The organism is Paenibacillus sp. J22R232 (assembly GCF_056269165.1).
On the sequence record NZ_JBWDNK010000001.1, the window covers coordinates 459,251 to 515,995 of the forward strand.

At 50.5% G+C, this 56,745-nt stretch carries 56 protein-coding genes, 4 pseudogenes and 1 riboswitch (1 of these 61 running past the window's edge); of the genes and pseudogenes, 46 read left to right on the top strand and 14 right to left on the bottom strand.

All coding sequences use genetic code 11. The features are described 5' to 3' along the window. The 5 genes from pknB to spoVM form a co-directional block, all read left to right on the top strand. A protein-coding gene (gene pknB / locus AC0YN3_RS02195) for a Stk1 family PASTA domain-containing Ser/Thr kinase (protein ID WP_475773505.1) crosses the window boundary here: on the top strand, positions 1-317 show its end. 1,810 nt of this gene lie to the left of the window's left edge; the window shows 317 of its 2,127 coding nt (coding positions 1,811-2,127); its start codon lies beyond the left edge, outside the window; the stop codon is at positions 315-317. Next, positions 256-1,254 (top strand): ribosome small subunit-dependent GTPase A, encoded by a 999-nt coding sequence (gene rsgA / locus AC0YN3_RS02200; RefSeq protein WP_475773506.1) that lies wholly within the window; start codon positions 256-258, stop codon positions 1,252-1,254. Before pknB ends, rsgA begins: the two co-directional genes overlap by 62 nt. Before the next feature lie 5 nt (positions 1,255-1,259). Further along, positions 1,260-1,904 (top strand): ribulose-phosphate 3-epimerase, encoded by a 645-nt coding sequence (rpe, locus tag AC0YN3_RS02205; protein ID WP_475773507.1) that lies wholly within the window; start codon positions 1,260-1,262, stop codon positions 1,902-1,904. A 10-nt stretch (positions 1,905-1,914) separates the two neighbouring features. Then, the gene (locus tag AC0YN3_RS02210) at positions 1,915-2,190 is read left to right on the top strand and encodes a hypothetical protein (RefSeq protein ID WP_475773508.1); all 276 of its coding nucleotides are present in this window, start codon (positions 1,915-1,917) and stop codon (positions 2,188-2,190) included. 121 nt (positions 2,191-2,311) lie between these two features. Next, entirely contained in the window at positions 2,312-2,392 is an 81-nt protein-coding gene (spoVM, locus tag AC0YN3_RS02215) for a stage V sporulation protein SpoVM (RefSeq protein ID WP_010345573.1), read from the top strand. A 97-nt stretch (positions 2,393-2,489) separates the two neighbouring features. On the opposite strand, the gene rpmB is transcribed toward spoVM, so the two are convergent. Further along, positions 2,490-2,678: a 50S ribosomal protein L28 gene (gene rpmB, locus AC0YN3_RS02220; protein WP_053375639.1), complete on the bottom strand. Its 189-nt coding sequence runs from the start codon at positions 2,676-2,678 to the stop codon at positions 2,490-2,492. A gap of 291 nt (positions 2,679-2,969) precedes the next feature. Here rpmB and AC0YN3_RS02225 point away from each other — a divergent pair, with 291 nt between their 5' ends. From AC0YN3_RS02225 to AC0YN3_RS02245, 5 genes are all read left to right on the top strand, one after another. Next, positions 2,970-3,329, top strand: coding sequence for an Asp23/Gls24 family envelope stress response protein (locus AC0YN3_RS02225; protein WP_183561886.1), 360 nt, complete (start codon positions 2,970-2,972; stop codon positions 3,327-3,329). A gap of 17 nt (positions 3,330-3,346) precedes the next feature. After that, positions 3,347-5,113, top strand: a complete 1,767-nt coding sequence (locus AC0YN3_RS02230; RefSeq protein WP_475773509.1) for a DAK2 domain-containing protein — start codon at positions 3,347-3,349, stop codon at positions 5,111-5,113. A gap of 34 nt (positions 5,114-5,147) precedes the next feature. Beyond that, complete coding sequence (locus AC0YN3_RS02235) at positions 5,148-6,002, top strand: DegV family protein (protein ID WP_475773510.1); 855 nt, start codon at positions 5,148-5,150, stop codon at positions 6,000-6,002. 7 nt (positions 6,003-6,009) lie between these two features. Next, entirely contained in the window at positions 6,010-8,061 is a 2,052-nt protein-coding gene (gene recG / locus AC0YN3_RS02240) for an ATP-dependent DNA helicase RecG (RefSeq protein ID WP_475774265.1), read from the top strand. Positions 8,062-8,132: 71 nt separating this feature from the next. Next, on the top strand, positions 8,133-8,420 hold the full coding sequence (locus AC0YN3_RS02245) for a stage VI sporulation protein F (RefSeq protein ID WP_183561882.1): 288 nt from the start codon (positions 8,133-8,135) through the stop codon (positions 8,418-8,420). Between the two features lie 56 nt (positions 8,421-8,476). On the opposite strand, the gene AC0YN3_RS02250 is transcribed toward AC0YN3_RS02245, so the two are convergent. Beyond that, positions 8,477-9,172 carry an SOS response-associated peptidase gene (locus tag AC0YN3_RS02250; RefSeq protein WP_475773511.1) on the bottom strand — a complete coding sequence of 232 codons (696 nt, stop codon included), beginning with the start codon at positions 9,170-9,172 and terminating at the stop codon, positions 8,477-8,479. 139 nt (positions 9,173-9,311) lie between these two features. On the opposite strand from AC0YN3_RS02250, the gene AC0YN3_RS02255 reads away from it, so the two are divergent. Further along, positions 9,312-10,643: a DUF2515 domain-containing protein gene (locus tag AC0YN3_RS02255; RefSeq protein ID WP_475773512.1), complete on the top strand. Its 1,332-nt coding sequence runs from the start codon at positions 9,312-9,314 to the stop codon at positions 10,641-10,643. 138 nt (positions 10,644-10,781) lie between these two features. After that, positions 10,782-11,456, top strand: a complete 675-nt coding sequence (locus tag AC0YN3_RS02260) for an HAD family hydrolase (protein WP_475773513.1) — start codon at positions 10,782-10,784, stop codon at positions 11,454-11,456. Positions 11,457-11,559: 103 nt separating this feature from the next. On the opposite strand, the gene AC0YN3_RS02265 is transcribed toward AC0YN3_RS02260, so the two are convergent. The 3 genes from AC0YN3_RS02265 to AC0YN3_RS02275 are packed head-to-tail and all read right to left on the bottom strand — an operon-like array spanning position 11,560 to position 13,368. Then, positions 11,560-11,907: a YolD-like family protein gene (locus tag AC0YN3_RS02265; protein WP_475773514.1), complete on the bottom strand. Its 348-nt coding sequence runs from the start codon at positions 11,905-11,907 to the stop codon at positions 11,560-11,562. Then, positions 11,904-13,169 (bottom strand): DNA polymerase IV, encoded by a 1,266-nt coding sequence (locus AC0YN3_RS02270; RefSeq protein WP_475774266.1) that lies wholly within the window; start codon positions 13,167-13,169, stop codon positions 11,904-11,906. Before AC0YN3_RS02270 ends, AC0YN3_RS02265 begins: the two co-directional genes overlap by 4 nt. Then, positions 13,159-13,368 carry a hypothetical protein gene (locus tag AC0YN3_RS02275; RefSeq protein WP_475773515.1) on the bottom strand — a complete coding sequence of 70 codons (210 nt, stop codon included), beginning with the start codon at positions 13,366-13,368 and terminating at the stop codon, positions 13,159-13,161. The genes AC0YN3_RS02270 and AC0YN3_RS02275 overlap by 11 nt, the downstream gene beginning before the upstream one ends. A 253-nt stretch (positions 13,369-13,621) precedes the next feature. On the opposite strand from AC0YN3_RS02275, the gene AC0YN3_RS02280 reads away from it, so the two are divergent. The 12 genes from AC0YN3_RS02280 to AC0YN3_RS02335 all read left to right on the top strand — a co-directional run bounded on the left by AC0YN3_RS02280 (position 13,622) and on the right by AC0YN3_RS02335 (position 26,551). Then, the gene (locus AC0YN3_RS02280; RefSeq protein ID WP_475773516.1) at positions 13,622-14,056 is read left to right on the top strand and encodes a hypothetical protein; all 435 of its coding nucleotides are present in this window, start codon (positions 13,622-13,624) and stop codon (positions 14,054-14,056) included. A 181-nt stretch (positions 14,057-14,237) separates the two neighbouring features. Next, the gene (locus AC0YN3_RS02285) at positions 14,238-15,785 is read left to right on the top strand and encodes a spore germination protein (RefSeq protein ID WP_475773517.1); all 1,548 of its coding nucleotides are present in this window, start codon (positions 14,238-14,240) and stop codon (positions 15,783-15,785) included. A gap of 17 nt (positions 15,786-15,802) precedes the next feature. After that, positions 15,803-17,011, top strand: a complete 1,209-nt coding sequence (locus AC0YN3_RS02290) for a Ger(x)C family spore germination protein (protein WP_475773518.1) — start codon at positions 15,803-15,805, stop codon at positions 17,009-17,011. 16 nt (positions 17,012-17,027) lie between these two features. Continuing rightward, positions 17,028-18,110, top strand: coding sequence for a GerAB/ArcD/ProY family transporter (locus AC0YN3_RS02295; RefSeq protein ID WP_475773519.1), 1,083 nt, complete (start codon positions 17,028-17,030; stop codon positions 18,108-18,110). Positions 18,111-18,203: 93 nt separating this feature from the next. After that, positions 18,204-20,540 (top strand): methyltransferase domain-containing protein, encoded by a 2,337-nt coding sequence (locus tag AC0YN3_RS02300; protein WP_475773520.1) that lies wholly within the window; start codon positions 18,204-18,206, stop codon positions 20,538-20,540. Positions 20,541-20,611: 71 nt separating this feature from the next. After that, a riboswitch (TPP riboswitch) is annotated at positions 20,612-20,724 on the top strand. Positions 20,725-21,110: 386 nt separating this feature from the next. After that, positions 21,111-22,157 (top strand): ABC transporter substrate-binding protein, encoded by a 1,047-nt coding sequence (locus AC0YN3_RS02305; protein WP_475773521.1) that lies wholly within the window; start codon positions 21,111-21,113, stop codon positions 22,155-22,157. Between the two features lie 68 nt (positions 22,158-22,225). After that, positions 22,226-22,528, top strand: a complete 303-nt coding sequence (locus tag AC0YN3_RS02310; protein WP_475773522.1) for a thiamine-binding protein — start codon at positions 22,226-22,228, stop codon at positions 22,526-22,528. Next, complete coding sequence (locus AC0YN3_RS02315; RefSeq protein WP_475773523.1) at positions 22,518-23,291, top strand: ABC transporter permease; 774 nt, start codon at positions 22,518-22,520, stop codon at positions 23,289-23,291. Before AC0YN3_RS02310 ends, AC0YN3_RS02315 begins: the two co-directional genes overlap by 11 nt. 2 nt (positions 23,292-23,293) lie before the next feature. Beyond that, the gene (locus AC0YN3_RS02320) at positions 23,294-24,088 is read left to right on the top strand and encodes an ABC transporter ATP-binding protein (RefSeq protein WP_475773524.1); all 795 of its coding nucleotides are present in this window, start codon (positions 23,294-23,296) and stop codon (positions 24,086-24,088) included. 1 nt (position 24,089) lies between these two features. Next, on the top strand, positions 24,090-24,947 hold the full coding sequence (locus AC0YN3_RS02325; RefSeq protein ID WP_475773525.1) for a TatD family hydrolase: 858 nt from the start codon (positions 24,090-24,092) through the stop codon (positions 24,945-24,947). 197 nt (positions 24,948-25,144) lie between these two features. Beyond that, entirely contained in the window at positions 25,145-25,651 is a 507-nt protein-coding gene (locus AC0YN3_RS02330; RefSeq protein ID WP_475773526.1) for an ankyrin repeat domain-containing protein, read from the top strand. A gap of 126 nt (positions 25,652-25,777) precedes the next feature. Beyond that, positions 25,778-26,551, top strand: a complete 774-nt coding sequence (locus AC0YN3_RS02335; RefSeq protein WP_475773527.1) for a glycoside hydrolase family 73 protein — start codon at positions 25,778-25,780, stop codon at positions 26,549-26,551. 92 nt (positions 26,552-26,643) lie between these two features. Here the strand turns inward: AC0YN3_RS02335 and AC0YN3_RS02340 are convergent, their stop codons facing one another. Continuing rightward, positions 26,644-26,802 (bottom strand): hypothetical protein, encoded by a 159-nt coding sequence (locus AC0YN3_RS02340; RefSeq protein ID WP_183561830.1) that lies wholly within the window; start codon positions 26,800-26,802, stop codon positions 26,644-26,646. 520 nt (positions 26,803-27,322) lie between these two features. On the opposite strand from AC0YN3_RS02340, the gene AC0YN3_RS02345 reads away from it, so the two are divergent. Continuing rightward, positions 27,323-27,661 carry a WGxxGxxG family protein gene (locus tag AC0YN3_RS02345; RefSeq protein WP_475773528.1) on the top strand — a complete coding sequence of 113 codons (339 nt, stop codon included), beginning with the start codon at positions 27,323-27,325 and terminating at the stop codon, positions 27,659-27,661. A gap of 360 nt (positions 27,662-28,021) precedes the next feature. Here AC0YN3_RS02345 and AC0YN3_RS02350 read toward each other — a convergent pair whose 3' ends face one another. Then, complete coding sequence (locus AC0YN3_RS02350) at positions 28,022-28,834, bottom strand: MBL fold metallo-hydrolase (protein WP_475774267.1); 813 nt, start codon at positions 28,832-28,834, stop codon at positions 28,022-28,024. Positions 28,835-29,028: 194 nt separating this feature from the next. Between AC0YN3_RS02350 and AC0YN3_RS02355 the strand changes: the two genes are divergently transcribed. Together AC0YN3_RS02355 and AC0YN3_RS02360 are read left to right on the top strand one after the other, a co-directional pair. Continuing rightward, entirely contained in the window at positions 29,029-30,558 is a 1,530-nt protein-coding gene (locus tag AC0YN3_RS02355; protein ID WP_475773529.1) for an FAD-dependent oxidoreductase, read from the top strand. 44 nt (positions 30,559-30,602) lie between these two features. Beyond that, complete coding sequence (locus AC0YN3_RS02360) at positions 30,603-31,817, top strand: MFS transporter (RefSeq protein WP_475773530.1); 1,215 nt, start codon at positions 30,603-30,605, stop codon at positions 31,815-31,817. A gap of 77 nt (positions 31,818-31,894) precedes the next feature. On the opposite strand, the gene AC0YN3_RS02365 is transcribed toward AC0YN3_RS02360, so the two are convergent. From AC0YN3_RS02365 to AC0YN3_RS02375, 3 genes and pseudogenes are all read right to left on the bottom strand, one after another. Next, positions 31,895-32,062, bottom strand: coding sequence for an excalibur calcium-binding domain-containing protein (locus AC0YN3_RS02365; RefSeq protein WP_475774268.1), 168 nt, complete (start codon positions 32,060-32,062; stop codon positions 31,895-31,897). Beyond that, positions 32,060-32,482 (bottom strand): annotated as a pseudogene (locus AC0YN3_RS02370) (NucA/NucB deoxyribonuclease domain-containing protein); the annotation flags it as partial. The pseudogene AC0YN3_RS02370 and the gene AC0YN3_RS02365, both read right to left, overlap by 3 nt. A 484-nt stretch (positions 32,483-32,966) precedes the next feature. Next, positions 32,967-33,329 (bottom strand): hypothetical protein, encoded by a 363-nt coding sequence (locus AC0YN3_RS02375; RefSeq protein ID WP_475773531.1) that lies wholly within the window; start codon positions 33,327-33,329, stop codon positions 32,967-32,969. 207 nt (positions 33,330-33,536) lie between these two features. Between AC0YN3_RS02375 and AC0YN3_RS02380 the strand changes: the two genes are divergently transcribed. Further along, a complete protein-coding gene (locus tag AC0YN3_RS02380; protein WP_475773532.1) occupies positions 33,537-33,731 on the top strand; it encodes a hypothetical protein in 195 nt (64 codons plus the stop codon). Next, positions 33,724-33,948, top strand: coding sequence for a hypothetical protein (locus AC0YN3_RS02385; RefSeq protein WP_475773533.1), 225 nt, complete (start codon positions 33,724-33,726; stop codon positions 33,946-33,948). Before AC0YN3_RS02380 ends, AC0YN3_RS02385 begins: the two co-directional genes overlap by 8 nt. A 951-nt stretch (positions 33,949-34,899) precedes the next feature. Here AC0YN3_RS02385 and AC0YN3_RS02390 read toward each other — a convergent pair. After that, a pseudogene (locus tag AC0YN3_RS02390) lies at positions 34,900-36,020 on the bottom strand (IS3 family transposase). A gap of 86 nt (positions 36,021-36,106) precedes the next feature. Between AC0YN3_RS02390 and AC0YN3_RS02395 the strand changes: the two are divergent. From AC0YN3_RS02395 to AC0YN3_RS02405, 3 genes and pseudogenes are all read left to right on the top strand, one after another. Then, positions 36,107-36,389, top strand: a pseudogene (locus AC0YN3_RS02395) (transposase); the annotation flags it as partial. A 578-nt stretch (positions 36,390-36,967) separates the two neighbouring features. Then, complete coding sequence (locus tag AC0YN3_RS02400; protein ID WP_475773534.1) at positions 36,968-37,711, top strand: hypothetical protein; 744 nt, start codon at positions 36,968-36,970, stop codon at positions 37,709-37,711. 139 nt (positions 37,712-37,850) lie between these two features. Further along, a complete protein-coding gene (locus tag AC0YN3_RS02405) occupies positions 37,851-37,982 on the top strand; it encodes a hypothetical protein (RefSeq protein WP_475773535.1) in 132 nt (43 codons plus the stop codon). A 182-nt stretch (positions 37,983-38,164) separates the two neighbouring features. On the opposite strand, the pseudogene AC0YN3_RS02410 reads toward AC0YN3_RS02405, so the two are convergent. Beyond that, positions 38,165-39,367 (bottom strand): annotated as a pseudogene (locus tag AC0YN3_RS02410) (IS4 family transposase). An 803-nt stretch (positions 39,368-40,170) separates the two neighbouring features. On the opposite strand from AC0YN3_RS02410, the gene rsmD reads away from it, so the two are divergent. Together rsmD and coaD are read left to right on the top strand one after the other, a co-directional pair. Further along, complete coding sequence (gene rsmD, locus AC0YN3_RS02415; RefSeq protein WP_475773536.1) at positions 40,171-40,764, top strand: 16S rRNA (guanine(966)-N(2))-methyltransferase RsmD; 594 nt, start codon at positions 40,171-40,173, stop codon at positions 40,762-40,764. Further along, on the top strand, positions 40,751-41,254 hold the full coding sequence (gene coaD, locus AC0YN3_RS02420) for a pantetheine-phosphate adenylyltransferase (RefSeq protein ID WP_475773537.1): 504 nt from the start codon (positions 40,751-40,753) through the stop codon (positions 41,252-41,254). Before rsmD ends, coaD begins: the two co-directional genes overlap by 14 nt. A 36-nt stretch (positions 41,255-41,290) precedes the next feature. Here coaD and AC0YN3_RS02425 read toward each other — a convergent pair whose 3' ends face one another. After that, the gene (locus tag AC0YN3_RS02425; protein ID WP_475773538.1) at positions 41,291-42,505 is read right to left on the bottom strand and encodes a nucleoside recognition domain-containing protein; all 1,215 of its coding nucleotides are present in this window, start codon (positions 42,503-42,505) and stop codon (positions 41,291-41,293) included. A 176-nt stretch (positions 42,506-42,681) separates the two neighbouring features. Here AC0YN3_RS02425 and AC0YN3_RS02430 point away from each other — a divergent pair, with 176 nt between their 5' ends. Further along, positions 42,682-43,734 carry a S16 family serine protease gene (locus tag AC0YN3_RS02430; protein WP_475773539.1) on the top strand — a complete coding sequence of 351 codons (1,053 nt, stop codon included), beginning with the start codon at positions 42,682-42,684 and terminating at the stop codon, positions 43,732-43,734. Here the strand turns inward: AC0YN3_RS02430 and AC0YN3_RS02435 are convergent. Beyond that, on the bottom strand, positions 43,709-44,968 hold the full coding sequence (locus AC0YN3_RS02435) for a nucleotidyltransferase (RefSeq protein ID WP_475773540.1): 1,260 nt from the start codon (positions 44,966-44,968) through the stop codon (positions 43,709-43,711). The genes AC0YN3_RS02430 and AC0YN3_RS02435 overlap by 26 nt on opposite strands. A 161-nt stretch (positions 44,969-45,129) precedes the next feature. On the opposite strand from AC0YN3_RS02435, the gene AC0YN3_RS02440 reads away from it, so the two are divergent. From AC0YN3_RS02440 to smc, 11 genes are all read left to right on the top strand, one after another. Next, the gene (locus tag AC0YN3_RS02440; protein ID WP_475773541.1) at positions 45,130-45,651 is read left to right on the top strand and encodes a YceD family protein; all 522 of its coding nucleotides are present in this window, start codon (positions 45,130-45,132) and stop codon (positions 45,649-45,651) included. Positions 45,652-45,689: 38 nt separating this feature from the next. Beyond that, on the top strand, positions 45,690-45,863 hold the full coding sequence (gene rpmF / locus AC0YN3_RS02445; protein WP_006036546.1) for a 50S ribosomal protein L32: 174 nt from the start codon (positions 45,690-45,692) through the stop codon (positions 45,861-45,863). Positions 45,864-46,139: 276 nt separating this feature from the next. Next, positions 46,140-46,736, top strand: a complete 597-nt coding sequence (gene fapR, locus AC0YN3_RS02450) for a transcription factor FapR (RefSeq protein WP_475774269.1) — start codon at positions 46,140-46,142, stop codon at positions 46,734-46,736. Further along, positions 46,720-47,709 carry a phosphate acyltransferase PlsX gene (gene plsX / locus AC0YN3_RS02455; RefSeq protein WP_183561802.1) on the top strand — a complete coding sequence of 330 codons (990 nt, stop codon included), beginning with the start codon at positions 46,720-46,722 and terminating at the stop codon, positions 47,707-47,709. The genes fapR and plsX overlap by 17 nt, the downstream gene beginning before the upstream one ends. Before the next feature lie 9 nt (positions 47,710-47,718). Further along, positions 47,719-48,705: a beta-ketoacyl-ACP synthase III gene (locus AC0YN3_RS02460; protein ID WP_475773542.1), complete on the top strand. Its 987-nt coding sequence runs from the start codon at positions 47,719-47,721 to the stop codon at positions 48,703-48,705. 23 nt (positions 48,706-48,728) lie between these two features. Continuing rightward, positions 48,729-49,667: an ACP S-malonyltransferase gene (gene fabD, locus AC0YN3_RS02465; protein WP_475773543.1), complete on the top strand. Its 939-nt coding sequence runs from the start codon at positions 48,729-48,731 to the stop codon at positions 49,665-49,667. 15 nt (positions 49,668-49,682) lie between these two features. After that, positions 49,683-50,432 carry a 3-oxoacyl-[acyl-carrier-protein] reductase gene (gene fabG, locus AC0YN3_RS02470; protein ID WP_441941730.1) on the top strand — a complete coding sequence of 250 codons (750 nt, stop codon included), beginning with the start codon at positions 49,683-49,685 and terminating at the stop codon, positions 50,430-50,432. A gap of 91 nt (positions 50,433-50,523) precedes the next feature. Continuing rightward, a complete protein-coding gene (locus AC0YN3_RS02475; RefSeq protein ID WP_053375686.1) occupies positions 50,524-50,757 on the top strand; it encodes an acyl carrier protein in 234 nt (77 codons plus the stop codon). A 290-nt stretch (positions 50,758-51,047) separates the two neighbouring features. Further along, positions 51,048-52,289, top strand: a complete 1,242-nt coding sequence (gene fabF, locus AC0YN3_RS02480; RefSeq protein WP_475773544.1) for a beta-ketoacyl-ACP synthase II — start codon at positions 51,048-51,050, stop codon at positions 52,287-52,289. Beyond that, positions 52,279-52,983 carry a ribonuclease III gene (rnc, locus tag AC0YN3_RS02485; protein ID WP_475773545.1) on the top strand — a complete coding sequence of 235 codons (705 nt, stop codon included), beginning with the start codon at positions 52,279-52,281 and terminating at the stop codon, positions 52,981-52,983. Before fabF ends, rnc begins: the two co-directional genes overlap by 11 nt. Before the next feature lie 156 nt (positions 52,984-53,139). Next, complete coding sequence (gene smc, locus AC0YN3_RS02490; protein ID WP_475773546.1) at positions 53,140-56,715, top strand: chromosome segregation protein SMC; 3,576 nt, start codon at positions 53,140-53,142, stop codon at positions 56,713-56,715. The last annotated feature ends 30 nt before the right edge of the window (positions 56,716-56,745 follow it).

Consider the following 56,745-nt stretch of genomic DNA (forward strand, 5'->3'; position numbering starts at 1 on the left):
ATTCCGATTCTCGCGGTGAGAACATTGAGTGGGATAAACGCCAAATTACGACAACACAAACGTTTCCTGTTACCGTGCTCGTAGCACCTGATACCGAAGCAAGGGTGACGGTTTACCGAGATAACCAGTTTATCGATACGAAAACCATTACCTATGAAGAACTATTGCAGGGATCGAATTCATCCACCTTGAACATTCCGGGTGAAGAAGTGCAGCCGACAGAAGCACCGGCACAAGCGGAGGTTACCGAAAGCGATGAGCCAATTGAAGAAGAGCAGCAAGAACAGCAACAAGAGCAGTCAGAGCAGCAGCCTTAGCATAAGCCACAACAGCAAAGAAAACCATCTGAAAGGCACGATTGTCAAAGCTTTGAGCGGCTACTATTATGTGCGGGCGGAAAATACGGCATCGGATTCGACGACGATTCAGTGCCGAGGGCGCGGCGTTTTCAAAAACAAAGGACTGACGCCGCTAGTCGGAGACCGTGTAATGTACAGCTTAACGGAGAACGGGGAGGGGACTGTCGAGGAGCTTCTTCCTCGTTCTTCGGAGCTGATTCGTCCTCCGGTGGCTAATATCGATCTTGCCATTCTGGTGTTCTCCGTAACGGAGCCTGCACTTAATTTACAGCTGCTTGACAAGTTTCTCGTGCATATCGAGCATGCAGGCATCCCTGCAGTCCTTTGCTTAAGCAAGCAGGATTTGGAGAACGATGGTTTGGAGACGGCTGCGGCACAAGCTGCGGCAGCCTCCGTTAACCGCATTTATCGTGCGCTTGGTTATGAAGTATTCGGGACAAGCTCCCGTCTTGGCGAAGGCATTACGCCATTTCAAGAGAGGCTGCAGGGCCATCTCGCCGTGTTTGCGGGGCAATCCGGCGTAGGCAAATCATCGCTGCTTAATGCGATCGTTCCAGGCCTTCAGCTTGAAACCAATGAAATCAGCAATCGACTGGGTCGCGGCAAGCATACGACCAGGCATGTGGAGCTCATTGAAATCGGCGGCGGATTAGTCGCAGATACGCCTGGTTTCAGTCAGCTCGATTTCCAAGAGCTGGGGATTGAGGATTTAGGATATTGCTTTATCGAGATGCGCAAGCTCTCTCCAAGCTGCAAGTTCCGTGGCTGTACGCATGTGCACGAGCCGGGCTGCGCGGTACTCGCTGCAGTAGAGAGCGGCGAGGTCGAGAAAAGCAGGCATGAGCATTACTTGCTGTTTCTAGCGGAAATGAAAGACAAAAAACGGAGGTACTAACAACTATGACGATTATTGCGCCTTCCATACTATCAGCTAATTTCGCAAGGCTTGGAGAAGAAGTCCAAGCCGTGGAAGCGGCAGGGGCAGATTGGATTCATATTGACGTAATGGATGGACATTTTGTACCGAACTTAACGTTCGGGCCGCCTGTCATTTCGGCTATTCGCCCAACGACAAAACTTCCTTTTGACGTTCATCTTATGATCGAGCGCCCGGAGCTTTCAATTGCCGATTATATTGCAGCGGGCGCAGACCGGATTACGGTTCATGCCGAGGCTTGCGTGCACTTGCACAGAACGGTGCATTATATTAAGGAAAAGGGATTGCCGGCAGGCGTTGCCATTAATCCAGCTACTCCCGTCTCCATTCTGGAGCCGATTCTACATGATCTTGATCTTGTGCTTATCATGACGGTTAACCCGGGCTTTGGCGGGCAGAAGTTCATTCCGTATTCGTTAGTGAAGCTGAGGCAGCTGCGCGCGATGCTGGAAGAGCAAGGGCTTGATGAGGTGTTTGTGCAGGTAGACGGCGGCGTTAACGCAGCCACTGCCGCTGTTATTCGCGAGGCGGGAGCTAACGTGCTCGTGGCGGGCAATGCCGTGTTTGCAGAACAGGACCGTACAGCTGCTATCGCTGTACTTCGCTAGGGGCTGGAACATGAACGAGAGGGTAAAGACAACGTTTTGGCTTATCGCCTACACGTTCGCTGCGGGACTGCTGATTGCGCTATTTACCGTGATCGAGGATTTTTATCGTTATCTCTTTTCATTGCTGGCTTTGTACATAGGCATTCGTTTTTTCCGAAGGTTTGAGACACTTGGCTATAGAATCACATTTTTTGTTCTGTCTATTGTATTTTTTCTAATATTTTCTGTTTTTTATTCGATGTTTATTTATATAAGAGACAATCCGGATGCGTTAACGGGCGCATAACGGGCTCTCCCGGCAGGCTCGCGATGGAATAGGACAAACTGACGACGCATAGGATGTTTACATGAGCGTAGCAATGTTGTCACGGATAAATTCGATGAGCGTGTCTGAGGAGGGATGAGGCATGAAATTTTATACAATCAAACTGCCTAAATTTTTGGGCGGATTCGTAAAGGCGATTTTGAATACCTTCCAAAAAAATTAGGTCAGATGCTGCAGGACACCCTTCGGCCGTGATCGTGTAAAAGCAAAAGAAAAGCACCTGAGCGCTCAGGTGCTTTTGTCTATGGCCGAAGCCATCATTATACGCGGGTAACTTTGCCGGCTTTCAGTGCGCGAGTGCTAACATAAACACGTTTCGGTTTACCGTCAACCAAAATGCGAACCTTTTGCACGTTTACGCCCCATGAACGACGAGTTTTGTTGTTAGCGTGGGAAACGTTGTTACCTTTACCAGGTGCTTTACCTGTAAGAAAACATTTGCGGGACATGACTACACCTCCTTTAAATCTTGCGTGAGCAAAACTGATTCCATAATAGGGCTCGTTATGCGTGAGGAAAATTTCATTCGTAAGCGAAATAACATTTAAACACACTTGAATATCGTATCATAAACATCGGTTCTATTCAACCTAAATATGAGGACATGTCTATGTTCGATGCCGACCGAGACCTAATTTTCCGCAGTAACACTGGTTTTTTGGATCGGACTTCTATAAAGGAGCCGTTTATAGTACAATGGTACTTAGTCCATAATCGTTACAGTAAGGGAGTGAATTTCCATGCCAATGCAGCTAAGCACCGAACTCGGTTCGATCCATGTCTCTGATCACTGCATAGCCGTTATTGCCGGCTCTGCGGCTATGGATTGTTATGGACTCGTCGGGATGGCTTCACGCAAACAGCTGAAGGACGGAATTGCCGAGTTGCTCGGACGAGATAATTTAACTCGAGGCGTTGAAGTTAGACGAGTAAACGAAAAATTGCATATCGATCTCTACATCATCGTAAGCTATGGAACAAAAATTTCCGAGGTAGCGCATAATATTCAATCCAAAGTAAAATATGTGCTGAATGACGTGATTGGTCTACAAGTGGAAGAAGTCCATATAATTGTGCAGGATGTCAGGGTACTTAAGTAACAGGGAGGGAAATATCGTTGAGTAAGCGCTTTATAAACGGATCTGATTTTGCCGCAATGGCACTGCTCGGCGCGGATTATTTGCAGCGCAACGCGGAGCACGTTAACGCTTTGAATGTATTTCCGGTGCCGGATGGCGACACAGGAACAAACATGAATTTGACGATGTCCTCCGGCGTTCGCGAGCTCCGCAGCAAGCCTTCAAACAGCATCGGAAAAGCGACAGAGGCATTATCCAAAGGGCTGCTTATGGGTGCCCGCGGAAACTCTGGCGTTATTCTGTCACAGCTGTTCCGCGGTTTCTCCAGATCGCTAGCCGGTCTCGAAGAAGCAGGAACGGTGCAGCTGGCCGCTGCTTTGCAATACGGTGTTGACCTCGCTTATAAAGCTGTCGTAAAACCAGTAGAAGGAACGATTCTTACTGTTGCCAAAGAAGCAGCCAAGCATGCCGTGCAGTACGCCCGCCGAACGAATGACGTGGCCGAGCTGATGCACGAGGTGCATCAAAAGGCATACGAGGCACTTCAGCGCACGCCTGATCTATTGCCTGTATTGAAGCAGGTAGGTGTCGTAGATTCCGGCGGACAAGGTTTAGTGTTTATTTATGAAGGTTTCGTACGCAGTCTTGCAGACGCGGACGGACAATTAGATGCGTATTCCATGGCTTCTGAAGCTGCGCCTCCCGAAGAGGTCGCTGTACCGTCAGCTTCGGCCCCTGTTCGCAAGGTTGAGCAGGTATCGGCGCAATCCCGTCTTTCGACGGAAGAAATTGAGTTCCTTTATGATATGGAGTTTTTCATTAACCGCAAGCTGAAGGGGCAAGCAGGAGCGTTTTTTGATGAATCCGCTTACAAGCGGGCCCTAAGCAAAGACGGGGATTCCATATTGGTCATTGCGGAAGACGACATTATTAAAGTACATGTACACTCGCGCAAGCCAGGCGATGTTCTCAATTCTTCTCTGCCCTATGGCGAACTAACCGATATTCATATCCTGAATATGAGAGAGCAGCATCGCGATTTGCTCGAGCATGAGCAGTCCGATGGCGGTACCCCCGATTATTCGGCCGCTGAGCTGCTGGCAGGCGAGGGCGTACAAGGCGTTCCGCCCGGACAAGTTTTCGAGACCGCTCCTTTCGGCATCATAGCGGTTGCTTTAGGAGACGGTATCGCGAACATCTTTTTGGAGAATGAGGTAGATACGGTTTTGTCAGGCGGTCAGACGATGAATCCAAGCACCGAGGATTTCGTTAAGGCGATCGAAGCTTTGTCTGCCGAGCATATCTATATTCTACCGAATAACGGAAATATTATATTGGCTGCGGAGCAGGCAGCCGAGCTCAGCGAACGCAGCGTTACCGTGATACCTACGCGGACGATTCCGCAAGGGCTAGCCGCCGTGCTTGCTTTCAAAGAAGAAGAAACAGCCGAACGCAACAGCGTGTGGATGAAAAACGCCGCTGAACAAGTCGTCTCGGGCCAAGTAACGAAGGCTGTTCGCGACACGACCATTGAAGGCGTTGACATTCGCGAAGGCGATTATATCGGCATAAAAGAAAAAACGATCGTCGTATCCAAAGCGGCATTGCAGGAAGCTTGCCAAGGACTCGTCGCGAGCATGCTTGACGGAGGCGGGGATTTGCTTACCATCCTCTCCGGCGAGGAAGCGGAGGCAGCTGAAACGGCTTCGCTTTGTGAGTGGATCGGCGAGCAATATCCTGATTTGGAGCTGGAAGTTCAGAAAGGCGGGCAACCGCTCTATCCGTACGTCTTCGCATTGGAATAATCGGGTAATCGGTTTATGCAGGGAGGAATGAACAATGGGAAAGGTCCGAATTGTAACGGATAGCACGGCTGACATCCCGGAAGAGGCAAGGGAGCGATTGGGGATTTCGATGATTCCCCTCAAGGTGCTTTTTGGCGAAGAAACGTTTCTTGACGCGGTGACGATTAAGTCGGATGGATTTTATGAGAAGCTTGCGCAGTCTGCGACGCTTCCTACCACGTCTCAGCCGTCCCCGATGGAGTTCTCCGAGGTATATGAGAAGCTGCTGGCTGAAGACGCGGATACGCCTATTATCTCGATTCATTTATCGGCTGCGCTCAGCGGGACGTACCAATCGGCGGTCATTGCCCATTCCATGCTGGAGGGGCAAGCGGACATTACGATTATGGACTCGAGGTCTGCCTCGTACGGATTCGGCATGCGCGTGGTCCAAGCAGCTGAGATGGCACAGGCTGGGGCGTCCAAGGAGCGCATAATCGAGGCGATCGAGCAGAGAGAGCGCGATACGCAATTATATTTTTTAGTGGATACGTTGGAGTTTTTACAGAAGGGAGGGCGAATCGGCAAGGCTTCCGCGCTGATTGGCTCTATCCTCAACATTAAACCGATATTATCATTGGATGCGGACGGCGTCGTGCTTGCGGTAGATAAGGTGCGAGGGTCTAAGAAAGCAATGTCACGGATTATCGAGCTGCTTAAGCAGACCTATGGCGATGCGCCGGTAGGGATGACGATGGCCTATTCTTTCCGCAAGGACACGGCGGAGGAACTCTGCGAGCAGATCAAGAGCCAGTTCAACGTACAGGAAATAGGCTGGACGACGATTGGCGCCGTAATCGGTACGCATACCGGTCCTGGCGCTTCAGCCGTGTTTATGTACAGGATGTGATAGGATGATGACGCTGGACCACATTTCTGTTCGGCAAATCAAAGGCGTGAGTGCTCCCAAGGAAGAGGAGCTTCACGCCTTTGGCGTGAGGACAGTTGCTGACATACTTGATTATTTTCCGTTTCGTTATGAGGATTACCGTATTCGTGAGCTGACCGACGTGAAGGAAGGCGAGAAGGTTACGGTGCTCGGGCATGTGAGAGGCATTCCAGTGCTTCAGCGCTACGGCAAAAGCAAATCTAGGCTGACCTGCAAGGTTGAGGTTGGGCAGTGGCTCGTGACCGCCGTATGGTTTAACCGTCATTTTCTGCAGGACCAGCTAACGGTTGGCCGCGAGATTATGCTGACGGGCAAATGGGAGCAGCAGCGCCTGCAAATGACCATATCGGATTCCGAATTCCCAGGAAGCGGCGGGGGAGCTAAGACGGGGACGCTTCAGCCTGTCTATTCCGTAGGCGGCAGCATTACGCAGCCGTGGATGCGGAAGACGATTAAACAAGCACTAACGCAGTATGGAACGATGATCGAAGAGCTGCTGCCGCAGGAGCTTATCCGGAAGCATGAGCTGATGGCTCGGCGCGACGCCGTGCAGCGCATTCATCTACCCGATGACACAAAAGCAGGGCAGGAAGCTCGGCGAAGGCTTGTATTCGAGGAGTTATTTTTGTTCCAATTAAAGCTCCAAGCCTACCGTGCGCTTAACCGCAAACGAAATGACGGCATCGCGCACCGGATCGAAAGCGAGACGATTCGCCAGTTTGCCGCAACGCTGCCGTTTGAGTTGACGGATGCGCAGAAGAAGGTCGTCAATGAAATTTGTGTCGATATGCGCAGACCTTCATGCATGAACCGGCTGCTGCAAGGTGACGTTGGCTCTGGCAAAACAGTCGTTTCCGCTATTGCGCTTTACGTCGCGGTTAAGTCTGGCCATCAAGGCGCTTTGATGGTTCCGACCGAGATATTGGCCGATCAGCATATGCGCTCCCTTACCAAGATGTTTGCGGAGCTCGGCATCCAGGTGGCCTTGTTAACAGGCAGCCTTACCGAGCGCAAGCGTAGGGATGTACTGGCTGGTCTTCAAATGGGGCTGATTGATATTGTCGTTGGCACACACGCGCTAATCCAGGATGATGTTTTTTTCCGGAGCCTTGGGCTTGTTGTCGTGGACGAGCAGCATCGCTTCGGCGTGAATCAGCGCAGCGTCCTGCGCCGCAAAGGGATGAATCCGGATGTGCTGACAATGACCGCTACGCCCATTCCGAGAACGATGGCCATTACGGCGTTCGGAGATATGGATGTGTCTACGATACGCGAGCGTCCGCATGGACGCAAGCCGATCAAAACCTACTGGGTCAAGCACAGCATGATGGAGCGAGTGCTCGGTTTTATAAGAAAAGAAGTTAGCAAAGGGCGGCAGGCCTATATTATTTGTCCGCTGATCGAGGAATCGGAGAAGCTGGATGTGCAAAATGCGATTGACCTATATGTTCAAACGCAGCAGTCGTTTCCGGATTTGCGCGTGGGACTGCTGCACGGCCGCCTTTCCTCAGCGGAGAAGGAAACCGTCATGGGCGCTTTCGGAGCGAATGAAACGCATGTGCTTGTGGCGACAACCGTCGTCGAGGTAGGCGTCGATGTGCCGAACGCGACACTCATGATTATTATGGACGCGGAGCGATTCGGCTTGTCCCAGCTCCATCAATTGCGGGGACGGGTCGGACGTGGAGAGCACCAGTCGCATTGTATTCTGGTGGCCGATCCCAAATCGGAAACCGGAAAAGAGCGCATGAAGGTTATGACAGATACGGATGACGGCTTCGAGGTATCGCGGCGGGATTTGGAAATACGCGGCCCGGGCGATTTCTTCGGCACGAAGCAGAGCGGACTGCCAGAGTTCCGATTGGCGGATATGGTAGCCGATTATGAAGTGCTTGAGCTTGCAAGGGAAGATGCCGGAGAGCTGACGGAGCGCGATGATTTTTGGTCGAATGAAGCTTTTGCCAGGGTGCGCAGCGTACTGCAGAAGGATCAAATTTTTCAAGGGGAACAGCTGGACTAGGCAATAATTACCTCCTTTCGGCATATAGATTAACGAACGCGCTTGGATTGCCGGATGGAGGTGTCAGGGCAGTGAGTTACCAGAATTATGGAATTCGGCCGCAGTTGGTCGAGCGTATCAAATACAAAATGAAAAACCCTGTTGTAAAGGACCGTATAAGGCAGCTGCTTGGGAATGTGACTAAATATGATTTGCAGGACCGTCCTAAGGTGCGGAAGCTAGTGAAAGCGGCGGCTGTTATCCTTCAGGAGCAGCTTACCGATACGCAAGAGGATCAGATCGTGGCATTCGTCATGGGACAGAAAATCGATCCAAACAACACGTTTCACTTGTTAAAGCTTTGGGGAATGTTTCGCTGACCGCTTCTGGTCAGCGATTTTTTTATGCAGATCCTGACACGGCGCGCTCTCCGCGGCTACCATAGCTCAAGCTGCTCGTCCACTTTGCAGGGCTCGATCAAGGAGGACTCATCGTTGCCGACACTGCCGACAGCCGCCGATACGGGATAAGCTTCCAGCTCGCTGCTTGGATAAGGAGCAAATAGGGGCATCAACGCAGCGGTATCGGTTACGGAGCGATCGAGCCATAGCCGTTCATCCTCGGGCCGCAAAATGACGGGCATGCGGTCATGGATCGGGGATACAAGCTCGTTAGGCGCTGTTGTCAGAATCGTACAGCTGTTGATCTTGGTGCCTTCTGGAGAAACCCAAGTCTCGTAAAGCCCAGCCATGCTAAAGAGGCCTCTGCCCTTCAGTGCAATTCGCATCGGCTGTTTGCCGTTTGGCGTTGCCTTCCATTCATAAAAGCCATCTGCGGGAATGAGGCAGCGTTTCCGCTGCAGCGGCTTCTGAAAGGCCGGCTTGCTGGCTGCGGTTTCCGAGCGGGCATTGAGCATCTGAAAGCCGATTTTCGGATTGTCTGCCCATGGGGGCACGAGTCCCCATTTCAATTCGCCCAACCGGTTGCGCACACCATCACTGATTACGGTGAGTATGAGCTGGCTTGGGGCAATGTTGTATTTGGGGCGGTGAAACGGTACCATCGTCTCTCCGATCATATAGCGAACCATCAGCTCTTCGAGCGTGACGGTGAGTGTATATCTTCCGCACATGGCTCTTCGCCGCCTTTCTTTATACTTGCTTTATTATAACATCGCAAACGGCGGAAACGCATATGTTGCTAACACGGTATGACGTAGTGCCTATTGGCAAATACTGGTTGCTAAAGCGAGTTATAAGGCGTATGAGGCGATGACGGGAAATGGGGCGCGGGCATTGGGCAAAAAAACAGAGGTAAAAGCATTCCGCCGTTCATTCGGCTATTGGCTGCAGCAGCTGCTCGGGCTCCCAGGGGCAGCGCTCGAGTATGCGATCGGCAAATGGGCGGCCATGAGCGCATCTCATACGATGATTGCTGAGGCAGTCCCGCTTCAGCTCTCAAGCGCTGCCGCCGCAAAGCTCAAATATGCGTGGTCCAAGCAGCTTGCGTATGCGGAGCCTGCTCCGCCACATAGCTGGACTAGGCAGGAGCTGGCGATCATTGCCCGCATACATGCCGAGACGATAGCGTGCAACCGCAATAATGTGACGCGAACCGAGGCTTACCGCGGCGTTTATTTTCGCACGCCTGAGCTGCACTGGGCGCTGCTTGCCCACATGGTATCTCGCAACGGGGGCTGGAACATGACGGATCTGCAGGGCGAGTGGCTGCCCTGGCTGTTGAATGAGGAGCAGAGGGAGGCGGTGTTCCGTTTTCTGGAGCAGGCGAATGCGCTCATCTTTCAGGACGCCTATCCGCAGCTGCTGCTGTACGAATGGAGCAGGCGCGAGGGGAGAAGCATGTTCCATCTGCTTTCAGCATTTGGCGTATCGTCGTTCATGTCGCCGGTGTGGAAGCAGTTCTGGCGTGATCAGGATGCAGTGCCTTTAACGGTTGCGTTGATTGTGAATGAGCAGCATTATATCGAACGGCGAGTGGTGCAGCATCCCTACTACCGAGAAAAGGTGCTGCATACGTTGTTTTTTGGGCTCCAGTCGCTGCTGCAGCTAAACGGCGTTGTTTTTCCATATGGAACGGGAAGTGAGAGCAGGAAGGCGGAAGAACCATCCGTACTGAAGCTTTCCGGTCTCATCTTAGAGCGATTCGAGAATTTGCCGGAGCGGATCGAATTCGGCAAGCGGCTGTATGCGGTGCTCTTTGGCATCCCGCGTGTCCATGAGGGCGCGAAATGCTTTGCCGGAGCTGTGAAGCATACAGGCTCGCGCGCGGATTACGCGCCGCAGATGTTCGCGCGCGTGCGCCAGCTGCCGCCCGAGAGCATCTATAAGGAACGCTTGCTCGGAGGCCGTTTGAAGCCGGGAGCTGCGGCGCTGTATAGCCCAGAGCTTGGCGCAGCTTGGAAGGATCGGCCGTTGGAGCAGCCGGAACCCGGTGATTGGTTCAGCTCGGTAGAGTCGGTTTGGCCATATTTCCAGAAGCTCCCGCTTCCTCATTCCTTCGAAATTACGAATGAATACGGACTTATGCTGAATAAGGTCGAGCTAGCGGTTCTAGCGATGCAGCGGGGCGATCATTCGGATTAGCTTTGTTGGACTTTTGGCAGCTTGCCCGCATACGCATTGCCAATGAGCCGAGTGGCAAGTTTCTACACGGACCATAAAAAGGAAATAAAGCAAAATGATCGAATACCTTCTTAACGCGAATGAAGGGATTTGGTTATTTTGGCTATGAAGGCTGTGCTTTTTGATTTGGACGGGACGCTGTTGGACAGGGATGCTTCTCTCTTATCCTTTGTAAGCGCGCAGTATGAGAGGTTTCCCGGCCTTCAGGCTGCCCGGAAAGAGGATTACGTGAGGCGCTTTATCGAGCTTGATAATCATGGCTATGTGTGGAAGGACAGCGTATACCGGCAGCTTATCGCGGAGTTTTCGATCGAGGGTTTGGCATGGGAGGAGCTCCTAAATGACTATTTGCATAGGTTTCAGGAGCATTGCCTCGCGTTTCCTCACGCATTAGAGGCGCTTGGTCAGCTCAAGAGCCGTGGGTTAAAGCTGGCACTCGTTTCCAACGGCTACGGCCAATTCCAATATGATAACTTCAAGGCGCTAGGCATCGAGCCCTTTTTCGACGCGGTATTGATTTCGGAGTGGGAAGGGCTGCGCAAACCGGATCCTGCCATTTTTGTCCGAGCGTTATCTAAGCTTGAGGTGCGTGCGGAGGAGGCTGTGTATGTCGGGGACCATCCCCTTAATGATATACAGGCAAGCCGAATGGTTGGGATGAAAGCGATTTGGAAAAGCAATGCTTCTTTCTCATCCGCTGCTGGCGCGGACGCCATAGTTGAGGGATTGGATGAACTGCCGGCTATCGTGGGTTCATTGGCATTGCAAGGGTAAAAGATTGAATTTTCGCCGCTCCGTTGACAGTTGCCGGTTAAATGCCGATCGATTGGAAACCGGCAGCCTAGAACCCCGTTTAAGGGCTAAGGCCGCCACCGTTTCAAAAGAGACCGTTTTCCCCGTTTTCCTGAACAGCCGCGCCTTCGATATCTCGCATCAGGAACCATTCCCCCTCGACCATAAAGCGGCCTTTCAGCTGGTCGACCCGCTCGACGATACCGATGACCGTCAGCTCCTCGAGCGGGTGGAATAAGCGGAGCGTAACCGGCTGCCGATGCTGGAGCGATTCGGTCACGGAACGGGCTACATGCTCCCATTCCTGCTCGTCAAGCTCTATGCGCTCGCGCTGCCGCGAAGCTTTCTCCAGCTCGTTAATCGCGACCTTGTGCTCGGGCAGCATCATGCGGCTGGACTCCCAAAGCCCGTTGCCTTCCAGTTTTTTTCTCATTTGTAATGCCCTCCGATCTTCACTGAACGATGCTTCGCTTGACCGGCATCAGTAGTAGATACCGCCCTCAAAATAACGGCATCGCCGTATTTCTTCTTCAAGGCATCCGTCGCTTTCTCAAGCGCCATCGTCTTCTCGCGCCTCGTGTCAAACAAAGAAAGCTGATACTCGCCGTCTTGGGAAAATTGCGTCAGGCTGACGCCGACCTTTCTTACCGGATGGCCGTCCCAGTGCCGCAGCACGAGCTGGATGGCGGCCCGGTACACCTGATTGGTTATGTTCGTCGGATCATCCATTTTCATTTGGCGGCTGAAGCCGGTAGGGCGGTCGTAATCCGCTCCCATCAAGCCTACCGAAACGACATGCCCCATATATCCTTTCCCGCGGCAGCGCTGGCAGACCAGCTCGGTCAATTCCAGCAGCACGACCTTGATCTCGTCAAGTGTCCCGTAGTCGCGCGGCAGCGTCATCATATGTCCGACCGCCTTCGGAGCGATCTCATGCGTTCCCGGAGTTACGGGGCTATTGTCGATGCCGTTGGCAATGTTCCAGTAAAGCTCGGCGCTGATATCGGAGTTTTTGCCAAGCTTGCGGCGCAGCATAAGCTTCAGCTTCTCGAGCGGCGTTTCGGCGAGCTTGCCGATGGTCTCCAGTCCCATGAATTGAAAATGCCTGGTCATGCGGCTGCCGACCATGAACATTTTGGAGATGGGCAAGGTCCATAGCGTGTCGGGAAGGTTTTCTTTCTTCAAAATATAAATGCCTGAATCATTTTTCTTCGCGTAGTTGTCGCAGGCCGTTTTCGCCAATATTTTGTTCTCCGCAACGCCGAAGCGGGTGTAGATGCCAAGCTCGGCTTGAATGCGGGTTTGAATATGATGCGCCAGCTCCTCCGGCGAGCCGTACAAATGGAGCGAGCCCGTCACATCGAGGAATTGCTCATCGATCGAATAGGGCTCGACGAGGTCGGTGTAGGACTTGTAAATGTTCGTAATCCGCATCGAAATATCGATATAGAGCTGCATTCGCGGCTTGATGATGACCAGGTCCGGACATTTGGCAAGCGAGTCTCCAAGCCGCTCCGCGGTCGTGACCCCGAAATCCTTGGCGATGGGGCAAGCCGCTAAAATAATGCCGGAACGGCGCTCAGGATCGCCTGCCACGACGAGCGGCCGGTCTCGGTACTCCGGATGCTCAGCCTTCTCGACGGACGCATAAAAGGATTGGCAGTCCGCGAGCATAACGACTTTATTAAGAGGCATCACGGCTCACCAGCTCCGCGGCCAATATATTCGCCGCGAGAAAGACACGCTGGGCGCCCGAGTCGATGCAAAATGCTCGGATATGGCCTTCCCTGACAGCAAGAATCCGTATTCTTCGCTTCGTAACAGCTCCTTTTTTGCTTATATAAATAATAGCAACGACACAACCGACTTTATTGAACCATTGAACCAATGCCATGATGCGCCTCCTTTAACATAAGAACGTTTGTTCTTATTATATACAGAACATCCGTTCTTATGCTACAGGGTTTTTGTGGTTATTTCTTACATAAATTGGTTGTTCGGTGAATGGGGAGTCTAGAAGCGATATGCGCGCCTATACTATTTTTAAATGTTGAAAGGAAAGGAGAGAATGGATCTAGAATACATTATTTACAAAATATAAAAGACGCAGCGGAAAACCGAAGAAGAGAATGAAGGGAGATTCATTGTTGGAAAGTAAAAAAAAAATTAGAAAACGATTGAAATGGTTGCTGTTCCTCGCAGTCTTCTCGCTTGTTGTCAACCCGTTGTCCATATCTGCAAGCTTGAACGATTATTCGCTGAAGAGGTTTAGCAATCAATTAGCAAATGTGCCTGCCCCTCCCCAAACGAAAAAGGTTGAAAGCTACGACAGGGTAGGCAGCCTCTACGGCAACGGAGACAGTTGCGATTTTCAAGCAGGAATTACCTATGAAACGAAGCTGAGCAAAGAAGAGATACAAGGCTATTATAGTACTTTAAAGCTGAGGGGCGCCAAGGGGCAGGGGAAGGTTGGAGTGGAAGTGGCGTTTAAAGACGCAAAATGGAAAACGGGCTCTGTGGTTTATGAGATTTACATCACGGATGAAGGAAAAAAGGCTGGATTCGATATGCGCTGCGCATAGCAGCCCGAAGAACGGAAGCACATGTATGATGCAAGAATAACGGAATCACATGCATGATACAAGAATAAGGAGGGCAGTCCACCCAGAACTGCCCTCTTTCCTGTGCATATCGAATATGCCGTACATATTTAAACCCATAATGCGCCAAAATAGAAGCAACATGGAAACGAAAGGTGCCGTTATGAACAAACAAAACGCTGGAGAGTTCACGCCGTTTAGCCCATCGCTGCATGCAAACGTCGAGACGATTCGCAATCGCTTCGGGGGCAGCACGGATATCGTCATTCGGATGTTTCGTAGCGATGCGGCTCCAGACCGCGAGATCGCAATCATTTATATAGACGGAATCGTTGATTCAGAGACCGTCAACGAAAGCGTCATGGAGCCGTTAATGTCGATGAAGCTGCCCCAGCATGCGTACGTGAAAGGCGGCAAGCTGCTGGAGGCGCTCCGCAGCTGCGTCGTGTCCATCGGATCGGTGCAGGATATCGAAAGCATGGAGCAGGCGCTTCAATATTTGACAGACGGCTTATGCGTCATTATGGCGGATGGAAGCGCGGCGGCATTGACGGCCGATGTGAACGGCGGCGAGCAGCGGAGCGTGACCATTCCGCAAACCCAAACGGTTATTCGGGGGCCGCAGCATGGCTTCGTAGAAAATGTAAGGACGAATATAAGCTTGGTTAGACGAATAATCCGCTCATCCGATCTGCATGTTCAAATGCATAAGATCGGTCGGCAAACCCATACGAATGTAGCCGTTTTGTATTTGCACGGCATTGCAGACGAAGGCATCGTGAAAGAGGTTTACCGCCGGTTGGCGGATATTGATATTGACGGCGTGCTCGAGAGCGGCTATATCGAGGAATTCATTCAGGACGAGACCTTCACATTGTTTCCTACGCTCCTCAATTCAGAGCGGCCGGATACGGTTGCGGCTGCGCTTCTGGAAGGAAGAGTGGCAGTCATGGTGGATGGATCGCCGATGGCCTTGATGGCACCGACGACTTTTTTTACCTTCTTCCAGTCGCCAGAGGACTATTATCAAAGATTTGATATTGCCACGTTCGTACGCATGATTCGTTATGGAGCTTATGTGATTTCGATCGTTCTTCCTGCCCTTTACATCGCCGTAACGACCTTCCATCAAGAGATGCTCCCGACTACGCTGCTGATCAGCCTGTCAGCCCAGCGAGAAGGCATTCCCTTCCCGGGTTTAGTCGAAGCGCTATTGATGGAGCTGACGTTCGAGGTGCTGCGCGAGGCGGGACTGCGAATGCCGCGGGCGATCGGTCCCGCCATTTCGATCGTGGGGGCGCTCGTTCTCGGACAGTCAGCGGTGCAGGCGGGCATTGTATCGGCAGGAATGGTTATCATCGTGTCCTTCACGGCCATTTCGAATTTCGTTATGCCGGAATTCAATATGGCGGCCACTTCCCGAATCATACGTTTTCTCTTCATGATCATGGCAGGCATGTTCGGATTTTTTGGCATATTCATATCCGTGCTGTTCATGCTCATTCACCTTGCCTCGCTGCGTTCCTTCGGCGTGCCTTACATGTCGCCAATGGCGCCGGGTCCTACGAAGCAGGGACCGTGGAGGGATGTTTTCATAAGGATGCCTTGGTGGGCTATCGTGCTTCGTCCGCTTGATTTGAACTTAAGAAATCCAAAGCGCAGGCCAAACGGGAAAAAACCGCCGGCGCAGCGTCATTCTGACAAAGCGTAACGGGAGGAGGGACGTCAATGAACAAATCGAGGCTGCTTCTGCCGCTGCTTGCATGCTTGCTCGTGACGGGGTGTTGGAACCGCGTGGAGCTGAACGATATTGCGCTCATCTCGGCAACGGGCATCGACTGGAAGGATGGCAATTGGGTGCTGTCGTATCAGGTGGTTATCCCGCAGGCCATCTCCAGCCAAAGCGCTGCCGGCAACTCCGCGGCGGTAAACGTATTCTCAACAAAGGGCGAGAGCTTCCGCAGCGCCGTCAGCAAGGCCAGCCAAGAGACCTCGCGGCGTCTGTATTTCTCCCACACCCAGATCGTCATTATCGGGCAGGAGGCTGCGCGGAAAGGGCTGGGTCCGTTCCTGGATACGTATCTGCGCAACCATGATTCCCGCGAGACGGTAAGCGTCTACCTGTCCAAAGGCAGCGCGCGCAGAATGCTGGAGCAGCTTATTCCGCTCGAGAAAATTCCCGGCGCAGCTATCCAGCGCATGATTACCAACGAGGAACTGAACAGCTCGACCTTCCGCCAGATGACGGTGCATCAGGTGCTGCTCGATTTGCTCGGGACAACCCATGCTACCGGCCTGCCAGGCTTAACCGTCTCAGGCGCGAATGAGAGCGTGGAGCGTGCCGAGCAACTGACGCATACGAGTACGCCGAGCAAGGTGCGGTTGTCGGAGCTGGCGTTGATTGCAGGAGATAAGTTGGTCGGGTGGATTAATAACGAAGAGAGCCAAGGCGTGATGTGGCTCATTAACCATGTGAAAAAAACGACCATTCCATTTGCCTGCGATGAAGATGGAAATGGCCAGAAAAGCTCGTCCATTCGAATTACGCATGCCAAAACGGAACAGCACCCGCGGCAGTCAAACGGCAAATGGGTGATGCAGATCGAGGCGAGCGCCGTTGGGACGCTGATGGAGTACAATTGCGAGGGTGATTTGTCTAAGCCCAAGCAGGTCGAGAAGGTCGAGAAGCTTATCGCAAGCGAGATTTCTTCGATTATGGAGCAAGGCTGGAAGGCTGTTCGGAGACATAAAGCGGACGTGGTCGGATTCGGGAATGCCATCCATAAGAAGTACCCGAAGCAGTGGTCCCAAATCTCCGACAGCTGGCCGGAAATGCTGCCGGATACGGAAGTGAAGCTGTCCGTTAAGGTAAAGATCAACTCGACGGGCATGAGCGGAAGCGGATTTAAGAAGGAGCAGAAAAAAGGCAGCAAGTAAGCGGGAAGGAGACCGTATGCAGCAGATCGGAAAAAACCAGCTTTCGATATTGATTATTATCTTTTTGATCGGCAGCACCCCCTTGTTCGAGCTCGGAATTAAAGCCAAGCAAGACGCATGGCTCGCGATGACTGCTGCTGCGGTTGCCGGCCTGCTGCTTACGTTTATGTATGTGCGTATACAAAAACGCGCGCCGGAAGCGGAGCTTGCTGAGCTGTATACGATGCATTTCGGCCGCTGGATCGGCGGCTTTATCGGTGCCCTGCACGCGATTTGGTTTGCCTATGAGTCGATGCGCAATGTACGGGACGTAGGCGAGCTTACGATGATGGCGCTGCTAACCTTTACGCCGAAGTGGATCGTCATGCTGCTGATCATCAGTGCTGCGGCCTACACGGTCAGCAAGGGGCTGGAGGTATTCGTACGCGTGGTACAGCTGCTGTTCCCCATTGTAGTGCTTAGCTACGCGTTTCTCATTTTGCTGCTTTTTATTGCGAGGCTGCCCAAACTGATGCAGTTGCTGCCCATATTAGAGAATGGGATAGGGCCGGTCATGAAATCGGCATTTCCCGACCTGCTCTCCTTCCCGTTTGGACAGATGGTTATTTTTTTCGTTTTCTGGAAGCATGTGAGCGAGAAAAAAATAATCGGACGCGTATCCTACTGGGCTTATATTGGCGTTTCTGTCTTTCTGATTCTCATGAATGTGATCGTGCTGTGCGTACTTGGACCGGAGTTGGCCGCATTAAGTGCACTTCCGCTGCTGGAGGTCGTTCAGATGATTCGCCTTGCCAACATCCTTGAGCGGCTTGACGTCATCGTAACGCTGCTGCTGTTTATCGGTCTTTACGTGAAGATGACTGCCTTGTACATGGCAGCGGTTTTTACGTTGAAAGCCGTGACGGGCATAGCCTACCGTTTTTGTGTGCTGCCCGTTGGGCTTGTCATTTATGCGTCTTCGTTTCTGGAGACCAATAATACGTACCACCTATGGATCGGGCTTGATATTACGCTCAAGATCGTTCCGTTATTCCAGATCGTGCTGCCGCTGCTTATGCTTGTTGTAGGACTGAGGAAGAAATACAAGACTGCCGAATAAGCTTGCAACTGTCAAGAGTTTCTCACCGATAAGGAGGTTACGACATAATTTATGGAATGGTGAGCGGTTTACGACAGCTTGAGGGGGATACGCGTGAGCGATGCCGGCAGAAGCATAACAAGCATTATCCTTGTTACTTACAATAAGCTTGAATATACGAAGCAATGCGTGGAGAGTATTCGGCGCCATACGCAGCAGGGCTGCTATGAGCTGATTATCGTAGACAACGCATCGGCGGACGGCACGGTGGAATGGGCCAAAAGCGAAAGCGATATCATTCTCATTGAAAACAGCAGCAACGCTGGGTTTCCGAAGGGCTGCAATCAAGGCATGGCCGCAGCTTCGGGAGAGCTTCTCATGCTGCTTAATAACGATACGATTGTCACGCCGGGCTGGCTGGACGGCTTGAAGCGCTGCTTGCTTAGCGACGACCGGATTGGGGCGGTCAGTCCCGTTACGAACTCGGCTTCCTATTGGAGCACGATTCCGGTTACGTACCATACCATTGAAGAAATGGAGCTCTTCGCTTCCGCGCTGCATGCCATTCCGGACCGAATGAAATGGGAAGAACGCGTAAAGCTGGTTGGTTACTGCATGCTTATGCGGCGCGAGGCGACTGAGCGGGTCGGTCCGCTTGACGAATGCTTCGGCATCGGCAATTTCGAGGATGACGATTACGGTCTGCGGATGAGGCTTGCAGGATATAAGCTCATCCTGTGCGGCGATACCTTTATCCACCATTTTGGAAGTGTTTCCTTTGGCGCGGAGCCTGAGCTATACCTGAAAACCTTCGAGAATAACGCGAAGATTTTCGAGGCGAAGTGGGGCTTTCATCCGGGAGCGGCTACACATATCCGTATGGATTTCAGCACGGTGATTCAGCGGGAATCCCATGGCTTCCAGCGCGAGGAGTGCGCGATTCTGGAAATCGGCTGCGGCTGCGGAGCGACCGTTCTCCATTTGAAAAAGCAGTTCCCCGCTGCGGCCTGGTTCGGCGTGGAACGGAATGAGCTCGCGGCACGGGTAGCCGAGGGCTCGGGCATTACGGTATTCCGCTCGAGTAAGCCGGAGGATTGGATATTGCCGGAAAAGGGCTTGAGCGGAATCATAATCGGGGACGCGCATGCGTATGGGACGCCGCAGGCGATGAAGCGGCTAGCCTTGCTGCTCGCGCCTGGCGGCTGGATTGCGGGATGCTTTGCGAACCGTTTTTATTACGAGAACATCAGGCAATATTTAGATCCCGCGAACGTCAATGCCCAGCGCCAAGCAGCGATGCAGTATACGCTGCAGCAGGTTCATCAATTATTCGTGCAATCGGGCTTTGCTTACGTGAAGGTTACGCTTGCCGAGAACAAACCGGAGGATCAACAGGCCTTTATCGGGATGCTTGACCAACTGACGGGGGAAGCAATCTCGAATGAGCTGACTGCCGCGTATTTGCTCGTTTACGGCCGCATGGCGCATGATGCTCCGCAGGAGGAGACAGGCGATGAAGGGCAGGCGGGGGCACCCGCTCCGTCGGAGGACGCTTCTGCGGCGGACGGGAGATTGAAAGTGCCGGTGGATGAAAGCCTGGAATCGCCGGTAAAAAACAGCGCTTCCGCCGAAGGAGCAAGCCAGGATGAGATAAAGCCGGTCTTGCCTACGCGGGAGGAGGCCGGCGCATTGGCCGAGCAGAACGATGTGATGTTCACGGGCGAGCGCCTTGTCGTCAATCAAGCGGTGAAACAAGAGTACAGCAGCGTCTACCATGAGCATATGAGCCGCTATACGTTTGTCGGACCGCTTGTAAAGGGGCTGCGCGTGCTGGATGCCGCTTGCGGAGCGGGGTATGGCAGCGCGATGCTGAAGCAGGCCGGAGCGGCGGAGGTCGTTGGCGTCGACGTGGACCGCGCTTCGCTGGCGCTTGCGGAACGTGATTACGGCGGCAGCGGCGTATCGTTCGCCGAAGCGGACGTGCTGGCGCTGCCTTACGCGGATGGTTCCTTCGAGGCGGTTGTTTCCTTCGAGACAATCGAGCATGTTGCGGTAGGAGCGGACTGGATAAAGGAATCGGCGCGCGTGCTCAAAGACGGCGGCTTGTTTATCGTATCGACGCCGAACCGGACGGTTACGAATACGCCGATTTATTTTGAAGAGCTGCCCTTTAACCAGCATCACCGCTTCGAGTACCGTACGTCCGAGCTGATTGGGGAGCTCGTACAATATTATGCTATCGAGGCTGTATACGGCCAAAATATTTATGATGATTCCTTGTTTCCTACGATGCGTTGGCTGCGCGAAGCGCACGGTTTGGCACCTGGGCGGGCAGCTGTGTACAAACGGGAATGGAATCCGCATGAGCTGATTCCGCTGCATGAGCTGAAGAGCGCAGAGCCGATGTACGTCGTAGCGGTATGCAAAAAGAACAAATGCCCGCAGGACTGATTTTATGCTTTTCAAAAAAAACTAGCGGTATGGATAGGTTTTGCTATACAATTGAAAGTATTGACGTAACCGAATATGTTCCGGGGAGCTGGTTAGGCCGGCTGAGAGGGAATTATCTGTACAATTCCGACCCGTTAAACCTGATCTGGATAATGCCAGCGTAGGGACAGAAGCTCTGTTTGCCAGGCAGGCTGGATCGAGAAGATCGAGCATTGGCCATTTGCAAGCAGCTGCACAGCCGATTATATGGCGTCCTCCGGATTGGGAGGACGCTTTTTTTGATAGATAAGCATGTATATGTTTTCACAAATCAATGTGCTTATCTATCTCCGCGAAACGACTGCTTTGCCACGGAGGACGGCGACAGCCGTTTGCGCTTGACGCATAGGAAAGGATATGCGTTTGTTCATCCTTTCTCTATACGTTTCGCGGAAACGATGGCATCTATTGAAAGGAAGCCGTCAGGCGTTTCTTCTTATTGCCTAATGAATGGCGCAGCTAGGGCACCGGATACGGAAAGGGTTCGTCATGATTGGCAAATAGGAGCAATGAGAGGGGAACAAAGACATCATGATGTTGAAAAAGGCAGGCAGAATGTCGTGGAGAATGGCAGGCGCCATGCTCGTTATCGTAGTGGCGCTGGCGGGCTGCGGATCGAACGGAAACGCGCCGGCAGCAAGCGAGGAACCAAATGGGCAAGGCGGGGCGGCGGACAAGCCGCTGGAGAAGATACAGGTCGTTCTTGACTGGACGCCGAACACGAATCATACCGGACTATATGTCGCCAGAGATAAAGGCTTTTTCAAAGAACAGGGGCTTGATGTAGAAATTATCCAGCCCGGCCAAAGCGGAGCCGATCAAATGGTCGCGTCAGGCAGCGTGCAGTTCGGCGTGAGCTACCAAGAGTCCATTACGATGGCCCGGATCGCAGGCGTGCCGCTCGTGTCGCTCGCAGCGGTTATTCAGCACAATACTTCAGGCTTCGCATCGCCGCTTGCCAAGGGCATTGATTCGCCAGAGAAATTCGAAGGGAAAACCTACGGCGGCTGGGGAGCTCCCGTTGAGGAGGCTGTCATTCAGTCGCTTATGCAGGAGAAGGGCGCTGACGTGGGCAAGGTCAACATGATCAGCATCGGCGACAGCGATTTTTTCACGGCGGTCAAGCGCGATATTGATTTTGCCTGGATTTATTATGCATGGACAGGCGTAGAGGCAGAGCTTCGCGGCGAGAAAATCAACATGGTATATTTGACGGATTACAGCGACAAGCTGGATTATTATACGCCGGTGCTCTCGACGAGCGAAGCGATGATCAAGGATAAGCCGGATATTGTTAAAGCGTTCACGGCCGGTGCAGCGAAGGGGTACCAATTCGCGATTGACAATCCGGACGATGCAGCGGAGATTCTCATAAAAGCCGAGCCGGATTTGAACGCGGAGCTTGTGCGGGCAAGCCAGAAGTGGCTCAGTCCGAAATATCAGGATGATGCGCCGCGTTGGGGCGAGCAGAAGCTCAGCGTATGGGAAAACTACGCAAGCTGGATGCTCGAGCACAAGCTGCTGGAGAAGGAGCTTGAGGCGGACAAAGCTTTCACGAACGATTTTTTGCCGGAATAAAAGCAGGAGCTTGCAGGGAAGGCAGCGCATATAACGGTGACGACCATAAAGAGAAAGAAGGAATTCAGATGGCAAACGCACTCGTAAGCATTCAAATATTACCGACGACGCCAGGCGGGGAGAGTGTTATCCCTTACGTAGACCGGGCAATCGAGATCATTAAAGCGGCAGGCGTGCCGTACCGCGTTGCGCCGCTTGAGACGACCATGGAGGGCGAACTCGGCCATTTGCTGAGCGTGGTGCAGACGATGAGCGAAGCGATGGCGGAGATGGGCTGCCCTTCGGTCATTTCGCAGGTCAAAATCTATTATAATCCAGCAAACGGCGCTTCGATGGGAAGATTGCTGGAGAAATACCCCGATGGGCAATAAGAAGGGCGCATGGTCAAAAATAGGGCCGCCAGCCGCGCTTTTGACCGTGCTGCTGGCAGGCTGGCAGACCGCAGCGTGGTTGGAGCTGTTCGATCAATGGTTGATACCGTCCCCGGTATCGATCGTTAATGAAGCGATTCAGATATGGCCGAGGCTGATGGAGCATACGGAAGCGACCGTTCAGCTAACGCTCATCGGTTTCGTGGGAGGATCGGCGGTGGGCTTCGTGCTCGCCGCTTTGCTGCATGTAATTCCAGGCGTGCGGACGGCGGTCTATCCGCTGCTGGTTCTGTCGCAAAATATTCCCGTCATCGCGATCGCGCCGATTCTTACGATGCTGCTGGGCTATGGGCTGCTGCCGAAGGCGCTGCTGGTTACCATGGTTTGTTTCTTCCCCATTACGGTAGCGATGCTGGACGGACTCATGAATACGGATGCTCAGCTTCGCAATTACTTGCAGATGATCGGAATTCGCAGGCTGCAGCTGTTCTGGAAGCTGGAGCTTCCGCATGCTGTCGTGCATTTGTTTTCGGGATTGAAAATTGCAGCCTCTTACAGCGTATTAAGCGCGGTAGTTGCGGAATGGCTCGGCACCAACAAGGGACTAGGCGCTTTTATGCTCATTTCCTCCAAAGGCTTTATGCCGGATCGGGTATTCGCGGCCGTTTTTATTATCGTGGCGCTTAGCTTGACGCAGTTCGGGCTCGTCACGCTGGCAGAGCGGCTCGTTATTCGCTGGCGTCCGAAGAAAGAGGTGAGGTAGCTATGGGAAGGGAACGAGCAGCCTATCCCTCAGCTCTAGAGGTACAGGGAATTCGAAAGAGCTTTGGCAAGGGAGCAGCAAGCAAAGAGGTGCTTGCAGGCTTGTCGTTCTCGGTTGCGGACGGCGAGTTCGTCTCGATTATAGGACCGTCCGGAAGCGGGAAAACAACCTTGTTCCAAGTGATTGGCGGCTTGGAGCCTCCGTCAGAGGGCGAGGTTTGGATAGGAGGCAAGGCGACAACCGGCGAACGGGGACACATTTCCTATATGCCGCAGCAAGCCTCGCTGCTGCCTTGGGAAACCGTTGCCGCCAATATTGCGCTATCTCTCGTCATATCCGGCCTTGACGGCAAAGAAGCGAAAGCCAAAACGACGGAGTGGCTGGAGCGGATCGGGCTGCAGGAATATGCGCACGCCTATCCCCATGTTTTGTCCGGCGGCATGCAGCAGCGCGTGTCCTTTCTTCGGGCATTGCTGGCGCCTCAGCCATTAATGCTGCTGGATGAGCCGTTTGGCGCATTGGATGCGTTAACCCGTCTGCAGATGCAGCAGTGGCTGATGTCGATCTGGGAACAGAACCGCAGGTCCGTGCTGCTTGTGACCCACAGCATCGAGGAGGCATTGTTTCTATCTGACCGCATAGTCGTACTGTCGGCGACTCCCGCTGTGGTGCTAGAGGAATTCATCGTTCCCTTCGAGCGTCCGCGCGATGAAGCGATATGGTATGATCCGCGCTTCAATGAACTGAAGCAGCGCATTTATGGGCTGCTTCAAGAAAGTGCCGAGGGGAGAGATTAGGATGGCAAAGGATCGGGGCAATGTAAAGCTGACGGAGGAGTCCGGTGCAAAGGTATCCGCTGCGTGCATAGACGCTCATATTCATGTTGATCTGTATGCGGAGGAGGAGCGGAACGAATTGCTGGAGCAGGCTTTTGCGGACGGCGTGGAGGCCGTCGTTGCGGTTTCCATGCATCTGGCGTCCGCCAAGGTGAATCGTGAGCTTGCGAGGCAATATGCGGGCCGCGTATATCCGGCATACGGCTTTCATCCGGAGCAGCCGATACCTGAAGAGGAGGAAATGGACGAGCTTATCGGGTGGATTCGTTCATGCTCCGCTGCTGGTGAGCTGTTCGCGATCGGCGAGGTCGGGCTTCCGTATTACTCGCGCTTAGAAGCATTGCAATCGGGCGAAGGGGCTTTTGACGAGAAGCCGTATATGGTACTGCTGGAGAGGTTTGCCGAGCTGGCAGCGGAGCTGGACCTTCCGATCGTGCTGCATGCTGTGTATGAGGATGCTGCTAAGGCATGCGATATATTGGAGAAATATGGCGTTCGCAGAGCGCATTTCCATTGGTTCAAGGGCGACGCTGCGGTAATAAGCCGGATGGCCGCGAGCGGGTATATGGTTTCCGTCACGCCGGACGTTGCGTATGAGGAGGAAATCAGGCAGCTGGTGGCGCAATATCCGATCGAGCAGCTGATGGTCGAGACCGACGGACCTTGGCCGTTCGAAGGACCGTATGCAGGAAGCCAGACGAAGCCGGCAATGGCGGCTGATGCGGCTAAGCATATCGCGAGCATTAAGCAGCAGCCTCCTCAAGCTGTGGCTGAGCTTCTGCTTGCGAATACGCGCCGGTTCTATGGACTGCAGCAGTAGCCGCCTACGTACGAAGAGGATGCCATGTGGCCGATTCATTAAGGGAGAGCCCTTAGACGAATCGGCTTTTCTTTTTTGGATCGTACGCAAGGAGTCGAAAGGAAATGATCGGAAGATAGCGAACAAGAGTATACAGCGAATTCGCTTTCACTTTGAGGTATTTTATTTCAATTCAAGATGACGGGGGTCTGATTCTCATGATTAATGACGTTTTTGCGGCAGCAAGCAAGGGAGATACGGAACGATTGCGGGAGCTTCTGGAAAGGGATCCTTCATGGGCCAATACGGAAAACGCCGATGGCCTGACTCCGCTCGGCTTTGCTTCCCATTATGGGCATGCTGCTGCGGTACAGCTGCTGCTTGATTACGGCGCTGAGCTTGATGCGATATCCCATTCTAAAGTCAGCTATATCCCCTCCAATACCGCTTTGCACGCTTCAATCGCGGGTGAAAGAGAGCTTGCCGTAATCGAGTTGCTGCTCAGCCGCGGCGCTAAGACGAATATTGCCGATAGCAACGGCCATACAAGCCTGCATTCGGCTGCCTTCCATGACGATGGGGCTGCCATTATCCGTATGCTGCTTGAGCATGGGGCGGATATCCACGCGCAGGCCGAGGATGGAACGACGGCTTTGAGTTTAGCCAAAGCAAAAGGCAATCTCCATGCAGCGGCATATTTATTGGAGAACGGAGCGACAGCCTAAGGGCGTTGACGCTAAGAGCATGACTTTCATGCCAGATTGTCCATTGCGGCTTGCCTGTCCTGTGCATACAAAGATAAAGACAGGCAAGATCCAAAGCCGCTGCAAGCGGCAGAAGGGGGCCATGCAATGGCGCAGCTGACAAGAAAGGCATTTTTCGAGCTGCTTGCTCCGACAGTTATCCGGATCCGGCAGGAAGGCTCACCGATGTTCCCGTCCGTTCGATTGGCGCAAAATTTGCTGGAAACCGGCGGTGTCATCCATAAATGGTTCAATTTAGGCGGCATTAAGGTAGGCAGCGGTCAAACGAACGCTTATTGGCATGGTGAAGCAGTGGTGAAAGGGACTTGGGAGGTCGTTGACGGACGCAATGAAACGACGCGAGCCGCATTCCGGGCCTATAAGAGCGTATATCATTTCTACAAGGATTTGGATATGCTGCTGAATACGCCTAGGTATGAACGGGTTCGGAAGGCATTGACGCCTGAACGGCAAGCCGACATGCTCTTCGCCTGCGGCTATGCGACCGATCCATCGTATCCGTCGAAGCTGAAAGCAATCATCAATCAATACGGCTTGAAGAAGTATGACGCCGAAGGAACCAAGCAAGTGCCGAAGCCGGAGAAGCTTAAAGAGGCAGAAGTGATAACCTTGCTTTATAACGGCCTATTCCATTCAAGCGGTTACCTGCTCGGAGGCACGACCTGGGTGCCTGCCAGATTAGCAGGCGAAGCGCTGGGAGCCGAGATCGATTGGACCGGCACTCAGGTAACGGTGAACGGGGACCCATTGGAGTCTCTATTATCCGAAGCGACGGGGTATGTTCCTATTCGCGCTATGGCAGCAGCGCTTGGCCTTGCGGCCGCTTGGGATCCAGCTGCGCGAGTCATTCTGCTGAAATAAACGGAAGCGCGGCAAGCTGCTCCCGCGAAGGAATAAGAAACCGGCAATCGAGCCCTCGATTGCCGGTTTCTTATGATCCGTATAGGGACGAGCTATTTTCCTTTTCGCGAAGCGGCCCAAAAGGCGAGAATAATAAGGGGAATCAGAATGTACCAGGGTATCGTAATGGTGCCTCCAACAATAAATGCCAGCGACATCACGATGATGACGCCTAGAATAATGTACAGACAGCCTCTGCCGAATGTTTCCATTGAATCGCCTCCTAAAGCTTAGGCTTTGTATCGCAAAGCCTTCTTCGCATGCAGCCACTTCTTGAAAGTATATTCGACTATAACGTTTTTATGGGTTGAACGTTCCAAACGACAAGGAGGATTCCAATCTAAGGAAACAAAAAAATGGCCCGCATCGCTGCGGGCCGGTGTCCTAGATCTATATATCAACAGTGGGGTTGATGTCTTTAAGTATAAGAAACGAACCTTAACTTAACATTAAAAATGTTTGTCTGAATGTTGAATGATCGCTTCTCCCACGTTCTTATGTACGAAGCATTCGCTACCAGCCTGCCGCCATTGTTGAGATCGCCTTGCACATATTTCATATTGGTTAGCGATAGCAACATTGGAAAACCATCCGAATAAGCACTCATGATTATGTACGTAAATTAATGATGTTTTGACAGTTCTTGCTGCCTCGATAGCTTTTGTATAGTTAGGCTGCTGCCGTGAAACAATAATCCCGAACCAAAAATCAAATGAATAAGGGGTCGGGCAAATGAAGAAGTTTTGGACAGTGTTCTGTTTAGTTGCATGTTTAACGTTCGTGCTTGCAGTGCCTGCTTTCGCCGATAATGCTAAGTCAGGTACGATGGAGAACTACAATAATAAAGGAATGGGCAACTCCGTAACGGGCAATGAATTGCGTTCCGATGTCGAAAGAGGCGTGAACAGAACCACACGCGCACTCGATATGGATAACCGCACTAACATGAATGCGAACAATTACCGTACGAATGCAGTGGATAACGACAACGATTTCAACTGGAGCTGGCTGGGATTGTTGGGATTGATTGGACTTGCGGGCTTAAGAAACCGCGGTCGCGAACGCACATAACTGGTTTAGCAAACGAAGGAAAGCATGGAGCGGTCTCAAACGTTGATTGAAGAAGGCTGCTCCCGCGCGATACGCAGAATAGGCTTGGAAAATGACCTTCAGCTCCGCTTTTATAGTGGTGTTGAAGGTTATTTTGCGATTGTTATGGAATTGGCCAATTCGGGCTTGCTCCGAAAGTCAGTCATTTGACGATGGAATATTTCCTTTATTGTTAAGGCTGGACGGCAAGCTGCAATCAAAAAAAGCAATGCAGGGACAGTCATCTGCATCGCTTTTTTCATGGGTTTTTCCGCTTATATTTGATTGTGCGAGCTGCATCTTCAACAAGCAAACCCATTTTTTGAGTCAGTCCTCATCGTACTAATGCGTTTTCTCCGTAACATACCTTCCATGCTCAGGAACCGCAATTTCTTGGAACTTAGTGGTCAGCAGCTGCAGATTGTCTTTCAAAAGCTCGCCGAACATCGGCTCTCCATGCCCCGTAACCGCTAAATAAGGATCGAGCGCCGCGAGCCTTTTGACGGATTTCTCAGCCTGCACCCAGTCGGTCGTGAAATATTTGGGAGGGCCGCTAATTTCCTGCTCCTGTGTCAAAACCTTGTAAAGCGATTCCTGCTTTACCGTAACGAACGCATCTCCTGCCACTAAGGTGCCGTCTGCTTCACGGTACAGCGAGATATGTCCAGGCGTATGTCCAGGCGTATGAATATACTGCCAATCCGGCATGCCCGGGACGATGCCATGCTCAGGCAAAGCCTTTACCCGGTCATCAAGATTGATGCCGTCATGAGGAAATAAAGAGGATAGCTCAGCGATAAGCCCTCCATGAACGGATGGGTCGGCAGGCGGATAGTCAGATTTTCCAGTCAGGTAAGGAAGCTCCAGCTTATGCGCATAAACGGGAACTCCCCAGTGCTCAATCAATTCAATGATGGCGCCAACATGATCGAAATGGCCATGAGTCAAAATAATAGCATGAGGCGGGTTAGCAAACCGTTCCTCCGCTGCTTTTATAATTTTTTTGGCGGACCTAGGCATGCCTGCATCGACGAGCATCCATTTTCCTTGCTGGTCATTGGGGTCCCCGATAAAACAAATATTCACAATTTGGATAGGCAAACAGTAAATATCCGGCCGATAAGCAAGTCCTTCACCGCTAGCAAAGCTTGTCATCGGGATAAAGGAATGCTCGAACGTACTCTCCAACGTAAACCGCCTCCATCATGATCAATTCCTTTTTAAAATGTCCAATTGCCATGTGCTTATTCTCATTGCAAAACCTTCTATTGCCTGTCTGTGAGCGGCTGAGAATGAAAAAAACGTATTCGTACACATTAAGACCATTATTAATGGAGGAGACGAACATAATGAAATCGAACCAAATACCGAAATTTCCGCAGTCTCTTTGGATGGATTCCACGGATAAGCGATCTAGCTTTTCCGTACTTGATCATGATATAGAAGCGCATATTGCGGTTGTCGGCGGGGGCATCTCCGGCATTACAACGGCATATTTGCTCGCTCGGGAAGGATTTAAAGTCGTACTCGTAGAAGCGGGCAAGCTGCTTGGCGGCACAACGGCACATACGACAGCCAAAATAACGGCGCAGCATGATCTTATCTACGATGAGCTAATAGGAAAAGAAGGCTTGGAAAAAGCTCAATTATATTACAGGGCAAATGCTGAAGCGCTGCAATTTATAAAGCGCACGATTGAAAAAGAGAACATCAATTGCGGTTTCTCTGCACAGGAGGCGTATGTCTACGCGGAGTCAGACGCATACATAAAGAAGCTGGAAATGGAGATGTCCGCTTATTCACGTCTAGGCATATCTGGCGCATACGTCGACCGTATTCCCCTGCAGGTTCCAGCTAAAGCAGCGGTGATCATGCATGAGCAAGCGCAATTTCATCCATTGCAATATTTATCTTTCCTTATAAATCAGTTTGTGGAGCTGGGCGGCATCGTGTATGAGAGCACGACAGGGGTGGACGTAGAGGCGGGATCTGCGCCGGAAGTCATAACAAGCCAAGGGCATCGAATCAAATGTAAGCATGTCGTTTCCTGCACCCATTTCCCATTCTATGACGGTCACGGGTTTTATTTCTCCAGAATGCATGCAGACCGTTCCTATGTGCTTGGCATCCGCGTAGCGGATCATGTGGAAGGAGGCATGTATCTAAGTGCAGGCGATCCGAAACGCTCGATGCGATGCGCGGAATCGGTAGAGCATGGCAAGCTGCTTTTACTTGGCGGGCAGAGCCACAAAACCGGGCAAGGGGTATGCACGATCAATCATTATGAGGAATTGAAGCGGTACGCCGAGAATTACTTTCAAATCGAGGATATCGTATATCGATGGTCGGCACAGGATTTGGCAACAGGGGATCAAATACCGTTTATTGGACGTATCACGGCCGCCTCGCCTAATGTTTACATCGCAACAGGCTATCGAAAATGGGGAATGACGAACGGGACGGCTGCGGCTTTGCTTATTCGAGATTTGATCCTAAATAAAGAAAATGACTACGAAGGTTTATATGCCCCCTCACGCACCATGTCCGCTGGGACGATTAAAAATCTGATTGTGGATAATATGGACGTAGCGAAGCATCTGATTGCCGGAAAGCTTGAAATGGTCAACAAGCGCCCTGAGGATCTGGCACTGGATGAAGGCAGCGTCGTGAGGCTACACGGCAAACGGGCGGGAGCCTACAAGGACAGCGAAGGCAAGCTATATCTTGTTGATACGACATGTACCCATATGGGCTGCGAGGTGGAGTGGAATAATGGGGATCGAACTTGGGATTGCCCATGCCATGGTTCAAGATTTTCGGTAAGCGGCGATGTGATTGAAGGACCTGCAGAAGAACCGTTATTGGTGCTGCGCAGCTGAAGCTTAAATGATCGGTGCATCGAAAACAAGAAAGGAGCGCAGCTGTGAAAAAAAGGTGGGATTTAGCAGCCTTAGCATCGATTCCGTTAATTATGACGCTCGCTAACTCCATGTTAATACCCGTGCTTCCTTTATTGCAGAAGAAGCTTCATATCTCTGCCGTTCAGTCGAGCCTAATCATTACGGTGTATGCGGCGATATCGATTGTGTTTATCCCCATTGCAGGTTATTTGTCAGATCGGTACGGCAGGAAAATAATTATTGTAATCGGATTGTCGATTGCGGCCTTTGGCGGCTTGATAGCGGGCTTGGCTGCATGGTTGATGGATTCGCATGTGTACGCCGTCATATTGGCAGGCCGGTTCATACAAGGAATTGGGGCTGCTGGCGCTTTCCCCATTGTCATTCCGTTAGTAGGCGATATGTTCGACAAAGAGGAGGAGGTCAGCAGCGGCCTTGGAATGATTGAAACCTCCAATACATTCGGGAAAGTGCTCAGCCCGGTAGTGGGAGCAGCGCTTGCGCTCATCGTATGGTTTTTGCCGCTGGCGATCATACCGGTTCTTTCCCTCATCGCGATCGTCGCTGTCCTTTTTCTGGTGAAGGTTCCGAATAAGAAGAAGAAGAAGAACGAAGGGGTTGGATTAAAGAAGTTCTGGGCTTCCATCCAAGCAATCTTTGGTGAAAACGGTCACTGGCTGTATGCGATATTCGCAATTGGGTGCATCGGGATGTTAATCATGTTCGGGTTTCTGTACAATTTGTCGTCGGTTATCGAGGAAAGCTACCATATTGAAGGGATCATCAAGGGGCTGCTGCTTGCCATTCCTCTAAGCGCCATTTGCCTGGCCTCTTTTTTAACGGGAAAGTATGTCGGGGAAAACAAAAACAAGATGAAATGGTTAATCGTGATCGGAACGGCATTATTGGCGGTTATGATGCTCCTTTGCGGACTAATCAATAAGCAGGGTTTATTTTTTCTTGTGCTATTTATGTTTGTAAGCGGCGCTGGCATAGGGCTGTTTTTGCCTAGCCTCGATGCGCTTATAACGGAAGGAATAGAGAAGAAGCAGAGAGGAACCATTACCTCGCTTTACAGCAGCGCAAGGTTTATCGGGGTAGCCGCGGGTCCCTTATTGGCTTCCTTGTTGTTAGGAAATAAGGAGATGATGTTTTATTTGTTTACCGGATTAGCATTGCTATGTACGGGATTGGCGCTATTTGCGATTAAACCGGACAAAGAGCAGACGGGTGCATGAGCGGTTGGATGGGCTGGACGCAAATACCCCTCGTTCTCTTTAGGAGAGAGTACGAGGGGTATTTGCGTTTAGGAATACTATGAGCTGCAGGCTATGCCGTCCTTATCGCGATCAAGCTTATAGCTGTAGCCAGGCTCTCCTTCATGCAGAGGTGCCGCGCCTGCCGCTTTGACTGCTGCGCAATTGGCATAAAAGACGGTCTCCTCCTCGGCAGGCTGCGTGGCTTGCTCTGCTGCCCCGTTGATTAGGAATAAGACGCGCGTTCCGTCCTTTAAATCGGCTAATTGGTTCCCGATCCATGAGCCCGCGCCGCGGTTGTCTTTGGGTGAAACATAGGCGATATCCGCACCGGCGCCGCCCTCCTTGCACATGGCCATTGGCCATTCATCCCTGTCAAAGCCTTTCTTCGTCGGAATGCCTTGCAGCGAAGCGTCGCGGTTAGCCTCGGCGCCTTCTCTGTCAATGGTGCAGACAGCAGAAGCCCCGCCCTTGATTGCCGCCGTGATATGCGCAATCGTCTCGGGGTAGCGGTCGGTCGGCAGTTGGATTGTTTCGTCATAGTCGGTACTGGAGGCTGACGTATCAGGGCCAGTGACCGTTAGGAGGTTTCCGCAGCCGGAGAGAATGAACGATAAAAGAAGCAGTGCGGCTAAGATGGCTTTCATGATGTATCTCCATTTCTAGTTGTTTGTTTCCATCATACACCAGCACTTGGGACTTCGGATAGAATAGAAAACGGCATTAAGGCTTGAAAAACAAAAAAAGATCCCTGTGACAGGATCTTTTCTGTGCGTGATAAAGGGGAGAGGCATGCAGTGTAAGTGGATGAAGGGCAAATCGAGCAGGGACTATTAGTAGCCCTTGCCGTATCCTCCGAAAACACCACAACTACAAGCGATAATGACAAGCAGAATGAAAAGGACCAGGATAGTACCAGTGTTATTGAAAGCACCGCCAACATAACCGGACATGTTCATTGCACCTCCTTCGTGTTGAGTACTCTGTAAGTTATGCATGAATCGACGCCAATGATTGGGTGTTTGTTACTGCGGCGAATAATCCGTGTCATGAGCCTAGAGGAGCTTTTGAAGTGGCGGCTTGACGATCCTGCATGCTGAAGCGGGCGTGCTTCCATGCCATCCAACGCCTTTATGGTTGCGCGCGTTCGAAATCTTCCGGTGTCATGTCTTTCCATTCATCCGACCGATAAGCTTTGCCGTTATACCTTACATAGTAAAGCATGTTCAGGTCTTTCATTTCTTGTTTCAAAGCTTTTTTATCAAATGGCCCGAATCCGAAAATGTCAATTAGATCCTCTTTCAAAAGATCGATGATCTCATCGGGTATCGCAGCATTGCTGTTGTCAATGAGTTCTGCGCCGGTAAACTCCAAGCTCATAATAATCTTGAATCCGGAGCTGACCGTACCTTTAATCAGTAATGATGAATTGCTTTTTGGATTTGGTTTAATATTTTCAAAAAATATCGAACATTCAACGCCTTCTGGAATCACGGGAACACCTCATCATCAATTTTAACAGCAGAAAATAGTTTCCTTCCTATTGTACACCTTATTCTTTCATTTCTCTCTTATTTGAACCAATTAGGTAGCTTGTCCGAGCAAATGGAAGGAATCGATAAAAAAATAAATAAAACAGTTGAATCAAGAACGTATGTTTGGTGTATAATAAGAACAAACATTCGCATTGGAGTGATCGCCATGATCGAACAATGTATCGGCCAGACCGTACAAATTATTTATAACGACCGCAAGCGCAACATATCCATACGCGTCATTCAGGTGCTGTCGGTCCGAAACGGCAAAGTAAGAGCGTTCTGCACATCTGCCAACGGACCGCGCGTATTTAACGCAGACAGTATTATTGATGTGGAGTTGGTAAAGCAGCATGCTTGAAGATGTGACACGCAAGGTTTTAACCGTGCTTTGGAATGTGTATCGGGACGATCCTTCCTTCATAGATGTCGGCTACATCAGCCAGCGGGCGCAGCGCACGGAGCAGCAGGTGAAAACCGCCATCAACGAGCTGGTCAAAGAGGGCTTTGTCTTCTGGGACCGCAAGGCGAACTTGTTTAAGGTGCTTTATAGCAGGGAGGGATTGAAGCCGAGATGAGGCCCTTGGAATATCCAATGGCTGACTCCAATGAATATATAGACGCAAGCCCCTGACCTTGTATGGTCTGGGGCGTTGTGTATTGTATTTCCTGAAGTTTTTTTGTATTGGTTAACGATCGAATTTGTGCATTATTAGATTAGATAGAGCATCTGAGCGGCATTATGCGTGTCCTACAATCCTTGCCGAATAAGGCTTCAAACTGAAAAGACATCCCTTTCGGAGCTACGTTACACGGGAAAGGAGAATAAGCTAATGTAGCGCAAATCTCAGTGTCACGTCATACTTAGGTTATTAGATCTTGTTTCTAGTATTAAGTTAGTAAATAGGCACGTATAAGCGATTTCGATGGATAGATGGGGACTCATTAGCTGAACTTTGCAGACTTCTCTATTGCACGCAGACCATCATTTTAACGATGAAAGATTAGTGAGTATAAGAGTATGTAAGAGTGCTTGTAGTAACAAGCACTCAATAAGCTTAGCAGTGAGGTTTCTTTGTCCAATGCTTTTTACCGATAATCAGAACTTTTTGACCTGGTTTTACAAAAATAACTTTGACATGTTGCTTTTTGGCATAATAGAGTCCCATTTAAATCATCTCCTTTTGTTAAGTTAATCTAGTATATTCATAGATTACTAGATTTGAATGGGTGTTTTTGATATTACGAAAGAAATAGGTGTGTGGCAAGGTGGAAAAGACAGCGGTCCTCTGTAAGCACCTATAGGTGCTTACAGGCAGCAAACAGGAATTACTTGGGTGCTGTTAGACATATATGTGCTTATCGCAGCCGCTAGACTTCACGCACACGCTGAGCTTCCTTTATAAGTATCTATAGGTGCTTACAGGCAGCAAACAAGGGTTACTAGGGTGCTGTTAGAGCAAATATGTGCTTATCGCGGCTAAGCACCTATAGGTGCTTACAGGCAGGAATGGATTGTCAACAGTAAATCAGACAACCTTTTTAAGGGCTTCTTGGCGATACTGAACAGGCGTCAAATAGCCTAATGTCCCATGTATGCGATGCTTGTTGAACCAATTAACGTAATCGTATAATTCGAGCTCCAGATGACGAAGACTCTGGAAGTTCATCTGGTTCACGAACTCTGTTTTCATGATTTTGTAGGTGGCTTCTGCTACAGCATTGTCGTATGGACAGCCTTTCGCACTTAGAGACCGACCGATTTCAAACGTCCCCAGAAGCTCGTCTATCTTTTGATTTTTAAACTCGCTGCCGCGGTCCGTATGAAACCACTGAATCTGACGTAAATCGCCTTGGACGCTCGAAAAGGCACGAGAAATCAGAGCAGCGTCTTTATTCGGACCTGTACTGTGGCCAATGATCTCTCGATTGAACAAGTCGAGCAGCACACATATGTAATGCCAACGGTTCTGAACCTTCACATAAGTCAGATCGCTGACAACGAAGCGCTTTGCTTCCTCCTGCTCGAACTCACGGTCCAGAACATTCCCTGTCGTTGCTTCATTAGAAGCGGTTTTATGGGTCTTATATTGAGCCACAGTGTAGGTGGAAACTAGCCCTTGATCTTTCATAATCCGACCAATTCTACGTCTGGAAACGACAAACCCGCGTTCCTGGAGCTTAACCTTGATCTTTCGTGTACCGTAAGCTTTTCGATTGTTGTGGAATATCTCTACAATCGCTTCAGTTATATCGTCTTCATTCGGTTGTTCATTCGCGTCATAGTAGAACGTACTTCTTACGATTTGCAGGACGTCGCACATTGCTGATACCGAGTATTTATCACGGTTGTTCTGGATGATAGCTACTTTCGTCCCATGATCAGCGCAGCTTGCTTTAAAATATCTACCTCCATTTTCAGACGCTGATTCTCTTTTCGTAATGCGATCAACTCGTTTTCTTCTTACGATCGATTGTCCTTCTCCTTGAAGGAGCCCGTTGTCTGAGCTTGTTTTATCCAGCGGTCTAAAGCAGAGGCTGTGAGGTCATATTCTTCCACAATCGCCGCTCTGGATTTCCCATTTCTATAGAGCTCCACCAATTGTTTTTTGAATGCTGGGGTAAAGGTACGCCGTTCTTGTTTTGGCATTGTAGAGTTCCACTCCTTCATGATGATAGGTTTATTCTACAAGCCCTTATTTTTTCTGTCCAACTAAGTGTAGACGATCCACTCACTGTCCCATACTAGAGAAGTGCACAAGATCTGCTAACAAGCAAAAGATTGTCACGAGGCAAATCTGGGAGGACAGTAAGAGCAAGTGCAATTAAACCGCCTGAGTAAATCAGGTAAGAGATTGTACCGGAAACCATTGAGCGAAGCTTCGCGGATGCTAAACAGCTCCATGGGTTTCGCTATTGCCGTTTGCGGGGGTTAAACAACGTAATGGTACAGGCGTTGATGACCGCAGCGGTACAGAACATGAAAAAGATTGCCCTCCACTTGGAACGGAGGGCATGAGGGGGTGAAACCACCCTTTCATGCTTTACAAAAAGGAGCAGAAACACAAAGAGAAACCCACCGTTCTGAAAAAACGGTGGGTTTCTCTACAACCTGATGAGTTACTCAAGTAACTCTTATTTTTATATACAGCATAACATTAAATTTGAGGGTTACATGAAGTGTAGACTTAATGCCAAGGCTATAAACTGAAAATTTGAAGGTTGAATAATTTTGAAGCAGCGTAAGGTGTTCGAAATTTCAAGAAATGTTTAAGAAAAATATTCTTAAAAAACTGTACCACAAATTTTTCGAATATCCAACAATCCTATGGGAACGGTGTTTTGTTGAACCTTTTTTACAATTATTACAATATATATTTGCGGGCGCAAATGTAGGTTCGGAAAATACAAACAACGTTTTCGTTCTTGAAAATGGTTTATAATGGTATAGTTGTTTTTTTAGGTAGTTATTTAACTGTTATATTGTGAAAAAAGATTCTGGTAGGAGGAATTCGATAAGATGTACAAGAAAATCACATTAACTTTAAATTTATTACACCTATTTAAATCCAAATAATACAAAAGGTGAGTTATTTTTTGAAGAAAAATATATTTAAAACATGGAAATTAATGTTGATTAGTTCGTTGGTCTTTAGTTCGTTTGCAGTATCTGCTTCAGCAAATAATACTCAAGGATCTGTAGCTATTTCAGTAGATAATGCTCAAGTAACTGTAGCGACTTCAAACGTAATAGATGTTTATGATATAGTTCCGAAAGAGTACTTTTCTGAAAATGCTGGAAAGTTCAATTCTTTACAAGAGTTAAAAGAGTCAACGGGATTTAGTAGCAAACCAGCTTCGTCTGATGAAAATAGTACTTTTATAGAGGTAGATTCGATAGATGAATATGCGGCTCTATTATCTTACTTTAACGATAAGGCTCTAAATGTAACAGAAGAATCTGCTACAAGTACGAATCAAACAACTTCGGTTGTTCAACCAATGAGGTCAATTAGTGCTCAAAGTGACTATGATTACTATACAACAACGCATTCAAAAACTTGGAATGATAATGGTCTTTCTTGGATGAAAGCGTTTGTTACTGCACAATACTATTACTCTACTAATAAAATTATGGGTACTCCTACAACTAGTAGTGGATTATATGGGTTCCATCCTGGGAATTCTTGGTCCCATTCTGTTGGGGGCTCATCAGCAAGAGTAAACACTGCTAGAACTGGTGGTGATGCTACAATTACAGGAGATCTAACTCTTTTCATTATTATAGATGGTTATGGTGATATTTTTACAAAGTCCCTTACAGTCTATATGACATATTAATATGTATATGAGAGGAGCAACTCAGTTTGAGTTACTCCTCTCTCTGTTGTTTCATTTCCTCTTATGATATATTAAGATACTTGTAAGATATTAATTTGGAAAGTACAGAAATTTCCACAAAAAGTGAGGTGGTAATAACATGGACCAAAACAAAAATATCTCTAAGAAACGTTCTAAAACTAAAGTATTAATATGGGCGGTAGTTGTAGTTTTACTGATCTTTATAGCTATTGGTGTCGTACAATTTATTACAGCTTCTTCTTCAACTTAACATGTAAAATATACGTTTTTTGTGGTTTTAGATCAACAAAGGATTTAAATCACCACATTATCGTTCATTATAGTTAAATATGTAAGTGTAATTACGTGTACAAGAATAAGAACATATATAGGGTGCAGTAATGATAAGGAGTTAATTACTCTCTATTATAACTGCGCTTTTTTATTATTAACTCAACTTTTGCAGCTTGAATTACCGAACAAACCCTTGATGTACAAGGACAAATCAGCGATCCACTGCTGGAGTTGACACAATACGTTGTGTTTGCTAACCTTGCTCGTTGCTCCAGCCAAGTTTAAGAATAGCGCCATTAGTTGCCCAAGCGCAGTCTGGTAGTCTGAATCACGAACTTCATCCGCATACAAGAAAAACAACCTACCAAGCGAACGTGTTTCTCCAGTTTGCCGGCGCTCAAACTCGATCACCAAGTAGCGACTACACACGACGGTCGTATGGCTGATTAGCATATCAAAGGAACGGTCTTGAAACTCAGTTCCTCATTTTAAATAGCTTTTGGTTACTTTGAAGAACGTTTCAATGCTCCATCGCATGCCATAAATGCGGACAATTTCGTTCGGCTCTAAAGCAAGATCTGTGCTAATGATGGCTAACCATTCGCGCCGCTTATTGCGGTTTTGAACGAAGACGAATTTAACTAGCATGCTACAAGAAGACTGGACAATGACAAAACTCCAAATTGACGTTTGCTTGTTCTTAGGCAAACTTCTGTAAAGTTCACTTAGTGTCAGTCGTTGTCCTTCGTACATGTAACGTTGCTTCATTTCCTTGACCATGCCTATCGTATCGAGCCCTTCAGTTGCGAGTCCTCGAATGAGCGGCATCTGAGTAAACCAGCTGTCCATCAGTACGTAATCCGCATGAAAACCAGCCTTCAGCGCATATGTAATTAAGCCAAGGGCAGTATCAGGTTTACGCATAAGCGCCTCAATACGACGCTTGTATCCGAGACAACGTTTCGTAATCGTTGTCGTCATCTCCGTTAGACGATTCATAAGTTTGGCAGACGAGAGCATGACAAAGTCACTGGGGGCAAAGCTGAAGCCGTCCAAAATGAACATTTTTACACGCTTGGCTGACGTAAGCGCGGTAAACTGCCGAACCACTGTTAGAATGAGCGAATGAAGAAAAGCTCGCCATGCAAAGCCTGGATGATACAAGAAACGGTAGACCACATTTTTACCTGGCAATGAAGCGCCGCGGCTGCTGTCCAGCAGTCGGAACCAATTCTTTCCCTCAAACAAAAGCGAGAAAAGCAATTGAAAGACAGCAAGCGTAGAAAGACCAAAAGACTTTCGAATGCTAGCCTGACGTAGTAGAATACCGATTTTTAAAGTATGAAAACAGTTGAAAACCAAGACTGGTCAGACAGGAACGATGGTTTAGCATAGATTTACACACCTTTCTTTGTTTGCATGGTTGCTAGTCACTTCCATGATACCAAACGCAGAAGGTATTTTTTTCAATTTAAGGAAAAAACAGGTTCACTTTTTACAGCCGCAAGGTTTTCAGCCTAATTTGTAGCTGCGAAAGTTGAGTTACTTAGATAGCATAATGTTGTTGAATGTAAGGTTTCACTTGTGTGAAAAATGTGTAAAAAAATTCGAAAACTATCGTATTCAAACGTATTCTCGAAGATTGAAATTAATAAAAAAACCCGCAAATCCCTCATGTATTAAGGGTTTTGCGGCGAGTTTAAAATGATCTAGTTTGATCTTAATGGCGTCCCGGAAGGGATTCCAACTATGGAACTTGAAATAGAAGATCAAATATTTATCTTTTACGCATTTTGAATTTGGGCGACAAATGGGCGACAACTTTATGATTGATTGTGTGGAAGAATTGAAAATACCTTTAAGTATAAGGCTTTAAACAAAAAATCGGGCGCCCCTTTCGGAGCGCCCTTTTCATGGGAGAGGAGAAACCGGACGAAGAGCTTATGGGGAAACGTAAGTCTTCTCCGCGGTTGTCTACGACATCTTGCGACGCCGATAAAGTTATTTTGTCCCTTTATTAGCTAAATATACATGCGGACGCCAAAAAAATAATTCTAAACGTTTTACGGACGAGAAAGAATCATTTTTTACATCTGCGTGCGCTTTATTAAGAAAGGGATTCTATGGTACGATAGGCGGGAATGAGATAGAAGGGGGCAATTGCAGTGAGAGTCATTGCGGGCGAGGCCAAAGGCCGCACGCTTAAGGCTGTGCCTGGCAAGAATACGAGACCGACTACGGATAAGGTGAAAGAAGCTATTTTTAGCATGATTGGGCCTTATTTCGATGGCGGAATGGCGCTGGATCTGTTCGCGGGAACGGGCGGCTTAGGTATTGAGGCTTGGAGCAGAGGCGTAGCACATACAGTATTTGTTGACCGAGAGAAAACAAGCGTCGATATTATTCGTCAGAATGCCGAGACGGCGAAGATGGGAAGCGCTGCTGAAATTTATAGGAATGATGCGGAGCGCGCATTGAAAGCGCTAGCGAAGCGGGGACAGAAGTTCCGGCTTGTTTTTCTTGACCCGCCATACAAAATGGTAACGATGGACAGCTTGATGTCGGATCTTGCAGCAAATGATCTCCTCGAGCCAGAGGCTATTATTGTCGTGGAGCATGATGCGTCTCACCAGTACCCGGAGCAGTTGGGGCAATTCGAGCAATTCAAGCACGCGAAGTATGGGGATACTGCGGTTTCCATCTATCAATACAACAGCTTAGATAGCCAAGACGGAAGTGAGGCCGATGTTCATGAATAAAATAGAGCGAGTAGCCGTATATCCTGGTACCTTCGATCCGGTCACATACGGTCATTTGGATATTATTCGCAGATCAGCGAAGCAATTTGACCGACTTATCGTTGCCATCTTAAATAATTCAAGCAAAAATCCGCTGTTTAGCGTAGAGGAGCGCAAGGCGCTTCTGACTGAGGTAACGAGCGATATTCCCAATGTGGAGATTGACAGCTTTCGCGATTTGCTTGTCCGGTTCATGAAATCACGTCAAGCGAATGTCATTATCCGAGGGATACGTTCAGTAACGGATTTTGAATACGAGCTGCAGCTTGCATCAACGAACCATTTGTTGGACGCTGAGATCGATACGATGTTTATGATGACAAATCCGAAATACTCTTACTTAAGTTCCAGCATCGTAAAAGAAATCGCGCAATTCCATGGTGCCGTGCATGAGCTTGTGCCGCCCGTCGTGGAGCAGCAACTGCGCATCAAGTATAAACCCCAAAGCTAGCTTTAGCGTTAACAAGGGATGATTCTATTATTCGCGCTACGCTGACCGATTTGGTTTTCGATAGGGAAGCAAAATCATAGAAACAAATAGACCAAATAAGGCAAGAAGCAGGCAAGCCGAGAGTGATAACGGCCATAATAGCGGCAGATCACTTGCTTTTAATGCGACGGCAACCGCTTGGTCAGGCATGAGAGTCTCGGCGGAAGTAAAGGCAGGCAGGTCATTCGGAGCCAGCCATAAGCCGAGCAGCGAAGTAATCGGCTTCCACAAGAGCAGCATGAATAATGAGGCAAGCAAGGCGTGAGCGGCACGCCATGCAATGAACGGCAGCAGCTTGAGGTCGGTCCCTGTGATCGAATAGCCTGCCTGCAGAATGCCGCTGAGCCCACTCCATGCGAGTACGGCGGCAATTGCGGCAGCGTTACCGATTGCCCCCGCTCCGGAGGATTGCCAGATAGCGGCTGAATAAGCACCCAAATGCCCTTCGAAGAAGGCTTGGCTGATGAAGTTAAGTCCTGTTTTAGCGAACAGCGGGGAGAGCAGCGGCTCTGTTAACTTGGCTAGAACGGCAGCGAAGATCATGAAACCGCCAATCATCATCAGCTTTTGAACACTGGCCGATACGGAATCGCCAAGCGCCTTGCCGAAGCTCCGTCCATCTTGATCCCTCCCAAGCCGGAAGGCGTCCGCAGCGCGTTGCAGCAGGCTTCCGTCTCTCTCCAATAAGTGACCGCTATGAACAGGCTCTTTACGCTGGAAGATCGTTGCGCCAAGCATAACGCAAAGCGCGGAGATCCATACGGCTGAAGCGATCATGACGCCTACGATCGGTTTGTGAAGGAAGCCGGCTCCGATGACGACGAGCATAAACAAAGGATTCGGCATATGGGCTAAGGCGAGCAGCTGCTGGCCCTGTTTTTTTGTGACGAGGTTTCTTTTGCGCAGAGAGGATGCTGCTTCGGCACCGGCGGGATAACCTCCCAACCAGCCTAGGACGATCGCGTGGGATGCTTCTCCCGGAAGCTTGAACAGTCGGTTCATTACGGGCTGCAGCAGCGAGCTTATGGCATGTGCGAGGCCGAATGCAGAGATGAGCTCGAACAAAATGAGAAACGGCAGCAAGCCCGGGAATACGATGTTCCACCATACGGTGAGTCCCTGCAAGGAGGACTGAAAGGAAGCATCAGGCTGCAGGATAATGGCACTGACAAGCAGAATGGACAGAAATGCTAGCATAACCGTTTTGGCCAATGCGACACAACTCCTTTATTTGAATGGGGAAATGTACGTTTGGATAGGACAATCCTATACGTTCATTAGTACGCATGTTTGTCCAGCGATAGACCAGCAGCAGCGTTTTGTCCGGAGGTTTAATAAAGAAGAAAGCAAGCGAGCATAGAGAAAGCAAGAGGATCGGAGAGCAGCGGATGCAAAAGAAACGGTCGGATTGGCGCAGAATAACCATGAGCGCAGCAGCCGCTGCAGTATTGATGTGGGTCATGCTTTATGCGCCTACGCCATATGTCGTTTATGAGCCGGGAATCGCGGTTTCGGTTAAGCCTATGATCTCGATCGAGGCTGGAGACAAGCCGGGGAATGGAGATTTCCTGCTCACAGCCGTGAAACTGACAGAGCCTAATTTTCTAAGAACGATTGCGTCGATGTGGGATGCGAACAAGGATGTCCACCTAAGGCGTGATGTGTTTCGTGGATATACGCAGGAGCAGTTTGCGGTGAGGCAGCAGGTCATCATGCAGGATTCGCAAAATAATGCAATAGAAGCAGCGTATCACTATGCGGATTTGCCATATTCGACCAAAGCAGATGGACTGCTTGTCGCGGATATCCTAATCGGAGGCGACACTGCTCGAAGCGGGTTCAAGACGGGAGATTTGCTGCGTGGCCTTCATGGGAGCGCACCGGCAGAAACGGCAGAACAGTTGCTGGCTTCGATTCAAAGCTTAAATAAAACGGGCGTTGTTTCGTTCGACTTGGATCGAGAGGGCCAGCGCATGCAAGTTAGCTTCCCAGGGGAAAGCTTTAGTGAAAAGATGACGAATGAGCAGCTCCTTGACGTAATTGGGATAAAAAGCTTGACGGAGCTTCGCAGCCTTGAGCCGGATGATCCTGAGAACAGAATGACGATTGCGGCAGGCGAGATCGGAGGTCCGTCAGCGGGCTTGGTTTTTGCGCTGCAAGCTTTGGAGTTATTGACGGAAGGCGACCTCTCCGGCGGAAGCCGGATCGCAGCAACGGGAACCATCACGGTTGACGGCAAGGTCGGAGCGATCGGCGGCATCAAACAGAAGATTGTTATCGCCAGCGAGAAAGGCGCTCAGCTGTTTCTCGTACCGGCTGGCAATTTCAATGAGGCCGAGGCTAAAGCAAAGGAGCTGGGCACTACAATGCAAATTGCCAGCGTGAGCACGCTTCAGGAAGCTGTCCAGCTGATTCTTAAATCAAGTTCGAACCGGCAGTAACAGGCCTTTCGGTGAAATCACGGAACATGGCTGCAGCAGAGGCATGGCCGGGCACGCCAAGCATATATACGCCGCTTGCTTGAGTGTCCAGCTCCAAGTATCGGTAATGCTGCGGCGCCCGCGCGGCACTGTGCAGTACGGGAAGCTTGGCTGAATTTCGCATCCGGCGCAATAAAAGCTTGCCTTTTTCGGAGAAACCGAGCACTCTTATATATTCAACACCAGAAGCGAGCTTGTCCGCTGTGAAATCCTGCTTGCGATGTCCGAGCAGGATCGCGAGGAGTGAACGCTGCAGCTTCGTTCGCGTGTAGCGCTTGGTTTTCAAAGCACTCAGCAGGTCGTCGAAGCTTCTTGAAGGAAGAGTAGGCAACACGCCGCGGATCCGGTACTCTAAGCCCTCGGTTATTTCGTGGAGATCCGCGAGATCTTGAGGAGTACGGGTTATAATGGCTTGGAGCAAAGCATTCGTGAAGGGCTCCCAGCTGATCGGACAGCGTCCGGCCGACCATTCCTGCTGAAGAATGGTCAATGTCGATTCAGGAACATAGGCGCGCACATCCTCCAGTGATTGTTGCTCGATAAGAAGCTTGCGGATGGCGGTTGCGCTTGCGATTTGGCTGTCTGTTGGCGTGGCTTGATTGTATTGCGCCTTTTCGCGGGCAATGGTGAACGGCTCCATTTTTGCTTGCAATCGGTTCCGAGCAAGCAGATAATGAAGTCCTAGCGTATGGTTTGGAAGCGCGAAAGGGAAGGCTGAAGCTGATGCATGGCCAAGCTCAGCCAGGTAGCTTGTAATTGCGCTGCTGTATGCGCTCGGATAGCTCACTCCGGTTTGGAGCTGCTGCTTCAAGAGCGCTTTGAAAGCAGGAGGCTCCTCAGCGACGATATCGGCAGCCTTTAGGAGCGGATCGAGCTCGCCGTTCTCCGAGCCGAAGCAGAAGCTGTCTACGACGCCGGTCGCTTCAAGCAATGATACGGCTCCGTAAGCGAACCACTCTGCCGCTTGGGTCGCGTATGCGACGGGCAGCTCTATGACTAGATCGCAGCCGCCCTCCAGCGCCATTTGCGTCCGAGACCATTTGTCGAGCAAGGCAGGCTCGCCTCGCTGCAGGAAATGGCCGCTCATAACGGCAACGACAGCATCGGCTTGCGTTATTTTGCGCGATTGCTGCAAATGATACAAATGTCCGTTATGGAACGGATTGTATTCGACAATAAGTCCGACTGTACGCATAAGCTGAATCCTCTCTCTGTTAAATGTTGGTGGTTTAACTATAACACAGCGGAGAAGCCCAATCACGGCCTGCATGAAGCAATAATGAAAAACAGTGTGAAAATGTTGACAAAACGGTAGTCTGATAGATATAATAATCTTTGTTTGTTTGGGGTGATCTGATGCAGTTTCATATTCAAGAAACAATGTCCAAAGGGTTGAAATCGACAATCGACGAACAGCTCGATGTCAGTGACCTTTTTAAGGGACGCCAGGATGTTTATCGTACGGGACCTCTTCATGTAGCGCTTCAGGTTACCGGGCACGAAGGTTTCATCGAAGTTGACGGCAAGCTTGCCATCGACCTCGAGCTAGCCTGCTCGCGTTGCCTTGAACCGGTGAAGGAACATACGGTCATTCGATTCTCGGAAGTATTCAAGCGGGCGGAGTCAAACGAAGATCGCGATGAAGACATGGAAGAGGAAGAGAGTGATTTCATTGAAGTAAATGCGGACAGACTGGACCTGAAGCCTTATGTGGAAGAAGCGCTACAGCTGTTCATGCCTTTTGCACCGCTTTGCAGCAATGATTGTAAGGGTCTCTGTCAGACTTGCGGACAGAACTTAAATGAGCACAAATGCAGCTGCTCGACGGAAAAGATTGATGTCCGTTTTGCGGCGCTAAAGGATCTATTTAAGGAATAAGCGTAGTACCGAGTGATTTTTTGAAGGAGGTGTTAAATATGGCAGTACCTCAGCGTAGAACATCCAAGACTCGCCGTGATAAACGTCGTACGCATTTCAAACTTGCAGTACCGGGCATGGTGAAATGTGAGCAATGCGGCGAGCTGAAATTGGCTCACCACGTATGCAAAGTTTGTGGATATTACAAAACAAAAGAGATCATTTCCCAATAGTGAATTGATGTCAAAGGTAGCACTTCATCATTTGATGGGGTGCTATTTTTATTGGTTGCACGAAGGTGGAGCCGCGTTCTCGCAAGCGAGCTTTTACCGCATGCTTTTAATGCCGCATTGCGCTCGGGCGCAATTTTTTATATACTTAATTAGTACCAGGTGATAATATCAAGCAACATACATATACTATTTATGCGAAAGCCTCACAGGACTGAGGCACGGATTGATAACCTAATCGATATAAATTGGTAGAAGGTGGTGCCGGACATCGAACGAATGCCCAAACGGCAGCGGCATCAGCAGCTTGCCCGATACATTGACGAAAATCCTTTTATAACCGATCGGGAGCTCACGCGACTGCTCAAAGTAAGCATCCAGACGATTCGGCTTGACCGCATGGAGCTTGGGATTCCGGAGCTGCGCGAGAGGCTGAAGCTGATGGCGGAACGCTCTTACGATTCTGTCAGGTCTTTGCCGCTTCACGAGGTCATCGGCGATATCGTTGACCTGGAGTTGGACAAGAGTGGCATCTCGGTATTCGAGATAAAGGAAGAGCATGTGTTCTCCAGAACCGGCATTGCGCGCGGACACCATGTGTTCGCACAGGCGAATTCACTTGCCGTAGCTATTATAGATGATGAAATTGCTCTTACTGTAACAGCGGATATTCGCTTTATCCGTCCTGTGAAACTCGGAGAGAAATGTATCGCCAAAGCCTATGTGCGGTCGATATCGGGAGAGCGGAGCAAGGCGAAGGTTGAGCTGTTCACGTATGTTGGCGATGAAATGGTGTTTCAAGGCAACTTTGTCATTTATCGGTCCGCGGCAGACACAGATACTGAAGGAGGAGACGTACGTGCGGATCGCTATTGATGCTATGGGCGGCGATAATGCTCCAGGATTAATTGTACAAGGAGCGATGGACGCAGCGGCGCAGTGGCCGGATACGGAACTGCTGCTCGTGGGAGACACTTCCGTTATTGAGCCGCTTATGAAGGGGCAGAAGCCTTCAAATATTACGATTTGTCATGCGGATGAGGTGATTGGTCCCGACGATGAGCCTGTTAAAGCGGTTCGCCGCAAAAAAGGGGCTTCAATGGTCGTTGCGGGACAGCTTGTCCGCGAGAAGCAAGCCGATGCGATGCTCTCTGCGGGCAATACCGGCGCTCTGATGGCAACGGGCTTGCTCGTCGTTGGAAGAATGGACGGCATTGAGAGGCCAGCGCTTGCGCCGATGATGCCTACAATGGACGATATCGGCATTCTGACGCTGGATTTGGGCGCGAATATGGATGCAAAGCCCGAGCACTTGGTGCAATACGCCATTATGGGCAGCATTTATCGCACGAAGGTCCATGGCCTTGAGAAGCCGAGAGTCGGACTGCTTAACGTTGGAACGGAAGCCATGAAGGGCAACGAAATGGCTAAGGCGGCATATGCTTTGCTTGAGCAGGCGCCGGTCCATTTCATCGGGAACGTTGAAGCAAGAGATGTGCTAAATCGTAATTGCGATGTATTAGTATGCGACGGGTTTGCAGGCAATATTATGCTTAAAGCCATGGAGGGTGCAGCGGGTACGATATTCACATCGCTTAAAGAGGCGTTCAGCCAAACGCTGCTGACCAAGCTTGCGGCGGCGGTTATGCTGCCAAAGCTTCGTCCCTTGAAGAAGCGGATGGATTATAAGGAGCATGGCGGTGCGCCGCTCCTAGGCTTGAACGGACTTGTCGTGAAATGTCATGGTTCTTCGGATGCGTTGGCCGTGAAAAATGCGGTTCGACAAGCAAGAACAGCGCTTCAAGGCCAGCTGATCGAAACAATTGCAGCAGAAATAAACGGGAAGTGAGTGTGCGAAATGGGTTTACATCCTGTAGGAATTATCGGAACGGGCAAATACGTGCCTGAACGTATTTTATCGAACAAAGAGCTTGAAGCTATGGTGGAGACGAATGATGAATGGATCGTTACCCGCACGGGCATCAAAGAACGCCGGCTGGCAGCCGCTGAAGAAGCGACTTCCGACTTAGCCCTCCATGCATCTCGCGCTGCAATTGCTGCTGCGGGATTGACGGCAGAGGATATCGACCTGATTATCGTAGCGACCATCACGCCCGACATGTTTTTCCCTTCGACAGCATGCCTTCTTCAAGATAAGCTTGGCGCGAAGAAAGCTGCGGCATTCGATTTGTCAGCGGCATGCTCCGGCTTTATCTATGGGCTTGCTACCGGCTCTAGCATGATAGCTAGCGGCATGTACAAGCATGTGCTGGTTGTCGGTGCTGAAACGCTGTCGCGGATAACGGATTACACGGATCGCAATACATGCATTCTGTTCGGAGACGGTGCGGGTGCTGTCGTTCTTGGCGAGGTGGAAGAGGGACGCGGATTCCGCTCGTTCGAGCTCGGCGCGGACGGCAGCGGCGGAGAGCTGCTCAAGGTAAGCGGCGGCGGATCGCGCGTCCCTGCCTCGGAAGCAAGCATTCAAAGCAAGCAGCACTATATTTATATGGCTGGCAACGATGTATTCAAATTCGCGGTTAGAATTATGGGCAGCGTAGCAGAAGAGGCACTGCTCAAAGCGGGGATTGCCAAAGAAGAGGTCGATCTGCTCGTTCCACACCAAGCGAATATCCGAATCATTCAATCCGCGCTGAACAGGTTGAACCTGTCAGAGGACAAAGCAATGATCAACTTAGATAAATACGGCAATATGTCATCTGCGTCAATACCCGTTGCACTTGCGGAAGCAGTCGAGCAAGGGCGCGTTAAGGAAGGCGACCGTATTGTGCTTGTCGGTTTCGGCGGCGGCTTGACGTGGGGCGCTTCCGTCCTTGTATGGTAATTTCAATTTAGGAGGATACACTCTTGAGCAAAATTGCATTTGTATTTCCAGGACAAGGCGCACAGGCTGTTGGAATGGGCAAGGATGCATTCGATAGCTTTGACCGCTCGCGGTCGGTGTTTGAACAGGCGGATGAGGCGCTAGGCTTCTCCCTAAGCAGCATTATATTTGAAGGACCGGAGGAACAGCTGAAGCAGACTGCGAACACGCAGCCTGCACTGCTAACCGTAAGCGTGGCCTTGCTCGAAGCATTGGAAGGCAAAGGCTTGAAACCTGATTATGTAGCAGGACACAGCTTGGGTGAATACAGTGCGCTTGTTGCGGCGGGCGTTCTATCATTCGAGGATGCCGTGCGCACCGTCCGTGCACGCGGACAATTCATGGAGCAAGCCGTCCCAAGCGGACAGGGCGCGATGGCTGCCGTCCTTGGCGCAGAGCGCGAGACGCTTGCTGCGCTTTGCGCATCTATCACAGCGGAAGGCTCGGCAGTGGAGCTTGCGAATGTGAACTGTCCGGGGCAAATTGTGGTATCAGGCTCGGCTGCTGGCGTAGAAGCGGTTGTTTTGCGAGGGAAGGAAGAAGCTGGCGCTAAGCGGGTCATTCCGCTTGAAGTAAGCGGTCCTTTTCATTCGTCTTTGATGAAGCCGGCAGCTGTTAATCTTCAAACGGTGCTAGCGGATGTTGAAATGAAGGATGCTTCTGTTCCTGTCATCGCGAACGTAACGGCCAAAGAGGTTGTTTCGGCTGGCGAGATTCGTTCCTTGCTCGTAGAGCAAGTCTATTCGCCGGTACTGTGGGAAGACAGCGTGCGTTATTTGATTGAGCAGGGCGTGGATACATTCGTTGAGATCGGATCAGGCACCGTTCTAGCAGGCTTAATCAAAAAAATCGACAAAAGCGTGCGCGTTATTTCCATTAACAATATTTCCGCGCTTGAAGCGCTGCAAGCAAATGAGCTTTAGGATGGAGGAGATTCAATGTTTGCTAGCTTGGAAGGCAAGAAAGCACTCGTAACCGGGGCATCGCGCGGAATCGGAAGATCGATCGCCATAGCGCTTGCGGAAGCAGGAGCTGATGTGGCCATCAACTATTCCGGCAGCGAAGCTGCGGCAGCAGAAACGGCGCAAGCTGTGGAAGCCTTAGGCAGACGCGCCATTGTGATCAAAGCGAACGTCGGGAAGACGGATGAATTCGACGCGATGGTGAAAGAAGTCATCGAACAATTTGGTGCTATTGATATTTTGGTCAATAATGCCGGCATTACTAGGGATAATTTAATCATGCGAATGAAGGAAGACGAATTTGATCAAGTTATTGAGACGAACCTAAAGGGCGTATTCAATGGCATCAAAGCCGTTACCCGTACCATGATGAAGCAGCGCGCAGGCCGTATCATCAACATTTCATCCGTTGTTGGCGTGCTCGGAAACCCTGGACAAGCCAACTATGTAGCGGCGAAAGCTGGCGTAATTGGTTTGACTAAGGCAAGCGCTCGCGAGCTTGCGTCCCGGGGCATCACTGTTAACTGCGTTGCCCCCGGATTTATTCAAACCGAAATGACGGATAAACTTCCGGAAGAGATGCGGCAGTCCTTGGCTGGCCAAATTCCGCTTGCCCGTCTCGGAGACCCGAGCGACATCGCAAATGCGGTCCGTTTCCTCGCTTCCGACGCTTCAGCCTATATGACTGGACAGACGATTCACGTAGACGGCGGCATGTATATGTAATACGGATTTATTTCCCTAAGCGGAATTAAAACGGTTACGTATGGCAATTTATCTTTAATTCTCGTATAATACCATGGAGGAGGTGAACCGGATGTCCGAAGTAGTAGATCGCGTAAAACGTATCGTCATCGACCGACTAGGCGTAGACGAAGCGGAAGTTACACTAGAAGCTTCATTTAAAGATGACCTCGGCGCTGACTCTCTTGATGTCGTTGAATTGGTCATGGAGCTAGAAGACGAGTTTGATATGGAAATTTCTGATGAAGATGCTGAGACAATCACCACTGTGGGAGAAGTAGTTAAATACATACAATCTCATACGTAAGAAGGACAAGTCCCGTTTTTAATAAACGGGACTTCTCTCCATCTAGGTCATCTCACCATTCCTAATTATGGAAGCGTTACAGCTTTTACATACACAGGCGTAATTGGCTTCAAGAGCAATGAATTTATACCTCCTTATATTTCAAGCGTAAAGGCGCTGCCGTATATGAACGGAATTGCTTGGGTTTACCAAGAAATATAAGCAGGGTATACGCGAAAAGCATGATCGGCTTGCATGTTCTGAGTGCGGCCATATGCGCAATAAAAATGCTGGATACAGAGGTGAATCGAATGAAACAAAGAGTAGTTGTTACGGGTATGGGCGTTATTACTTCGCTAGGTTCTGATTTGGAACAATTCTGGGGAAACCTGCTGGAAGGAAAGTCGGGCGTATCGGTTGTTGAGGCTTTCGATTTCTCTGAATACCCTACTTATATAGCGGCGGAAGTTAAAAACTTCGTCCCTGAGGATTATGGATTAGACAAGAAAGAAGCGCGCAGAATGGACAGGTTCGTACAGTTCGCGGCAGTAGCCAGCCAGTTGGCGGTTAAAGATGCGGACTTGCAAATCGGCCAAAATGCGGACCCGGAGCGCGTAGGCGTAATGGTTGGCTCCGGCATTGGCGGACTTGGCACTTGGGAGGATCAGCACAATATCTTGCTGGAGAAAGGGCCGAAGCGCGTTAGCCCGTTCTTTATCCCAATGATGATCGCAAATATGGCTTCCGGCCAGGTTTCCATGCTAACGGGAGCTAAAGGGCCGAACAGCACCGCGGTTACCGCATGTGCGACAGGAACGCATTCCATCGGCGATTCTTTTAAACTGATTCAACGCGGCGATGCTGACGTCATGATCGCTGGCGGCGCTGAAGCAACGATCAGACCGACAGGCATGGCAGGCTTCTGCTCCATGCGTGCGATGTCCGTACGCAATAGTGAGCCTGAGAAAGCGAGCCGCCCGTTCGATATTGACCGCGATGGCTTCGTTATGGGTGAAGGCGCGGGCGTATTGGTACTGGAATCACTTGAGCATGCGCAGGCACGCGGAGCGAAAATCTATGCAGAGGTCATTGGCTACGGCATGAGCGGCGATGCTCATCACATGACTGAGCCGGACCCGGATGGCGCTGCGCGCTGTATGGTGAAAGCGCTGAAGGACGCGGGCATTGAACCTACGGACATTGATTACATTAATGCGCACGGTACTTCTACGCCGGTAGGAGATCGTTCGGAAACGAAAGCGATCAAGAAGGCGCTCGGCGACCATGCTTATAAAGTAGCGGTAAGTTCGACCAAATCGATGACGGGTCATTTGCTCGGCGCAGCTGGAGGCGTCGAAGCTGTCATTTTAGGCTTAACGCTTAAAAATGGCATTATTGCACCGACCATCAATTTGGACAACCCGGATCCGGAATGTGATCTGGATTACGTGCCAAACACGCCGCGTGAAGCGAATGTGAGAACGGCTTTGTCCAACTCCTTCGGCTTTGGCGGACATAATGCGTCGATCGTGATGAAAGTTTATGAAGCGTGATTCCTTCTATGAGCTGCAGCAGAGGCTGCAGCTCAGCTTTAAGCGGACGAAGCTGCTGAAGCAGGCTTTCACCCATACCTCTTACGTAAACGAGCACAAGCGCGGCTCCGCACAGGATAATGAACGTTTGGAATTTCTAGGCGATGCCGTGCTGCAGCTGCTTGTATCGGAATATTTGTTCGCGACGTATCCCCAGCGGCCGGAAGGAGAGCTTACGAGAATGCGCGCTTCTATCGTCTGCGAGCCGTCCCTTGCGCAGTTCGCGGAACGTTTGGAGCTCGGCTCGCACGTATTGCTTGGGCGCGGTGAAGAACAGCTCGGAGGCAGGCAGAGACAAGCGCTTCTGGCTGATCTGTTCGAGTCATTCGTAGGCGCTATTTTTCTCGATGCCGGTATTGAACAGACTAGAGCCTTTTTGAATGAGCATATGTTCCCGTTCGTCGAATCGAACGATTACGGATTGCTCGTGAAAGACTCCAAGTCCAAGCTGCAGGAGCGTTCTCAGCATCATGGGCTCGGCGCAGTCGAGTACCGGATCATAGAGGAGCGCGGACCAGCGCACGACCGTGAATTTGTTGTTGAGGTCTATCTCGGTGAAGATCGCTTTGGCGTCGGCAGCGGGAGGACGAAGAAGGAAGCGGAGCAGCGGGCGGCGGCAGAGGCATGGCGCACGCTATCGCAGGAACAAGGTTAAACGGATAAGAGAGTATCTAACAGGTGATGCAGCCTGTAGATACTCTCTTTTTGATAAGGGGAAAATGATGACGCGGTGAGGTCGTATTTAGCGGTAGGAATGGTTATCAAGGCCTATGAATTGTGGTACAATGAGGGGTGAGGTGAAAACCAAGACATGTTTCTGAAACGGATTGAATTATCAGGCTTTAAGTCTTTCGCCGACCGGACCGAAATGGAATTCGTAACTGGCATTACGGCGGTTGTAGGACCGAACGGCAGCGGGAAAAGCAATATCTCCGACGGCATTCGCTGGGTTCTCGGCGAGCAAAGCGCGAAGAGCTTGCGCGGCGGCAAAATGGAGGATATTATTTTTGCCGGGAGCGATGCACGCAAGGCAGTCAACTACAGCGAGGTTTCGCTGACGCTTGACAATTCGGATGGCGCGTTGCCCCTTGAATACAATGAGGTAACCGTCACGCGCCGCGTGCACCGAAGCGGGGATAGTGAATATTTGATAAATAAGCAGCCTTGCAGGCTGAAAGATATTACCGAGCTATTCATGGATACGGGCATCGGTAAAGAGGCTTATTCCATTATTGGACAAGGTCGAATTGAAGAAATTTTAAGTACGCGCTCGGAGGATCGGCGCGGTATATTCGAAGAAGCGTCAGGCATTGTTAAATACAAATCGCGTAAGCGCGAAGCACAGCGCAAGCTTGACGAAACCGAACAAAATTTGCTCCGTATTCATGATCTTGTGACCGAGCTTGAGGATCAGGTGACTCCGCTTCGCAAGCAGTCGGAGAAGGCCATCCAGTTCAAAGCGCTCAAGGAGCAGCTCAAAACAAAAGAAATTTCAATGTACGTACATAACATTGAACAGGTACACGGATCGTGGACGGAGGCTAACGGCAAGCTGGAGCGTCTGCAGCAAGAGCAGCTTCAGCTCTCGACCGTCGTCAGCAAGCATGACGCGCATTTGGAGAAGGATCGCCAGCAGCTTCGGGATCTTGAATTAGAGCTCGATCAGCTTCATGAAGCGATGCTGCAGATTAGTGAGGATTTCGAGAAATGCGAGGGCTACGGCGAGGTATTGAAGGAACGCAAGCGGAATTTGGAGCAGAACAAACAGAAGCTCGAGGAATCCATTGCAGCCCAGGATGCCCGCATCGTGGCAATGTCGCAGGAGGAAGCGGAATTCCGCAGCCGTGCGGCAGCGCTGCAGCTGCAGCTTGCGGATCTAAGGTCGAAGATTGCTGACGAGGAAGCCCGGTTGCTCGGTGTGGCAGGCGGAGCTGTCGCGGATGCGGAAGAAACGCTCAAAAGCGAGCTGCTGGAAGTTTTAAGCGCCATGGCTCAGCACCGGAATGAAATCCGCTATGCGTCGCAGCAGCAGGAAACGCTGCAGCGGCGTATGGAACGGATAAGCGAGGACGAGGCCAAGTGGCTTGACCAGCAGGCGAAGCTGGACGAGAGAAGATCGATGCTTGCTTCGGCGCTCGAAGCCACGCTTGCGCGCCTAGAGCAGGCAAGAAGCAAGACGCTGACGGAATCGGAACAAACGAGAGCGATATCTCAGAGTTTGGAGGAAGTTACGCTTGCGATTCGGAAGTGGGATCAGAAGCTGGACAGCCACATCTCACGCCGCGATACGATGAAAGAAATGCAGGATGCGCTAGATGGCTTCATGCAAGGCGTTAAAGAAGTGCTCAAAGCCTCTAGAAGAGGCAATGGCGGCATTAGCGGCGTTCACGGCGCCGTCGCCGAGTTGATCCGCGTTCCTGAGCGTATTGAAACGGCTATCGAGACTGCGCTTGGCGGGGCTTTGCAGCACATCGTCATGGAAGACGAGAAAACAGCCCGTACCGCGATTGCTTTTTTGAAGCAGCGCCAGTTAGGAAGGGCTACTTTCCTGCCGCTTGATGTCATCCGAGGCAGGCAGGTGCCAGAGCATGATAAGCGCACGGCCGAATCCGTCGACGGTTTCGTTGGGGTAGCCGCGGATCTAGTAAGCTCGGACGACCGTTACGCAGCAATCGTGAATAACCTGCTCGGCAATGTGTTGCTTGCCGAAACCTTGGAGCAGGCGAACCGGATCGCTTCGAAATGCCAATATCGTTACCGCGTTGTGACGCTGGAAGGCGATGTCGTAAATGCCGGCGGCTCCATGACGGGGGGAAGCTTGCAGAAGAAGGGCGCCAGCTTGCTCGGCCGTCAGCGCCAGATCGAGGCGCTTGATCAAGAAATTACGGATGCACGCCGGACGGTGGAGCAGCTTCGCAATAAGCTTAGCGACCTGCGCAAAGAACATTCGATACGCTCGCATAACATCGAAGAGCTGCGTGCAGAGGGTGAGAAAAGCCGAATCGAGGAACAGCAGATCCGGGCCGAGCTTCAGCAGCTCCATAATGAAGCGAAGCATCTGGAAGAACAGCGGCAGCTCTATTCAGCCGACCGCAATACGCATTTGACTGAACAGAAGGATGTACTAGCTACGGCGAAGGCAGCCGAGCTTCGGTTAGAGCAGCTCGTAATGGATGAAGCAAGGCTTCAGGAAGCCATTCGCATGGCAGAAGAGCGGCGCAAAGCAAGTGAATGGGCGAAAGAGGAGCTGCAGGGCCAGCTTACGGACATCAAGATTGCTGCGGCTAAAACGGACCAAGAGAAGCTTTCCTTTGAGGATCAGTCCGCGCGCGTCCGTGCTGATATACAGCGAGCCAAGCAGGAACTGGCGAATTTGCGCTCCTTATCCGTTCAGCAAGAGGAAGAGCTGGCTAGACATTCGGGTGAATCGGTGCAGCAGATCGAACAGCTGAACCATCTCCGCATTAAGAAGCAAGAGTGCGCGGAGCAAACGGATTTAAAACGCGCAGCGCGTGCGCAGCGTATTGCAGAGCTCGACCTTGGCGAGAGTGAAACCAAGGAGCAGCGGGCACAGCTTAGGCAGGTCGAAGAGCAGATGCGGCAGACGGAAATTGCCGCCAACCGGCTAGATGTTGAACTCGACAATCTGCTTCGCAAGCTTAGCGAGGAGTATGAGCTCAGTTATGAGCTAGCGAAGGAGCAGTATAAGGTGCCGGAGGACGTGCTGGGTACCCAGAACGAAGTTAGGGATATCAAGCGTCAAATTACTTCGCTTGGCGAGGTAAACTTAGGCGCAATCGAAGAATACGAGCGGGTCAGCGAACGGTTCGAGTTCTTATCCGAGCAGAAGAATGACTTGATCGAGGCGAAAACAACGCTGTATCAGGTTATCCGTGAGATGGACGAAGAGATGTCGAAGCGTTTCAAAACGACCTTCGAAGCCATTCGCGGCCACTTTGTCGTTGTCTTCGCGAAGCTGTTCGGCGGAGGTCGCGCAGATCTTGTACTCGTCGAGCCGGACCGCGTTTTGGACACGGGGATCGATATTGTCGCCCAGCCGCCTGGCAAAAAGCTGCAAAATCTTCAGCTGCTCTCAGGGGGAGAACGCGCATTGACGGCAATCGCGCTGCTGTTTGCCATTCTGCAAGTAAAGCCTGTTCCTTTCTGCGTGCTTGACGAGGTTGAGGCTGCACTTGATGAAGCAAATGTATCGCGCTTTGCGCAGTATTTGCGGGAATTCTCGGAATTAACGCAATTTATCGTCGTCACGCATCGCAAAGGTACGATGGAAGAGGCGGATGTGCTGTATGGCGTTACGATGGAGGAAGGCGGCGTATCGAAGCTGGTATCCGTGCGCCTAGAGAATGAAGAGCCGGTATCCGCATAAAGAATAGACATGCCGGCAACGTGAGGATGA

Excerpts from the sequence above, each read along its gene's own strand:
- smc (WP_475773546.1), top strand. The coding sequence starts at position 53,140 with ATGTTTCTGAAACGGATTGAATTATCAGGCTTTAAGTCTTTCGCCGAC.
- AC0YN3_RS02435 (WP_475773540.1), bottom strand. The coding sequence starts at position 44,968 with ATGCGTACAGTCGGACTTATTGTCGAATACAATCCGTTCCATAACGGA.
- AC0YN3_RS02210 (WP_475773508.1), top strand. The coding sequence starts at position 1,915 with ATGAACGAGAGGGTAAAGACAACGTTTTGGCTTATCGCCTACACGTTC.
- fapR (WP_475774269.1), top strand. The coding sequence starts at position 46,140 with ATGCCCAAACGGCAGCGGCATCAGCAGCTTGCCCGATACATTGACGAA.
- AC0YN3_RS02315 (WP_475773523.1), top strand. The coding sequence starts at position 22,518 with ATGGGCAATAAGAAGGGCGCATGGTCAAAAATAGGGCCGCCAGCCGCG.
- rpmB (WP_053375639.1), bottom strand. The coding sequence starts at position 2,678 with ATGTCCCGCAAATGTTTTCTTACAGGTAAAGCACCTGGTAAAGGTAAC.
- AC0YN3_RS02285 (WP_475773517.1), top strand. The coding sequence starts at position 14,238 with ATGAACAAACAAAACGCTGGAGAGTTCACGCCGTTTAGCCCATCGCTG.
- AC0YN3_RS02290 (WP_475773518.1), top strand. The coding sequence starts at position 15,803 with ATGAACAAATCGAGGCTGCTTCTGCCGCTGCTTGCATGCTTGCTCGTG.
- AC0YN3_RS02475 (WP_053375686.1), top strand. The coding sequence starts at position 50,524 with ATGTCCGAAGTAGTAGATCGCGTAAAACGTATCGTCATCGACCGACTA.
- AC0YN3_RS02265 (WP_475773514.1), bottom strand. The coding sequence starts at position 11,907 with ATGAGAAAAAAACTGGAAGGCAACGGGCTTTGGGAGTCCAGCCGCATG.
- AC0YN3_RS02295 (WP_475773519.1), top strand. The coding sequence starts at position 17,028 with ATGCAGCAGATCGGAAAAAACCAGCTTTCGATATTGATTATTATCTTT.
- fabG (WP_441941730.1), top strand. The coding sequence starts at position 49,683 with ATGTTTGCTAGCTTGGAAGGCAAGAAAGCACTCGTAACCGGGGCATCG.
- coaD (WP_475773537.1), top strand. The coding sequence starts at position 40,751 with ATGTTCATGAATAAAATAGAGCGAGTAGCCGTATATCCTGGTACCTTC.
- AC0YN3_RS02225 (WP_183561886.1), top strand. The coding sequence starts at position 2,970 with ATGCCAATGCAGCTAAGCACCGAACTCGGTTCGATCCATGTCTCTGAT.
- AC0YN3_RS02345 (WP_475773528.1), top strand. The coding sequence starts at position 27,323 with ATGAAGAAGTTTTGGACAGTGTTCTGTTTAGTTGCATGTTTAACGTTC.
- AC0YN3_RS02340 (WP_183561830.1), bottom strand. The coding sequence starts at position 26,802 with ATGGAAACATTCGGCAGAGGCTGTCTGTACATTATTCTAGGCGTCATC.
- AC0YN3_RS02405 (WP_475773535.1), top strand. The coding sequence starts at position 37,851 with ATGGACCAAAACAAAAATATCTCTAAGAAACGTTCTAAAACTAAAGTA.
- recG (WP_475774265.1), top strand. The coding sequence starts at position 6,010 with ATGACGCTGGACCACATTTCTGTTCGGCAAATCAAAGGCGTGAGTGCT.
- AC0YN3_RS02350 (WP_475774267.1), bottom strand. The coding sequence starts at position 28,834 with ATGACAAGCTTTGCTAGCGGTGAAGGACTTGCTTATCGGCCGGATATT.
- rnc (WP_475773545.1), top strand. The coding sequence starts at position 52,279 with ATGAAGCGTGATTCCTTCTATGAGCTGCAGCAGAGGCTGCAGCTCAGC.
- AC0YN3_RS02325 (WP_475773525.1), top strand. The coding sequence starts at position 24,090 with ATGGCAAAGGATCGGGGCAATGTAAAGCTGACGGAGGAGTCCGGTGCA.
- AC0YN3_RS02460 (WP_475773542.1), top strand. The coding sequence starts at position 47,719 with ATGGGTTTACATCCTGTAGGAATTATCGGAACGGGCAAATACGTGCCT.
- AC0YN3_RS02440 (WP_475773541.1), top strand. The coding sequence starts at position 45,130 with ATGCAGTTTCATATTCAAGAAACAATGTCCAAAGGGTTGAAATCGACA.
- spoVM (WP_010345573.1), top strand. The coding sequence starts at position 2,312 with ATGAAATTTTATACAATCAAACTGCCTAAATTTTTGGGCGGATTCGTA.
- AC0YN3_RS02355 (WP_475773529.1), top strand. The coding sequence starts at position 29,029 with ATGAAATCGAACCAAATACCGAAATTTCCGCAGTCTCTTTGGATGGAT.
- AC0YN3_RS02385 (WP_475773533.1), top strand. The coding sequence starts at position 33,724 with ATGCTTGAAGATGTGACACGCAAGGTTTTAACCGTGCTTTGGAATGTG.
- AC0YN3_RS02235 (WP_475773510.1), top strand. The coding sequence starts at position 5,148 with ATGGGAAAGGTCCGAATTGTAACGGATAGCACGGCTGACATCCCGGAA.
- AC0YN3_RS02305 (WP_475773521.1), top strand. The coding sequence starts at position 21,111 with ATGATGTTGAAAAAGGCAGGCAGAATGTCGTGGAGAATGGCAGGCGCC.
- AC0YN3_RS02275 (WP_475773515.1), bottom strand. The coding sequence starts at position 13,368 with ATGGCATTGGTTCAATGGTTCAATAAAGTCGGTTGTGTCGTTGCTATT.
- AC0YN3_RS02430 (WP_475773539.1), top strand. The coding sequence starts at position 42,682 with ATGCAAAAGAAACGGTCGGATTGGCGCAGAATAACCATGAGCGCAGCA.
- rsgA (WP_475773506.1), top strand. The coding sequence starts at position 256 with ATGAGCCAATTGAAGAAGAGCAGCAAGAACAGCAACAAGAGCAGTCAG.
- rpmF (WP_006036546.1), top strand. The coding sequence starts at position 45,690 with ATGGCAGTACCTCAGCGTAGAACATCCAAGACTCGCCGTGATAAACGT.
- rpe (WP_475773507.1), top strand. The coding sequence starts at position 1,260 with ATGACGATTATTGCGCCTTCCATACTATCAGCTAATTTCGCAAGGCTT.
- AC0YN3_RS02335 (WP_475773527.1), top strand. The coding sequence starts at position 25,778 with ATGGCGCAGCTGACAAGAAAGGCATTTTTCGAGCTGCTTGCTCCGACA.
- AC0YN3_RS02320 (WP_475773524.1), top strand. The coding sequence starts at position 23,294 with ATGGGAAGGGAACGAGCAGCCTATCCCTCAGCTCTAGAGGTACAGGGA.
- AC0YN3_RS02380 (WP_475773532.1), top strand. The coding sequence starts at position 33,537 with ATGATCGAACAATGTATCGGCCAGACCGTACAAATTATTTATAACGAC.
- AC0YN3_RS02330 (WP_475773526.1), top strand. The coding sequence starts at position 25,145 with ATGATTAATGACGTTTTTGCGGCAGCAAGCAAGGGAGATACGGAACGA.
- AC0YN3_RS02250 (WP_475773511.1), bottom strand. The coding sequence starts at position 9,172 with ATGTGCGGAAGATATACACTCACCGTCACGCTCGAAGAGCTGATGGTT.
- AC0YN3_RS02255 (WP_475773512.1), top strand. The coding sequence starts at position 9,312 with ATGACGGGAAATGGGGCGCGGGCATTGGGCAAAAAAACAGAGGTAAAA.
- AC0YN3_RS02270 (WP_475774266.1), bottom strand. The coding sequence starts at position 13,169 with ATGCCTCTTAATAAAGTCGTTATGCTCGCGGACTGCCAATCCTTTTAT.
- AC0YN3_RS02310 (WP_475773522.1), top strand. The coding sequence starts at position 22,226 with ATGGCAAACGCACTCGTAAGCATTCAAATATTACCGACGACGCCAGGC.
- fabF (WP_475773544.1), top strand. The coding sequence starts at position 51,048 with ATGAAACAAAGAGTAGTTGTTACGGGTATGGGCGTTATTACTTCGCTA.